This window comes from Knoellia remsis (genome assembly GCF_003002895.1).
GTDB classification, from domain to species: Bacteria; Actinomycetota; Actinomycetes; order Actinomycetales; family Dermatophilaceae; genus Knoellia; species Knoellia remsis.
Window position 1 is genome coordinate 1 of record NZ_PVTI01000029.1, and the last position, 41651, is coordinate 41651.

Genomic DNA, 41651 nt, shown 5'->3' on the forward strand with positions numbered 1-41651 from the left:
TCCTTCCTCGCCCACCGCTACCGCCGCCTCGCCCGCCGCATCGGCAAACTCCGCGCGATCGTCGCCGTCAGCAGAACACTCCTGACCATCATCTGGCACCTCCTGACCGACCCGACCCAGAGCTACACCGACCTCGGCGCCGACTACTACGACCGCCACATCGACACCACACGCCGCACCCAGCGACACGTCCGCGACCTCCAAGCCCTCGGCTACCGCGTCACCCTCGAACCCGTCGCCTGACCAAAACCCCACACACCACCGCGCCACCCACAGCACTCACCCCTGCCCCCATCACCTTCATTTTCTGGATCAGTCGGGAATCAGGTGAAGGCGAAGAGGGCGACGGGGGCGCTTGTCGGCTGCTCCGACCCAGACGCCGGTTCGAGGGTGATCCCGGCGCCGGTCGCGGTGGACGCGTCACCCTCGAGCAGCACCGTCACCGTCGAGCCGGCGGGCACCATTCCGGCGCTCACCATTCCGCGGCCGGGCATGTCGAACCACAGCTGGTAGGCCTTGCCCGCCGGAGGTGTCGGCATCCCGTCGGCGACGAGGACCGCCTGCTTCTGCGATGGGCTGCGCACGATCGCCACGGTCGAGCCGTTCATCGGCTGCTCGAGGCGCTGGGCATCCTCGGCGCGCAGCACCTGCTCGGTGGCGGTGAGCGGCCGCCGTGCGTCGTCGGCCCACGGCTGCCACGTCGCGACTCCCACGGCCAGGACGGCGGCCGCGGCGACTCCGGCCAGCCACGGCACGACCCGGTTGCGCCGAGCCCGACGACCGGCCAGCTCGTCCGGAGAGCCGACCGTCGGGGAGCCGGGGTCCGCGGCGGGGGATCCGATGGCCGCGGAGGAGGACGCGCGGTCCGTATGAGCAGCGTGGTCGCCGCCCGTGGACGCGTCGCCGGCCGTGGTGTCGCGGTGGCTCTCGCTCACGTCGTCGCGGTCGACGAGCGGGGAGACCCGGCGCGTCTGCGAGACCGTCGACAGGATCGACCCGCGCAGGGCGGGCGGAGGCGTGAGCTCGACGTCGGCGGCCAGGGCGGCGGCCGCTCCGCGCAGCTCCGCGACCTCGGCACGGCAGTCGGGGCACGCCTCGAGGTGTGCCTCGAACGAGCGCCGTTCCTCGTCGGTCACGGCGTCGACGGCATACGCACCGGCCAGGGAGTGGGTGTCCGGGTTCATGCCGTCACCTCCAACGTGTCTCGAAGTCTGATGAGCCCGTCCCGGATGCGGGTCTTCGCCGTTCCGAGCGGGATGCCGAGGAGTGCTGCGACCTCGGTGTGGGTGTGCCCGCCGAAGTAGGCGAGCTCGACGGCGCCGCGCTGGGTCTCGGTGAGCCCGTCGAGCGCCCGGCGCACGCGCTGCTGGTCGAGGCGCACCTCGACCTGTTCGAGCGTCGAGTCGTGCTCGCGCTCGGCGGACCGCACCTCGTAGGTCACCTCGCGGGCCTTGCTCGCCTGTGCGGAGCGGACCCGGTCGACGGCCTTGCGGTGCGCGATGGTGAGCATCCAGGACAGCGCCGACCCGGCCTGCGGGTCGAAGCGGGTGCAGTGCCGCCAGATGTCGAGGTAGGCCTCCTGGGTGACCTCCTCGCTCTGCGCGCGGTCCCGCACCACGCGCACGACGAGACCGAACACGCGAGCCGCAGTCGCGTCATACAACGCGGCGAACGCCTGCTCGTCCCCGCGCGCGGAGCGCGTGATGAGTGCGGCGAGATCGGGCGTCATGGCAGCGTCGGACGAGGGTTCGCCCTCGGGTCCGACCGCTGCCATGACGCCCATGATGACCTATCCGCTGGTTCCGCTCTCGTCCGCGGCTCAGGAGGCCGGGAGGAGGACCTTGTCGATGATGTAGACCGTGGCGTTCGCGGTCTTGACGTTGCCGCAGACGACCTTGGCCTCACCGACGGTGAACTCCTCACCGCTGCCCGCGACGGTGAGCTTGCCGCCGCCCATGGTGGTGAGCTCGCCGGCGAGCTGGTCGGGGGCGATCTTGCCCTCGACGACGTGGTTCGTCAGGACCTTGGTCAGCAGGCCCTTGGGGTCGGCCATCGCAGCGTCGAGGGTGGCCTTCGGGACGGCGGCGAACGCGTCGTTCGTCGGCGCGAAGACGGTGATCTCGGGCGCGTTGTTGAGGGTGTCGACCAGGCCGGCGGTCTTCACCGCGGAGACGAGGGTCGACAGGACCGGGTTGGCGCTCGCGGCGGTGGCGACCGGGGCGGTGGCCATGCCGTCGAACGAGCCGGCGCCGGAGGTCGGCACGGCGCTGCAGGCGGGGCCGAAGGGCTCACCGGCCATGTCGGTCGAGGACGACGACATCGACTCCGACGGCGACGCCGACTCGGTCGTGCTGGTCGTCGAGTCCCCGCCCGAGGCGTCGGTGCCGGAGTCCGAGCCACCGCACGCAGCGAGCGTGAACGGCAGTGCGGCGGCGAGGGCAAGAGCAGCGGTGCGGTGGCTGAGCTTCATGGTGGTGCCTCCATATCTGTGTGGCTGACACCCGGTGTTCGGCGCGAGAGAGAATGCGGATTGGTCTGTGCCGCAACGATTTTTATGTCCGCGTGGATGGTCAGAAACCTGGCCATCCACGCAGACGCAAGCGAGCACGGGGAGCGAGCGCGTCACTCGATGGTGACGGGGATGGAGTGCCACCCGGTCGCCCCGCGGGGGAACGGCTCGGCGCGCTTCTCGGTCTGCACGGCTCCGGTCGCGTCGGTCGCGCGGACGGTGAGCTGGTGCGGCCCGGGGGTCGCGTCCCACTCGAGGTACCACTGCCGCCAGTAGTTGATGTTCGCGTCCGGGCCCATCGTGGCTTCTTGCCACTCACCCTCATCGACACGCACCTCGACCTTCCGTATGCCGCGTCCCTGCGCCCAGGCGACGCCACCGATGACGACGGGGCCGGCCGTGAGCCTGGACAACCCGCGCGGGGTGTCGATGCGGGACTGGGTGAGCACCCGTCCGTCGGTGGCCCAGCCACGTTCGGTCCAGTAGGCCTCGGCAGCCGCGTACGTCGTCGCGGTGAGCCGCTCGACCCACTTCGTCGACCCGACGAACCCGTAGAGCCCCGGCGTGACGAGCCGGACGGGGTAGCCGTGCCGGCGCGGGAGCGGCTCGCCGTTCATGCCAACGGCGAGCAGGGCGTCGCGGTCGTCGGTGAGCGCCTCGACCGGCGTGGAGATGGTCATGCCCTCGACCGAGGTGCTGAGGATCTGGTCGACTCCGGAACGGATCCCCGCCCGGGACAACAAGGTTCGCACCGGCACGCCGAGGAACGTCGCCGCGCTGATGTAGCCGCCGCCGACCTCGTTGCTCACGCAGCAGAGGGTGATGTCCTTCTCGATGAGCGGCAGGTCGAGCAGCTCGGCGTAGGTGAGGGTGAACGGCGAGTCGACCTCGCCGTCGATCGTCAGCTCCCACGAGTCGGCGTCGACGCGCGGGATGACGAGGGCCGTGTCGATCCGGTAGAAGTCGCGGTTGGCCGTGCGGAACGGCGTGAGCCCGCGGACCCGCCCCTCGAGACCTGCGGGCAGGGGAGGCGCCGTCGTCGTCGGGGTCGGCAGGGTGAGGGTCGACGGTGCGAGGGCACCCGTCGTGAGCCGCTGCCCCAGGGCCCCCACGGCCACGGTGCCGGCAGCCGTCGCGCCCGCGCCGAAGAGGAACGCCCGTCGCCCGGTCGGCGACGGTTCACCGGTCGCGCGCGCGTTGTGGTCGGTGGGCGACTCGACGTGACCCGGGACATCGCGCACGGTCTCGGTGCGGTCGAGCGGGCTCACCTCGCGCGCCCGTGAACGCCCGGCGACGAGCCGCAGCAGCACCCCGAGCACGAGCAGCCCGACGAGGCCGGTCACGAGCCCCGGCAGGACGTCGAGCTGCCCCGCCGTCGGGCGGCTCACCGCCGCGGCCGTGGCCAGCGCCGCCAGCCCCACGAGTACGAGCCGCCCCACAGTCGGCCGGGTCCGGGACAGCACCCCCGCCACGGCCGCGAGCAGCAGCGTCACCACCGTCACCGACCCGATGAGCACCGGCTTGTCGGCCGTGCCCATCGTCGAGACGGCCCACTCCTTGACCGGTGTCGGTGTCGCGTCGATGACGGTCGACCCCACAGCCAGCACCGGCGAGGCTTCGGGGGAGACCAGCCCCGCCACGAGGTGACCGGCGGCGGCACCGGCGGCCGCCGCGAGGAGGCCGCTCACGGCATACGGCCATCGCGAAGCGCGCTGGGACTGGTCCGTCATACCCACCATTCGACACCCGCGTCCCGGCGGATGGGTCACCGGACAGGGGCGCCGCGAACTCGTGGGACACTGGAGGCGTGGCACGCGGAGACGGACGGCTCACCCACGACCTCATGCCCGGGGAGAAGGGCCCGCAGGACGCCTGCGGGGTCTTCGGCGTCTGGGCGCCCGGCGAGGACGTCGCCAAGCTCACGTACTACGGCCTCTACGCCCTGCAGCACCGCGGGCAGGAGTCGGCCGGCATCGCGACGAGCAACGGCCGCCGCCTCCTCGTCTACAAGGACATGGGCCTCGTCTCGCAGGTCTTCGACGAGCGCTCGCTCGGGTCGCTGACCGGCCACCTCGCCATCGGCCACTGCCGCTACTCCACGACCGGCGGCTCGACGTGGGAGAACGCCCAGCCCACGCTCGGCGGCCACGACGGCGGCACCCTCGCCCTCGCCCACAACGGCAACCTCATCAACTCTGCCGAGCTGCGCGACCTCGTCGCCGAGACCACCGCCGACGGCGCCCAGCGCGGCGAGCTCGGCCGCGGCAACACCACCGACACCGCGCTCGTCACGGCTCTCCTCACGGCGGACCCGGACCGCACCGTCGAGGCCGCTGCGCTCGACGTCCTGCCGAAGCTGCGCGGCGCGTTCTGCTTCGTCTTCATGAACGAGCACACCCTGTATGCCGCCCGCGACCCTCAGGGGATCCGTCCGTTGGTGTTGGGTCGCCTGGAGCGTGGCTGGGTCGTCGCCTCCGAGACGGCGGCGCTCGACATCGTCGGCGCGTCGTTCATCCGCGAGGTCGAGCCGGGTGAGCTCATCGCCATCGACGAGGACGGGCTGCGGTCCCAGCGGTTCGCCGAGACCGACCGCAAGGGCTGCGTCTTCGAGTACGTCTACCTCGCCCGCCCGGACACGACGATCAACGGCCGCGTCGTCCACGAGGCCCGCGTCGAGATGGGTCGCGCCCTCGCGCGTGAGCACCTCGTCGAGGCCGACCTCGTCATGCCGACGCCGGAGTCGGGCACGCCGGCCGCGATCGGCTATGCGCAGGAGTCCGGCATCCCCTACGGCCAGGGCCTGGTCAAGAACGCCTATGTCGGCCGCACCTTCATCGCCCCGTCGCAGACGATCCGCCAGCTCGGCATCCGCCTCAAGCTCAACCCGCTGCGCGAGGTCATCAAGGGCAAGCGCCTCGTCGTCGTCGACGACTCGATCGTGCGCGGCAACACCCAGCGTGCGCTGGTCCGGATGCTGCGTGAGGCCGGCGCCGCGGAGGTGCACGTGCGCATCTCGTCGCCGCCGGTGCGCTGGCCCTGCTTCTACGGCATCGACTTCGCGACCCGCGCCGAGCTCATCGCGACCGGCATCGGGGTCGAGGAGGTCTGCAACTCGATCGGGGCCGACTCCCTCGGCTACATCTCCGAGGAGGGCATGGTCGCCGCGACCGAGCAGCCCCTCGAGCAGCTGTGCACGGCCTGCTTCACCGGCAGCTACCCCGTCGAGCTGCCGTCCGAGGACCAGCTCGGCAAGGGCCTGCTCGAGCTCGAGTTCCCTGTCGACATGGGCGAGACCGACGCGACCCAGACCGGCACCCTCGACGTCGACCGCGTCTCCGTCACGGCGTCCGGTGGGGCCGCCGAGGCCGTCCGCCGGCCCTGACCCCGCCCCACGAGAACCCACGAGTCCCCCGAGCCCACACGAGAACGAGGCAGACCCGACGTGAGCGACCAGATCACCTATGCCGCAGCCGGAGTCGACGTCGAGGCGGGTGACCGGGCCGTCGAGCTGATGAAGGCCGACGTCCGCCGCGCGACCCGATCTGAGGTCCTCGGTGCTCTCGGCGGGTTCGCCGGGATGTTCGACGCCTCCGCTATCGCCCGGATGGACCGTCCGGTCCTCGCGACGTCGACCGACGGTGTCGGCACCAAGGTCGCCATCGCGCAGGCCCTCGACCGGCACGACACGATCGGCTTCGACCTCGTCGGCATGGTCGTCGACGACATCGTCGTGTGCGGCGCCGAGCCGCTCTTCATGACCGACTACATCGCCACGGGTCGGGTCGTGCCCGAGCGGATCGCCGCGATCGTGGGCGGCATCGCCCGGGCGTGCGAGCAGGCGGGCGTCGCCCTCGTCGGCGGCGAGACCGCGGAGCACCCGGGCCTGCTCGGCCCCGAGGAGTACGACGTCGCCGGTGCCGCGACCGGCGTCGTGGAGTATGCCGGTGTGCTGGGTCCGCAGCGTGTGCGTCCGGGCGACGTCGTGCTGGGTCTCGCGTCGTCGGGCCTGCACTCCAACGGCTACTCGCTCGTGCGCAAGGTCGTCGAGCACGCGGGCTGGGCCCTCGACCGCCACGTCGACGAGTTCGGCCGCACCCTCGGGGAGGAGCTGCTCGAGCCGACGCGGGTGTATGCCGCGGACCTCCTCGCGCTCATCCGCACCCCCGGTGTCGACGTGCACGCGCTGTCGCACGTCACCGGCGGTGGTCTCGCGGCGAACCTCGCTCGGGTCCTGCCGAGCGACGTCTTCGCCCGGGTGGACCGCTCCTCGTGGACCCCGCCGGCGGTGTTCTCGACGGTCGGGCGTCTCGGCACGGTGCCGCGGACAGACCTCGAGCGCACCCTCAACATGGGGGTCGGGTTCGTCGCGATGCTGCCGGCCGACCACGTCGATGCGGCGACCGCTGTCCTGCGCGAGCGCGGCATCCAGGCCTGGCCGATGGGTGAGGTCTCCGCTCTCGAGGATGCCGTTGTTGAGGACGGGGTCGAGGTCGTGCGCGGTGCCAAGGGCGTCGACGGTGGCTCGGTCCAGGTCGTGGGCGAGCACCCCGCCTGAGCGCTCGCCCGCTCAGAGCACGGTGACCTGCGGAGCGAAGAGCCGCATCACCTCGAGCGCCTTCTCCTGGTTCTCGAGCGACGAGCCGGCGCACGCCTGCGACACCACCCGCACCGAGGCGCCGGCGTCCCCGGCCGGGATCACCGTCGCGATGACACAGCAGTCGGTGGCGACGCCGGCGACGGCCATCCGCGGCTGCTCGCCGACGACGGCCCGCAGCTGCTCGCCCCACTTGCCGAACGTCGGCTCGGTGACGACGTGGTCGGTGAGGTCCGCGAGCTCGGGCACCACGGCATACAGCGGGTCGGAGTCCGGCACGAGCGCGAACTGCCAGTCGTCGTAGTAGTCCGCCCACGAACCACCGATGCCCGGGTCCGCGACGAAGCGCGTCACGACCACCCGGCCCCGGTATGCCGCGGCGAGCCGGACGATGCGCGGCACCGTCTCGCTCCACATCGGTGAGCCCCACGGGCTCTCCTTGGGGTCGGCGAAGACCGCCTGCGGGTCGACGATGACGAGCCACTCGTCCTCGAGCGGTGTCACGTCCTCGACGGCGACGACCTCTGGCGCTGCTGCGCCCGCAGGTCCAGCCTCGGACCCCTTGGTGTCGCTCACGCGAGCTCCTCCTGCCGGCGCACGGTGCCGCGGCGGGCGGCATACGTCACGAAGAACGACAGGACGAGGGCGAGCAGGACGCCGAGGTTCGCATACGCGAAGGTGCCCTCCCAGTACGACCCGGCGGGGTCGTCGACGAAGGTGCCGAGGCCGAGGGGCTCGAGAAGGAAGCCCTGCCAGTTGTTCCAGGTGGCGTCGTCGGCGAAGTTGTTGACGACCAGTCCCCACCCAAGGACCGACGCGACGACCATGGTGCCGATCGAGGTCCAGTCCCAGGCGCCGTAGCGGCCGCGGGAGTCGAAGAGGGCGTCGTCGTCGTAGTCACGCTTGCGCAAGGCGATGTCGGCGATCATGATCCCCGCCCAGGAGGCGAGCGGCACACCGAGGGTGATGAGGAAGCTCTGGAACGGGCCGAGGAAGCTCTCCGCGACGAAGACGACGTAGAACGTGCCGAGCGTGAGGATGATGCCGTCGACGAGGGCCGCCATCGGGCGGGGGATGCGCACCCCGAGCGAGAGCAGGGTCAGCCCCGAGGAGTAGATGCCGAGCACCGCGCCCGAGACGAGCGAGAGGATCGCGGCGAGGAGGAACGGCACGAGCACCCACGTCGGCAGGAGGGTGGCGAGGGTGCCGATGGGGTCGGCGCCGATGCCCTCGAGGACGTTCGCGTCGGAGCCGGCGAGCGCGAGGCCGTAGCAGACGAGCAGGGCCGGGGCGAGGGCCCCGCCGAAGGTGTTCCAGCCGACGATGGCCGCGCCGCTGGCGTCCCGGCGCTGGTAGCGCGACCAGTCGGCGGCGATGTTGATCCAGCCGAGGCCGAAGCCGGTCATGACCATGACGAGCGCGCCGATGGTGGCGCCGATGCCGCCCGAGGGCAGCGAGCCGATCGCCGACCAGTCGAGGTGCCGGAACGTCATGACGACGTAGAGGATCGTGATGGCGCCGGTGACCCAGGTGAGGATCGACTGGAGGCGCATGATGATGTGGTAGCCGGCGACCGACGCGAGCACGATCATCGCCGCGACGACGACGGCCGCGACGATCTTGGTGCCCGTGCCGCCGCCCCACCCGAGCCGGGTGAAGATCGTCGACGTCGCGAGCACCGCGAGGATGGCGAGGAAGGTCTCCCAGCCGATGGAGACGAGCCACGAGATGACGCCGGGCACCTTCTGGCCCTGCACCCCGAAGGCGGCCCGCGACAGGATCATCGTCGGTGCCGAGCCGCGCTTGCCCGCGATGGCGATGATGCCGCAGAGCGCGAACGAGATGACGATCCCGAGGATCGCAACGAGGACGCCCTGCCAGAAGGAGATGCCGAAGCCGAGGACGAACGCGGCATACGAGATCCCGAAGACGGAGACGTTCGCCGCGAACCACGGCCAGAACAGGTCGCGGGGTGCGGCGGTGCGGTCCGCCTCGTCGATGATCTCGATGCCGGTGGTCTCGACGCCGAGCCGCTTCGCGGCGTCGGCGGTGCGCACGTCAGTCATCCCGTGAGCATGGCAGATCGTCGCGCCGTGCTGGGGTGGGACAGGCGGGGTATGCCGGCCGCGGACGTGCGGTGGGGGTCAGCCCACCGTCGTGGTCACGTCGTGGTCACGTCGTCAACGGCGACTCGAGGCCCACGTGTCGTAGTCGTCCTCGTCGTCGCTGTCGTACTCGGAAGCCCGAGACGGCGGTGGCGACGACGTCTGACCGTGGAGTTCTCGCTCAAGCGCGCTCAGGTCGGTGTCGGGGCTGAAGTACTTCAGCTCGCGAGCCACCTTGGTCTGCTTGGCTTTTGCTCGGCCGCGCCCCATGGCGTGACCCCCTCGTGCGTCTGCCGGGACGGCATACCGCTGGGGACGGCCCCATCAGGGGGTCATCCCTCGTCGAGCTGCGGTCCCGGGAATCGTGTGTTTGTCGTGGGTCCAACGCTACAACAGTCCGAAAGGATTCCGCTGCATGGGTCGGTCCGGTGAGACGGCGCCCTGGGTGTGCTGGCTCGTCCCCGTGGTGGTGAGTCGTCCCTTTCGTGGTGGCTTGTCCTCCCGTGGGTGAGTCGTCCCCCGAAGGAGGGACGAATCACCACACGAGGGACGACTCACCATGCGAGGGACGACTCACCATGCGAGGGACGACTCACCATGCGGCGACGTCCTCAGGTCAGCGCTGCGGAAGCCAGATCGTCGACGAGCCGGCCGCCATGCGCTGCTCGGCGACGTGGTCGGCCGAGTCCGCGGGGCTCTCGCCGCGCTCGTCCGCCGTCCGCAGCACCTCAAGGGTGTGCTCGAAGATCGCCGTCGCGCCCCGCTTGGCCCGCTCGAAGTCGAACCCGTTCAGCTCGTCGCTGACCTGGATGACGCCACCGGCGTTGACGAGGAAGTCGGGGCAGTAGGTGATGCCGCGCGCGACGAGCCGGTCGGCGGTGCCGCCCGGGCCCTCGGTGACGAGCTGGTTGTTCGCGCCGCCGCAGACGATGCGGGCCGTGAGCGCCTCGACGGTGTCGTCGTCGAGTGCGCCACCGAGGGCGCAGGGGGCGTAGACGTCGAGCTCGCTGCGCACGAGCGCGGCGACGTCGCTCACGCTCTCGATGCCGGGGTGCGTCTGCTGCAGGGCGGCGACCGCGTCGGCGTTGACGTCGGTGACGACGACCTGCGCACCGTCCTCGACGAGGTGACCGGCGAGGATGCGGCCAACCTTGCCGACGCCGGCGATGCCGACCCGCCGGCCGCGCAGGGTCGGCTCGCCCCAGACGTGCTGGGCGGCCGCGCGCATGCCCTGGAAGACGCCGTATGCCGTGAGCACCGAGGAGTCGCCCGCGCCGCCGTTCTCGGGGGAGCGGCCGGTCGCGAACCGGGTCGTCTCGGCGACGACGTCCATGTCGGGGACGTAGGTGCCCACGTCGCAGGCCGTGACGTAGCGGCCGCCGAGGCTCTCGACGAACCGACCGTAGGCGCGCAGCAGCTCGGGGGTCTTGGTCGTCGTCGGGTCACCGATGATGACCGCCTTGCCGCCACCGTGGGGGATGCCCGCGACCGCGTTCTTGTAGGACATGCCGCGGGAGAGGCGCAGCACGTCGGCGAGGGCCTCGTCCTGGCTGGCGTACGGGTAGAAGCGGGTGCCGCCGAGGGCCGGGCCGAGGCGGCTGTCGTGGATCGCGATGATGGCGCGCAGGCCGCTGTCCGGGTCGGAGCAGAAGACGACCTGCTCGTGGCTCGAGGTGTCGAGCGGGTCGTGCTGGGCCGGGACGGTGGGTGTCGCGGACGGTGCGGACGGGGCGGACGGCGAGGACGGGGCGGACGGCGTGGGAGAGGTGACGGACGACGCGGTCACGGTGGTGACTCCTTTGTCAGAACTGGTGGAAGCGTGGGTCGCACGCTCCCCTCAGGCTAGCCCCGCATCGTGGCGGACCGGCGTGACCGTTCAGCCCTCGACCCCGGTGCTCTCGTGCGGCTCTCCCACGGGCTTGGACTCGGGCGACCCGCGCTCGCGTAGGTAGATCGCGAGCACGACCATGCTCGCGACGGCGAGGAACTCCGACTGCCAGTTCTGGAAGGTGCGGCTCCAGAAGTCCGGGGCGGTGAGGTAGTCGCCGAACGTCAGCGGCGCCTTGAGCTCGCGCAGCTGTTCGGCGTTGTATGCCGCGTGGCCGGCGATGAGCTGCGCCAGCCAGGAGGCGAGGAAGATCGCGCCCATCGTCAGGCCGAGCGAGTGCGAGAAGAGGGCGCGGCGCCACCCGTCTGCCCTGGCCCAGGTGGGGGAGTCGGGGTCGGCGTGCTCGCCGACCTTCTGCTCTTCGTCCGTGCCGCGGCCGATCTTGTGCAGGGGCTTGGACTCGGGCGACCCCTTCTGGACGAACCAGATGGTCAGGAGGATGAAGAGGAGGAACTGGAGGTACTCCGACTGCCAGTTCTCCGCGACGTCGACGGCGAAGCTCGAGCTCGTGAGGTACTCGAGCATGCCGATCTGCTGCAGCCCGGCGTCGCGGGCGTCGGCGTTCACCCCGGCCAGGCCCGAGATCGCCTGTCCGACAAGGGCGCCCAGCAGGAGGAGGCCGAAGACGAGCGGCAGGCTGTTCCGCCGCAGAGGACCCGGCGTCGTCGAGGACTCGTTCTTCGTCGCGTTCATCGGCCGAGCACCCCGATGGAGATGCACCACGCCAGCCCGAGCACGATGAAGGCGAGCCAGCCGACGAACTGCCATCGCATGCCGCTCATCGCGTCACCGCCCTTCCACCGTGCAGTCGTAGGGCAGGTCGTCGCCGCGGGACTCGCAGCCCGCAGCGGTGACCCGCCAGCCGTCGTCGAAGCGGCTGAGGAAGAGGGTCTGCCCGTCCCAGCGCACCATCGCCTCGCGCCCGTAGACCTCGACCTCCGGCTCGGACGTCGGGTCGCCGTCGGGTGCGACCTCCTGCATCGCCGAGGCGCAGTCCTCGCCGTCGGACTGCAGCGTCTCGACAGTGGCCGGGGCGAGGAAGGCGCACGCGCCGTCGGGCGCCGAGCTCGCCGCGGCGAGGAAGCGCGTCGCGACGTTGCCGACCGCCTCGTCCTGGGTCGATCCACGGCCGGCGCACCCCGTCGCCAGCCCCAGGACGGCGACGGACGCGACGGCGACGCGCACGCGCGACGTGCGCCACGGCATACGGGCCACTCTGCGTCCACGACCGGGGCGACGTGGGAGGTGAGGAGGCACACGCTCACTATCGCACCGGCATGGGAGAGGATGGGTTCATGCGCATCGGCTACAAGGCCTCGGCCGAGCAGTTCGCGCCCGGCGACCTCGCGGCATACGCGATCCTCGCCGAGGAGCTGGGACTGGACTCGGTGACCATCTCGGACCACTTCCAGCCCTGGCGGCTCGAAGGCGGGCACGCGCCCAGCTCGATCCCGTGGCTGTCGTGGGTCGCGGCACGCACCGAGCGGGTGCTCCTCGGGACGTCGGTGATGACGCCGACCTACCGCTACAACCCGGCGGTCGTGGCGCAGGCGTTCGCGACGATGGCGTGCCTCGCACCCGGGCGGATCATGCTCGGCGTCGGCACCGGCGAGGCACTCAACGAGGTGGCTGTCGGCTCGGTGCCGGAGAGCGGGTGGCCCGAGTTCAAGGAGCGGTTCGCGCGGCTGCGTGAGGCGGTGCGGCTCATGCGCCAGCTGTGGACCGAGGACTCGGTGACGTTCGAGGGCGAGTACTACCGCACCGAGGACGCGAAGATCTTCGACCGGCCGGATTCGCCTGTGCCCGTGTACGTTGCGGCCGGCGGGCCGCTCGTCGCGCGGTATGCCGGCCGGGTCGGTGACGGTTTCATCTGCACCTCGGGCAAGGGTCGCGAGCTGTATGCCGACAAGCTGCTGCCCGCGGTGGCCGAGGGGCTGTCGAAGGCCGGGCGCCCGGCTGGCTCGATCGACCGGATGATCGAGATCAAGCTGTCCTGGGACCCCGACCCGGACCAGGCGCTGGAGAACACGCGGTTCTGGGCGCCGCTGTCGCTGACGGCCGAGCAGAAGCACTCGATCCATTCGCCCGCGGAGATGGAGAAGGCCGCCGACGAGCTGCCCATCGAGCAGGTCGCGAAACGCTGGATCGTCGCTTCGACACCGGAGGAGGTCATCGACGCGGTGCGCGAGTACACCGACCTCGGCTTCGACCACCTCGTCTTCCACGGGCCGGGGCACGACCAGGAGCGGTTCCTGCGGACGTTCACCGAGCAGGTCGTGCCGGGGTTGCGCGAGCTCGTGCCGGGTGACGGGGTGGCCGGTGCCGCCGGCGCGGCCGGTGCTGCCGGCGCAGCCGGAGGCGCGTCGTGACGGTGGGCCAGAGCGAGCTCGACCTCGCCTCGCTCGTGCTGCGCCTCGCGCTCGGGCCGATGCTCGTCATCCACGGCCTCAACAAGGTCCAGGGCGGACTGTCGGGGACGGCTGGCTGGTTCGAGTCGCTCGGGTTGCGCCCGGGGTGGCTGCACGCCCGGTTCGCCGCGTTCACCGAGATCGGTGCCGGGCTGCTCGTGACGTTCGGGCTGCTCACCGGGCTGGCGGCGACGGCGTTCGTCGGGCTCATGGCGGTGGCGGCGCTCACCGACCACCGGGGTAAGGGCTACTTCATCTTCAAGGGCGGCTGGGAGTACGTCGTCCTCATCGCGATGGTCGCGGTGGGGCTCGCGGTCCTCGGCCCGGGCCGCTGGTCGCTCGACGAGGTGTTCGGGCTCGACCTCTCGGGCGTGGTGTGGGGTGTCATCGCCCTCGTCGGCGGTGTAGCCGCGGCGCTCGGACTGCTCGCCGCGTTCTACCGCCCGTCGGCCACGTCCTCGTCCTCGTCCGCCACCGACTGACCCGCACGCCGTCCCCGCCCGCCTCGACCCCAGGAGTCATGTCATGAGCACGACCACCCTCTCGCCCCGCGACGCCGTCATCGTGGACGCCGTCCGCACGCCCGTCGGTCGCCGCAAGGGCTCCCTCGCCGACGCCCACGGGGTCGAGCTGTCCGCGCACGTGTTGCGGGCCCTCGCCTCGCGGACCGGTCTGGACCCGGCCGTCGTCGACGACGTCGTCTGGGGCGTCGTGCAGCAGATCGGCCAGCAGTCGTTCAACCTCGGCCGCAACGCCGTCCTCACCGCCGGCTGGCCCGAGTCGGTGCCCGCGACGACGATCGACCGCCAGTGCGGATCGTCGCAGCAGGCCGTGCACTTCGCCGCGGCCGCGATCCAGTCCGGCCAACAGGACGTCGTCATCGCCGGCGGCGTCGAGATGATGACCGCGCTGCCGCTCGGGGCGGCGCTCGCCGGTGGCGAGTTCGGCTTCCCGTACCCGCCGTCGCTGCTCGAGCGCTACCAGGTGGACACGTTCAACCAGGGCATCGGCGCCGAGCTCATTGCGGAGAAGTGGGGGCTGTCGCGGGAGGTGCTCGATGCGTATGCCGCCCGGTCCCACGAGCGTCTCGCCGCCGCGATCGACGCGGACCGTTTCTCGGACCATCTCGCGCCGGTGGAGCTCGCCGACGGGTCGACGTTCTCGGTCGACGAGGGCCTGCGTCGTGGCACGTCGGTCCAGACGCTCGCCGACCTCAAGCCGGTCTTCAAGGAGGACGGTGTCATCCACGCCGGCAACTCCTCGCAGATCAGCGACGGCGCCTCGGCGGTGCTGCTCATGGCTGCAGAGAAGGCCGAGGCGTTGGGCCTCACGCCGATCGCCCGCTTCCACACCGGCGTCCTCGCCGGCGACGACCCGGTCATGATGCTGACCGCCCCGATCCCCGCCACCCACAAGGTGATTGAGCGCTCCGGCCTGTCGCTCGGCGACATCGGCGCCTTCGAGGTCAACGAGGCGTTCGCGTCGGTGCCGCTCGCGTGGCAGGCCGAGTTCGGGGTGGACGAGGAGCTGTTCAACCCCAACGGCGGCGCCATCGCCATCGGGCACCCGCTCGGCGGCTCGGGCGGGCGCATCATGAGCGACCTCGTCTTCCACATGAAGCGCGAGGGCATCCGCTACGGCCTGCAGACGATGTGCGAGGGCGGCGGCATGGCCAACGCGACGATCCTCGAGCTCGTCGAGGGATGAGCACCGACGGACCCGAGGTCCGGGTCGAGACCGACGGCGCGGTCGGTCGGGTCACGCTCGCGGCGCCCGACCGGCTCAACGCGCTCGACCCGGCGATGCTCGAGGTGCTGGCGCGCGGGGTTCGTGACCTCGACGCCGACCCGGTCGTCCGCGTCATCGTGCTGGCCGGCGAGGGGCGGGCGTTCAGCGCCGGCGCCGACCTCGGAGACGTTGGGGTGTCGGGAACGGGCGATCAGTCGGGGGGTGAGGCGAACGGAATCGGCGATCAGTCGGGTGACGGAGCGAACGGAATCGGCAATCAGTCGGGTGACGGAGCGAACGGAATCGGCAATCAGTCGAGGGAGCACCCGCTCGACGGGACGTTGGTCGGGGTCGGCGAGGCCGTGCGGGCGATCGTCGGTGCGGGCACGCCGGTGCTCGCGCTCGTGCCCGGCGTCGCTGCCGGGGCCGGGCTGTCGATCGCCCTGGCCGCCGACTACTGCCTCGTCGCCGACGACGCGACGCTCGTCCTCGCCTTCGGCGCCCTCGGCCTCATGCCGGACGGTGGTGCCACGGCCGTCGTCGCCGCCTCCATCGGGCGGGCGCGTGCCCTGCGACTCGCCCTGACCGGCGAGAAGCTCACCGGCGCGCAGGCCGCGGAGTGGGGCCTCCTCGCGGAGTCCGTTGCCGCAGAACGGTTCCCGGGCCGTGCCGCTGAGCTGACCGACCTGCTCGCGGCTCTTGCCCCGCAGGGCGCGGCCCGGACGACGGCGGCGGTCAACGACGCCACGCTCGACCTCGAGGCCGCCCTGGCGCGGGAGGAGAGCGGTCAGGCGGAGCTCATCCGGACGGACGACTTCGCCGAGGGAGCGGCGGCCTTCCGGGAGAAGCGCCGCCCCGTCTTCGGGCGATGAGCGTCACAGATCCTGCGGCCATCGCGTCCGCCGAGGACTTCACCGTCGACGCACTCCTCGAGGCCAAGGGCGACACCACCGTCTCCGTCGTCATCCCGGCCAGGGACGAGGAGGGGACCGTCGGTGAGGTCGTCCGCCGCATCATCACCGACTTCGTTGCCGCACAGGGCGGTTCGGGTCTCGTCGACGAGGTCGTCGTCATCGACTCCGACTCGACCGACCGCACCGGCGAGGTCGCCCGCGAGGCCGGCGCGACCGTGCACACGGCCGCGTCGATCCGTCCGGACGTGGGGACGGTGCCGGGCAAGGGCGAGGCGTTGTGGAAGTCGCAGTTCGTCACGCGCGGCGACGTGCTCGTCTTCATCGACGCCGACCTCGTCGACTGGGGGACGCACTTCATCACTGGGCTCGTCGGGCCGCTGCTCACCCGTGACGAGGTGCGTCTCGTCAAGGCGGTCTATGACCGGCCGATGATCGACGCCGACGGGCGCGAGGAGGAGGCCGGTGGCCGGGTGACCGAGCTCGTCGCGCGACCGTGGCTGGCGCTCCACCGGCCGGAGCTGGCCGGGATCGTGCAGCCGCTGTCGGGGGAGTGGGCCATCCGGCGAGCGGCGTTCGCAGGGTTCAGCGTTCCGGTGGGCTACGGCGTCGAGATCGCGGCGCTGCTCGACACGGCCGACCGGTTCGGGGTCGAGTCCGTCGCGCAGGTCGACCTGGGGCGGCGCACGCACCGCCACCACCGGCATGACACGCTCGGTCTCATGGCGGTTCAGGTGCTCGCGGCAGCGGACCGTCGCCGTTCGACGGCCTCGGGCGGGGACGTGCAGGACACCGTGGGCCTCACCCAGTTCGCCCGCGGCGAGGGCGGGTTCGAGCCGCGCGTCTCCGGCGTCGGGGTCGGAGAGCGGCCGGCCGCAGCATCGCTGGCCGACCCCACTGCAGATGGGGCGGCGTCGTGACGAAGCTGACCTTCCGGCTCGGCCGACGCGAGTTCGACGAGCGAGCTCGGCTCGTCATGGCCATCGTCAACCGGACGCCCGACTCCTTCTATGACAAGGGCGCCACGTGGCGCGAGGAGGCGGCGCTCGAGCGGGTGCGCGAGGTCGTGGCGCAGGGCACCGACATCGTCGACATCGGCGGCATCAAGGCCGCCCCGGGCGTCGAGATCGGCCCGGAGGAGGAGAAGGAGCGGGTCGTCGACTTCGTCGCGGCCGTGCGCGCGGAGCACCCGGACCTGCTCATCTCGGTGGACACGTGGCGCGCGTCGGTCGGTCGAGCGGTCCTCGAGGCAGGCGCGGACATCCTCAACGACGCCTGGGGCGGTGCCGACCCCGAGCTCGTCGAGGTCGCGGCCGAGTTCGACGCAGCCGTGGTGTGCACCCACACCGGAGGCGTCACCCCGCGGACGCGACCGCACCGGATCGAGTACGACGACGTCGTCTCAGATGTCGTGGACTCCCTTGTCGCACAGGCGAACCGGGCCGAGTCAGTCGGTGTGTCACGCGACCGCCTCGTCATCGACCCCGCGCACGACTTCGGCAAGAACACGTGGCATTCGCTCGAGGTGACCCGCCGGCTCGACGAGCTGGTCGAGCTCGGCCGGCCGGTGCTCGTGTCCCTGTCGAACAAGGACTTCGTCGGGGAGTCGCTCGACCTGCCCGTGGGTGATCGGCTCACCGGAACCCTTGCCGCGACGGCGATCTCGGCGTGGCACGGCGCGCACATCTACCGCGTCCACGAGGTCGTCGAGACACGTCAGGTCCTCGACATGGTGTCCGTCATCTCCGGCGACCTGCCGCCGGCCCGCACGGCTCGGGGTCTCGCGTGAGCGCGTCGTTCGCCCAGGTCGTCGTCGTGCCGGCGGCGCCACTCTTGCTGCCGGAGTACCAGGGCCGGACGCCTGCGGCGCCCGAGGTGTATGCCGGTGCGCTGGCTGCCGTGCGCGCCGCGGTCTCGGTCGCGCCGGAGGTCGTCGCGGTGCACGCGACGGACCGCGAGCCCCGCAGCACGAGGCCCCCGGTCGGTCTGCGCGTCGCCGACCACCTGCTCGCGGAGAGCCACGCCGACTTCGACGTCGAGCACGTCGCCGTGCCGTGGGATGCCAGCGTCGAGGAGTGCATCGAGCTCGGCCGGAGCCTGACGCTCGCGCGGGGTGGGAACGTATCGCTCCCGAGAGGTTCCTTTGCTCCGGGTGATGCAGCAAGTAACGCACTTGCTCCGGGAGACGGAGCAAATAACGCATGTGCTCCAGGTGGGGCAGCAAGTAACGCATTTGCTCCGGGATACGGGAGCAAAGGCACCTCTTCGAGCGACCCTGATTCCGTGGGACCGGCTCGGACGCTGCTTGTGGTCGCGGACGGGTCGGCTCGCCGCACCGAGAAGGCGCCCGGCCACTTCGACGAGCGGTCCGCCGCCATGGACGATGCCATCGTCGGTGCCCTCCGCGAGGCTGGCAGCGGCGGCCTCGACCGGCTGCTCGACCTCGACCCGGACCTCTGTGCCGACCTCCTCGTCGCCGGACGGGCCCCGCTTCAGGTCATGGCCGCGGCGCTGTCCCGACCCGCGACGCCAGGTGACGCCGACGCGGACGGCGAGAAGCGGGCATACGGCACGGGCGACGGCGGGTCCCACGCTCCGCGTGGGCCGGGACAGGGCACGGGCTGCGGGCCGGCATACGAGGTCGTGGACTGCGAAGCGAGCGACCCCTTCGGCGTCCTCTACGTCGTCGCCCACCTCGCCGCCGTCAGTCCCTGAGAACTCAGCCTGCGAGGAGGCGGCGATCGACCTGGAGCGGTGCGCCGAGGCGGATCTCGACGTACTCGTTCTGGTCCGGGATGGTCGCGGAGCGGCCGCCGGTCGCCGGGAAGTTGTTGTCGTTCATGACCGCGATGGTCCGGTTGTCGATGAGCTCGACGTCCTCGATCGTGAAGAACGGGAACGTGAACGGGTCACCGAAGCCGCCGACACCCTCGGGGTTCGGCACGTTCATGAGGTCGACGAGCAGCGTCTTGCGGACGTACTCCCCGGCCGCGACGCCGCGGGTGTCAACGAGGTAGATCCGCTTGAACTTGGCCGCCGCGCCCTGGAGGTTGTCGCGCTCGATGACGAGGAACTGGTGCTTGTTGATGGCGATGAAGTCGCCGAGCGCGTTGGCGGCGGACTCCATGCGGTAGCGGCGGAACTCGCCGGTGAACGCGGCCGACCCGTCGCGCGCGATCGGCGCCTCGTAGATCCGCAGGTCGCTGCCGAGCCCCGCGGCGGTGTCCTCGGCGACCGGTCCCTCGAGCATCGGGTAGAGCGTGCGGCCGTCGGGTGAGATCGCCATGCCCTCGAACCCCTTGGAGTTGGCGAGGTTCGGCGTCTGCGAGCCGAGGGTCGGGTTGGACGGCGACTTCACGCCGGGCGTCGGGATCGGCGCCTCGAGCAGCCGGCCCTGCGCGTCGAAGTGCAGGAGGTAGGGCCCGAACTCCTCGCCGACCCAGTACGTCCCGTCCGGCGCGACCTGCAGTGACTCGGGGTCGAAGTCCCAGCCGGTGAGCTGGCGGTCCGGCGCGGGGCAGGTGTAGCCGGCGGGCAGGCTGCTCGCCGCGGCGCAGCCGCCGTCCCGCCACGTCGTCCACGGGATGAGCCGCTGCGGGTCGGTGAAGGTGAACAGGGTCTTCTCGTATGCCGTGTCGCCGGTCTGCGTGTTCGGCCGGATCCGGTGCATGGCCAGGAGGAAGTCGGCACTGTTGGTCTTGGCGCCGAACCCGTTGTCGCTGAGGACGAGGTAGGAGCCGTCGGCGTTGCGGTGCGTGCCCGAGAAGCCCTGCACCGGCTGGCCCGGGTATGGCGCGGGGACGGCCGCGTTGCCCGTCGTCCAGTGGCCGGACGTCTCGCTGCCCGGGACGTACGTCTTCGCCGGCAGCTGGGACCAGCCGACGACCGTCGCGCTCGACGGCGCCGCGACGGGTCGCCCGAGAGTGGGCTGACCGGGCGAGCCGGGACGGTCGGCCACCGCGGCCGTCGGTGCCGCGAGGGCGCCGACGAGGGCGAGGGTGAGTGTGGGCAGGGTGAGACGGCGGGGAGTCATGGGCGCAGCCTGCACCGAGAAGGCGAACGGACGGCATACGGGAACATGAATGTCGGTCGAACGACACCGGCGTCCTAGGGTTGGGGCGTGAGCGAGCCGCACGACGACACCGGATCCCGGGACTCGCGCTTCCCGCGATGGGTCTATGGCGTGGGGGACGAGCCGGATCCCCGCTTCAGCCTCGCCAACGAGCGCACGTTCCTCGCGTGGATCCGGACCTCGCTCGCCCTCGTCGCCGGCGGTGTCGCCTTGGAGGCTGTCGCCGCACCGATGGACCCGACGCTGCGGCTCGGGGCGGCGATCCTGCTCGTCGCCCTGGGCGCGGTCGGAGCGGTGCAGGCGTGGCTCGCCTGGGCGCGGACCGAGCGCGCGCTGCGCCGGCACCGCGCACTGCCCGGCAACGGAGCCGCGCCACTGCTCGTCCTCGGGCTGCTCGTCGTCATCGTCCTCATCGCCCTGGGACTGACGCTGTGACGGCACCGCCCACAGGCGGCGTGGACGCGCCCTTCGATGCGGGTCTGCAACCGGAGCGGACGCTGCTCGCATGGCGACGGACCGCACTGTCCCTCGCGGCCGGCAACGCGATCGCCCTGCGCGTCGCGGCCGGGGAGCTCGGCCTGCTCGCGGTCGTGCTCTGCCTCGTGGGACTCGGCGTCGCCGTGGGCGTGTGGATCCTCGCGACGCGGCGCTACCGGCGGGCGCACCTTTCCCTCGTGGCAGCGGACGGCCCGCTCGCAGCCGGCGGCCTCACGGTGAGCGCGGTCGCGCTGTCGGCTGGCATCCTCGCGGTCCTCGGGTTCGCCCTCGTCCTCGTCCTGCAGTGAGGCGCGCCGACGCAGTCAGGCGCGCCGACCGAGCTGTGAGGCACGCAGACCGCGCTGAGCGCCCCGACCGCGCCGAGGCACGCAGACCGCGCTGAGGCACGCAGACCGCGGTGACCATGCCGATGTGGTCATCGCGTGCATGGTCGCGATGACCTGCGGGTAGGTGGGGTGTCGAAGCGATCGATGCCGACCGTCACCGCGCGACGGTCACCTTCTCAGGAGGTTCCATGGGACTGTCCGCTGCCCCGACGAGGTCGGCACCGCAGCTGAACAGCCGTCCGTCCGCGTCGGCCGGCACTGCGTGGCGCACACCGCCGGCGTGGGTGCGACTGCCCGGCTGCTACGTCGTCCAGGCGGACACGTGGCTCCTCGCCGACACCCTGTCCGAGCTGGGACTGGCGGAGGGGGCCGACGTCCTCGACCTCTGCACCGGAACGGGCGCGCTCGCCGTCGCGGCCGCCGCCGGCGGAGCCGACAGCGTGACCGCGGTCGACCTCTCGATGCGGTCCGTGACGAGCGCCTGGCTCAACAGCCGTCGCCACGGCTCGACCGTGCGGGTGCTGCGCGGCGATCTGTTCTCGGTGCTGGGGGACGAGACCTTCGATGTCGTGGTGTGCAACCCGCCGTATGTTCCCGCCGCGACGAGCCGGCTGCCCCGGCACACGATGGCGCGCTGCTGGGACGCCGGCCCCGACGGCCGGCTGCTCCTCGACCGGATCTGCTCCGGTGTCGGCGAGCACCTGCGGCCCGGTGGATCGTTCCTCGTCGTGCACTCGACCGTCTCGGACGAGGAGCGCACCGTCGACCAGCTCGAGGAGCAGGGACTCGAGGCCGAGGTGGTGCGCCGTGCGTCGGTGCCATTCGGTCCGGTCATGCGCTCGCGAGCGGCGGACCTGCACTCGCGCAACCTCATCGCAGAGGGGCAGGACGTCGAGGAGATCGTCGTCGTCCACGCCCGCCAACCCGTCGAGGCGGCCGAGGAGGTGGCCTCATGAACGCTGAGCGGGACGACGTGACCCGGGTTGTCGTCACGAGCGACGGGCCGATCCTTGTGGACGGTCCCGTCGAGGTCGTGACGGCGGAGGGCACGACCGTCCACTCCGACCGCACGGTCGTCGCGATCTGCACCTGCAAGCGGAGCCGGATCCAGCCGTTCTGCGACACGAGCCACCGCAAGAAGGTGCGTCCCGAGCGCAGCGACGATGGCGATACGAGCGACGACATCGAGCCACGGGGCGAGTCGACATGAGCACCACGCTGCCGGCCCGGTCGCAGGCGTCGTCGGGTCCGGCGACGGTACGAACCGTCCAGCCCGGCGCGCCCGTGCCACCGGCACAGCCGGCGGCGGCGCGCGCCACCGAGCGCGCGACGGCGCCAGCCCTGCCGCAACCGCGCGGCCCGATCTCGCAGGCCGTCATCGAGCACTGTGCCGGGACCGGTGGGGACGCTCCCTGGTCCACGGCGCGCGACGTCGACGCGTATGGCGAGGACCTGCACCTCGCGCTGTACGTCCTCTACGAGCTGCATTACCGCGGCTTCGCGGGGGTGGACCCCGAGCTCGAGTGGGACCTCGACCTCGTCGCGCTTCGCCTCGAGCTGGAGAAGGCGTTCCTTGCCCGGCTCCGCCGCGACACCGACGCCGACGCGGTCGAGGCACTGGACGAGACCGACCTGCGCGCCCTGCTCGACGAGGAGGTCGACACGCTCCTCACTGAGGTGGTCGGTGCACCCAGCGTCTCCCGGCACCTCATGACGGTGGGCACGCTGGAGCAGTTCCGCGAGTACGTCACGCACCGGTCGGCATACCACCTCAAGGAGGCGGACCCGCAGCTACTCGTCGTCCCCCGCATCGAGGGGCCGGCGAAGTCCGGCCTCATGACGGTGCAGCACGACGAGTACGGCTCGGGCCGCGCCAGCGCCATGCACTCCGAGCTGTTCGCCGCGATGATGCGCGAGCTCGGGCTCGACGCCGGCTACGGCGCCCTCGTCGACCGCGTCAGCGGCACCGTCCTCGCCGAGGTCAACCTCATGTCGATGACCGGCCTGCACCGCAGCCTGCGCGGCGCGTCGGTGGGGCAGTTCGCCGTCATCGAGCTCACGTCCTCGCCCGGTTCGGCGCGCCTCGTCAAGGCCGCGCAGCGCCTCGGCTGCGGCCCGGCCACCGAGTACTACTACGCCGAGCACGTCGAGGCCGATGCCGTGCACGAGCAGATCTTGCGCCGCGACGTCCTCGCCCCGCTCGTCGAGGCCGAGCCGGAGATCGCGGCCGACATCGTCTTCGGGATCCGGGCGAGCGGGCTGCTCGCGACGCGGTTTGGCGACGCGGTGCTCGGCGCCTGGGCCGACGGCCGATCGAGCCTGGGATGACGACCCGGACGGTCGGCGTCGAGGAGGAGTTCGTCCTCGCCGACGCCGAGACGAGCACGCCCGTGCCCATCGGACCCGAGCTCGTCGACGCGTCCCACGACACCGCGCTGCGCACCGAGTTCAAGCAGGAACAGCTCGAGCACGCCACGAGTCCCTGCGCGACGATGGACGACCTCGCGGCCGACCTCACTCGGGTGCGCGGGCTCGCCGTCGACCTCGCCGGCGCGCGCGGAGCCGTCGTCGTGGCGACGGGCACGTGGCCGGGCGCCCACGACCCGACGCCGGGTGACACCGACCGCTACCGCCACATCAACGAGGAGTTCGGCCACCTCGCCGTCGACCAGCTCACCTGCGGCACGCACGTCCACGTATCCGTCGAGTCCCCCGACGAGGGCATCGTCGCCCTCGACGGCATCCGCGCCTGGCTGCCGATCCTCACTGCCCTCTGCGCGAACTCGCCGTTCTGGAAGGGTGAGGACACCGGCCACGCGAGCTATCGCACCGTCGTCATCTCGCGCCTCCCGACGGCCGGGCCGATGCCGGTGTGGGGTGACGTCGAGACGTACCGCCGGACCGTCGACGAGGTGCTCGAGACCGGCGCGGCCTTCGACGACGGCATGCTCTACTACGACGCCCGGCTGTCCGCGAGCTACCCGACCGTCGAGATCCGCGTGACCGACGTCTGCCCCGACCCGGACGTGTCGGTCGCGGTCGCGGCACTGTGCCGGGCCCTCGTCACGACCGCCGTCGACCGTGGACCGGTCGGGCCGGGGGCGCCGACGTCGACCGCACTGCGCGCGTCCGGGTGGCGCGCGGCCCGGCACGGCCTCGAGGACTGCCTCATCGACCCCGCCACCGGTCGGCTCGTCCGCGCCCGCGAGGCAGTGAGCTCGCTCCTCGGTTTCACCCGCGAGGCGCTCGAGGCCACCGGAGACTTCGAGCGCGTCCGCGACACGACCGCGCGCCTCCTCACCGACGGCACGTATGCCGCCCGCTCCCGTTCCCGGGGCGCGCCCGGTGACGTCGCGGCGGCGGTCAAGGAGCTGCGCATCGGCTGACGCGCAGCGGCGTGCGCGAGGGGAGCGGCCGGCATAGCGGCGTGCGCGAGGGGAGCGGCCGGCATACCTGCGCTGCGAGCGCGAGGCGCGCGACCGGCATACCGGCGGGTAGGCGTCGCAACCGGCCCGGAAGGTGACGGGTCACTACTGTGCGGGGATGGAGATCCTGCACTCGGCGATCGCGATCCTCGCGGCGATCCTGCTCATCATCCGGTTCAAGGTCGACCCGGTCATCTCGCTGCTCATCGCGTGCGTCTACCTCGGGCTCGCGACGGGGCAGGGTGCCGAGGGCACGGTTACGCAGATCACGACGGGGTTCGGCGAGATCATGGCGGAGGTCGGTCTGCTCATCGGGTTCGGCGTGCTCATCGGGGCGCTGCTGCACTCGATGGGGACGTTCGGCGACCTCGTCGACATCCTCGCGCGGCGCGTGGGCAAGCGGCTGCCCTACGCCATGGCGGGGACGCTGTCGACGATCTTCCCGTCGATCTATGTCGACGTGCAGGTCGTCCTCGCAGCGCCGATGGCGAAGGAGTCCGCGCCGGCCGTCGACCGCCGAATCGGGCTGCCGTGGCTCGCGGGCGCGATGGGGATCGGCATCTTCGCTGGGTACGTCTTCGTCGTGCCGGGGCTCGCTGCCGTGGCGGTGGCCGGGCTCATGGACGTGCCGCTCGGGAAGTACCTCATCTTCGGGCTGCCGATCGGGCTCGCGACCGCGCTCATCACGACACTGCTCTTCAAGCTGCTGCTGCGCCGCGGGTTCTGGAACGAGTCGACCGACCTCGACGAGGACGGCGTCGTCGAGGACGGCGTCGTGCAGGACGAGGTCGAGGCCGTGCCGGCCGCGGAGGGTGCGGCCCGGCTGCCGCTCCTCGTGCGGCTGCTGCCGATCCTCGTGCCGCTCGTCCTCATCGCGACCGCGGCCATCCTCGGCGTGCTCGAGGTCTCGAACCCCGTCCTCGACTTCCTCGGCGACGCGAACATCGCCCTCTTCATCGGCCTGCTCATCGCGTTCCTCATGGTGCGGCGCGCGATCGGCGCCGACGGGGTCGGGTCGGTGCTGACCGCCGGGTTCCACACGACCGGTGAGATCCTCCTCGTCACCGGCGTCGGCGGCTCGCTCGGTGCGGTCATCGCCGAGAGCGGCATGCAGGACACCCTCAAGTCACTCTTCTCCGCCGACGCCAACGCCCCGGTGATCGTCTCGATCCTGCTCGCCTGGTTCATCGCGGCGGTGCTGCACTTCGCCATCGGGTCGGTGTCGGTCGGCGCGATCACCGCGGCCGGGATCATCGCGCCGGTCGTGGGCTCGCTCGGGGTCGACCCCGTCGTCATCGCGCTCGCGATCGCGTCGGGCGCGATGTTCGCGCTGCACGTCAACAGCAACTTCTTCTGGATGTTCGCAACGCTGTTGCGTCTGTCCACCAAGGGCGCGCTCAAGACGCTGACGCTGGCGACGTCGCTCGGTGCCGTCGTGTCGCTGCCGCTCGTCATCGTCGCGAGCCTCGTGACTTGACCAAACGTTGAACCGCGGCTGAACCACTCCTGACCGCTTCGTTCCTAGGGTCGGTGGGCAGAGCGGGTCCCCCCTGGCCCGCCACGATCCATGGAGGAACCGATGCGCAGGATCACTGCACACGTCCTGTCCGCGGCCGGAGCCGGTGCTCTCGCCCTCAGCCTCATGACGGCACCCGGCGCCTCGGCCGAGGAGCAGGGCGGCAAGGTCGAGCGGCACCCCGCCGCGACGACGAAGGCCGCGCAGCAGAAGGTCATCGACTACTGGACCCCGGAGCGGATGAAGAACGCGACCCCGCGCGGCCAGGTCCGCGAGAACGCCCGCCCCGCACCCGGTGGCGGTGCGTCCGCCGAGGCCGTGCAGGTCGCGCCGCAGAAGGAGTTCGGCAAGGTCTTCTTCACCCTCGGCGGCTCGAACTACGTCTGCTCCGGCACGGCAACGCAGAGCACGAACGGTGACGTCGTCACCACGGCCGGTCACTGCCTCAACGAAGGCCCCGGTGCCTATGCCACGAACTTCGCCTTCGTGCCGGCATACGAGAACAACAACCGGCCCTACGGCACCTGGGTCGCCGAGACGCTGATCACCACCAACGAGTGGAAGAACAGCGGCGACTTCAACCACGACGTGGGCTTCGCCGTCATGGCAGAGAACGCCTCCGGCCAGAGCCTCACCGACGTCGTCGGCGGCTACCCGATCGCGTTCAACCTCGGCTACGGCCTGCAGTTCGACGCGTACGGCTACCCGGCCGCGTCGCCCTACAACGGCCAGCTGCTGTGGAAGTGCTCCGGCGTCGCCGGGCAGGACAGCCGCGGCACGACCGACCACCGCCTGCCGTGCTCGATGACTGGTGGCTCGTCCGGCGGTGGCTGGATCACCGGCGGCAAGCTGAACTCGGTCAACTCGTTCGGCTACCGCGGTGAGAAGGACGTCATGTACGGCCCGTACTTCGGCAACGTCGAGCAGACCGTCTACACGACGGCCGCCGCCAGCTGAGGTCGCTCCTCCTCCCGTAGACCGGCGAAGCCGCAGGCGCACTTCGGGTGCCCTGCGGCTTCGCCGCGTCCGTATGCCGTGTGCGCGCCATGATGGGGACATGCTGAGATCTGAGGACGTCCAGAACAAGACCTTCACGTCGACGCAGTTCCGGCCGGGGTACGACCAGCGGGAGGTCGACGACTTCCTCGACCAGGTCCTCGAGACCCTGCGGCAGTACGAGCAGGGCGGAGCTCCCGGTGCCGCTCCGGGCGGTGAGCCACTGCCGGCGCCGCGTGCCGGCCACCCGCCGTACGTCCCACCGTCGTCCCCCACGCCTGACGGTGGCGAGCAAGGCTTCGCCCAGCGCGCCACCCGCTGGCTCCGCGGCGACCCACCGTCCTGAGACACGAGGAAGCCGCAAGCGCTGCGCCGCGTCCGTGGGCCGTGGGTGCGCTGGGAAGAGCCAGGAACCTCGCGGGGGGTGTCAGTTCTTGTTGTGTCCCAAGGACCGGGCATGGAGGACGTCCTTCCAGTAGGACTCGCGCTCAAGGACGTGTTCGTCGTCCGTCCGCATCGACCAGTACTCCAGCAGGGCGAACTGCATGTTCGTCCTGAACCACTCCTCGCCCTTCTGGTCGACGAGATCGCGTAGGCCGACATTTCCGCCGTGAAGGTTGTTCGCATAGGTGGACCATCGTTGCCAGATCCCGATATCGCCGTAGGCGGAGCCGACGTATCGCTGCCCCGTCTCCCTGTCATGGATCACGTAGACACCCTTCATGCTCTCCAAGGCGATTCGCCAATCGGCCCGAGCTTGGCCGACGACGGCTTGGAGGTCGGCAAGTGTGTGGTTGATGCGGTCATGCCCGGGGAAGGGATCTCCAGCGAATGGCTCTTCGAGGATCGAGGACACCGTCATGGTCGGAAGCTCATTCTCCATCTTGCGGCGAATGTTCCTGCCGGTCAGCTTGTGACGGATGTACAGCCGGCGAATGAACGGCCCCATGAGGTCCTCGCGGAGAGCTACGGAGTACGAGAACGCCTGCGGTTGTGGACGTCGCTCCAACACCTGCCAGATTCCGCCGAAGAGCCACAGCGTGGAGTCATGCTTGTCCTGAGCGAGCGAGAAGATGAACGGCCGGTTGAAGTCGTCGTTGGTGCCGCGCCACGAATTCCAGCCCTGCCACTCCTCCTGGTTCGTTGCCAATACGTCGATCGGATACTTCTCCTTGTTCCAGACCGCGAAGTGGACCTTGAACTGTTGCGGCTCAACAGGCGCGGGCAGTAGGGCGGTCAACGGAATGGCGCTCATGGGGTGAGACTAGGGGCGCTATGACTCTGGGGCGACAAACGGCGATCGCCGCAGGCCAGAACTCTGACCTGCGGCGATCGTGGTGGTGGCCAGGGACGGGGTCGAACCGTCGACCTTCCGATTTTCAGTCGGACGCTCGTACCAACTGAGCTACCTGGCCGAAGTCCGAGCGGCCTCGCGGCCCGCTCAAACAGTCGCGCCAGATCGCTCTGGCGCCCCGCAACTATAACGTATGCCGCGGGGTCGCCAGACCGGTCCGGACGCGCCTCCGGGGGTGGTCCCCAGAAGAGTCAGCGCACCCCCGCCATCATCTTGGTGATCCACTTGCTGCCGGCCGCCATGAGCAGGCCGACGACGACAGACGCGAGGCCGAGGAAGAGGAAGTACGGCCGCTCGTTGCTCGTGTCGTAGAACCCCGCGAGCGAGCCCGCACCCGCCGAGCCGACGGCGACGGACAGGAAGAACAGCGCCACCATCTGCGTGTGGAACGCCTCCGGCGCGAGCTTCGTCGACAGGGACTGCCCGACCGGCGACAGGCACAGCTCGGCGATGGTGAAGAAGAACAGGATCAGCACGAGCCACAGCAGCGGCGTCGAGTTCGCGCCCCCACCGGCATACGGCAGGAAGAGCAGGAACGCGACGCCCATGCCGATGGTGCCGAGCGCGAACTTGATCGGCGTCGACGGCTGGCGGGGCCCGAGCCGCGTCCACATCGTCGCGAACACGCCGGCGAGGATGATGATGAAGATCGGGTTGATCGAGTTGACCCAGCTCGGCGGCATCTCCCAGCCGAAGAGCGACCGGTTGAGCCGCTCGTCGGCATACACCGCGACGACGGTGAACTGCTGCTGGAACAGCGACCAGAAGACCGCGCTCGCGATGAACATCGGGATGAACGAGATGACCCGGCTGCGCTCGTCGCTGGTGATCCGCTTGCTCGTGAGCATGACCGCGAAGAGCGCCACCGACGCGACGAGGGTGATGGCGACGACGATGTCGGAGAGGCGCTCGGCCCGGATGACCCCGGTGACCGACAGCAGCGCGATGAGCGCGACCACGGCAGCCGCGATCACGGCATACCGGATCTTCCCGGCACGGTCGAGTGGGTTGGCGACCTCGGAGCCGGCCGACCCGATCGTCGAGCGGCGCAGCGCGAGGTACTGGAGCAGACCCAGGGCCATACCGACCGCCGCGAGGCCGAAGCCCCAGTGGAAGCCCTTCATGTCCCAGAGCAGGCCGGTGAGCAGCGGGCCGACGAGCGCGCCGAGGTTGACGCCCATGTAGTAGATCGAGAAGGCGGCGTCGCGACGGTTGTCGTCGCGTGAATACATGTCTCCGAGAACGGAACTCGTCGTCGTCTTCAGCGAGCCTGACCCGATGGCGATGCAGACCAGACCGATGCCGACGCCGACGAGGTTGGGCAGCACGGCGAGGGCGATGTGCCCGATCATGATGATGACGGCGGCGGCGGTGAGGGTGCGTTCGGCGCCGAGCAGCCGGTCCGCGATCCACGCGCCGAGGACCGCGGAGAGGTAGACGAGCCCGCCGTACGCGCCGACGATCGACGTCGCCGCCTCCTGCGACAGCCCCAGACCGCCGTCGGTGACCTTGTAGTACAGGTAGAAGACGAGGATGCCCTGCATCCCGTAGAAGCTGAACCGCTCCCACATCTCGATGCCGGCGAGGTTCGCCAGGCCCATCGGGTGACCGAAGAACCTTCGGTCGTCGGACTGGCCGTGATCGACGGCGTCAGTGTTGGGATCGGACGGCGGGGCGGTTTCTGAACCCTGCGAAGACATGATCTCCATGAGAGCACGTTCACCTGTGCTGGTTGTCATCGGGTATGCCGTGTTCTCACCTGCCGAGAACCGTCGCGTATGCCGGCGGGTGCGGAATGTTGTTGCGCCAGTGGGGTGTTGGCTCACCCATGCGAGCCATCACCTACAGCGAGTACGGCACCACCGATGTCCTCACCTCGAGCGAGGTGCCCGACCCGAAGGTCGGCCCCGCCGAGGTTCTGATCCGGGTGCGCAGCGCCTCGGTCAACCCCGTCGACTGGAAGATCATGGCGGGCTACCTCGACCCGCTCATGCAGGCGGACTTCCCCGTGGTCCCCGGCTGGGACGTCGCCGGCGTCGTCGAGGCCGTCGGGCCCGACACCCCGGAGTTCGAGGTCGGCGACGAGGTCATCGCCTACGCCCGTAAGGACTGGGTCCAGCACGGCACCTTCGCCGAGCTCGTCGCCGCGCCCGTGCGCACCGTCGCCCGCAAGCCGAAGGCCCTCGACTGGAACGAGGCCGCCGGCCTCCCGCTCGCCGGCCTCACGGCATACCAGCTGCTGACCCGGCTCGGCGTCGGCGAGGGCGACACGGTCCTCGTCCACGCGGCCGCGGGTGGCGTCGGCGTGCTGGCGGTCCAGATCGCCCGCGCCCTCGGCGCCCGGGTCATCGGGACCGCGTCGAGCGGCAACCACGACTTCCTGCGCGAGCTCGGGGTCGAGCCGGTCGAGTACGGCGACGGTCTCGTTGAGCGGGTGCGTGAGCTGGCGCCGGAGGGGGTCGACGTCGTCGTGGACTTCGTCGGGGGAGTGCTCGACGTGACGCAGGCGATGCTCGCCGAGGGCGGCCGGCACGGGTCGATCATCGACCCGTCCGTGGCCGAGGCTGGGGGCATCTCGTCGTGGGCCCGGCCCGACGCCGCGCAGCTCCAGGCCCTCGCCGATCTCGCCGACGCCGGGCAGCTCACCGTGCCCGTCGCCGAGGTGTTCCCGCTCGAGAAGGTCGCGGAGGCGTTCGAGCTGAGCCAGGGCGGGCACGTGCGCGGGAAGTCTGGGGAAGATCGCCATCGAGGTGAGCCGCTGAGGGGATGACCCCGGTCGTGCGCGGCGCGCGGACGGCATACCGACGCAGGAACGGCGAGAGGCCCACACCGTGATGGTGTGGGCCTCTCGTGTGCGACCCCGACGGGACTCGAACCCGCGACCTCCGCCGTGACAGGGCGGCGCGCTAACCAACTGCGCTACGGGGCCTTGCTGGTGCAAGACCTGACTTGCGTATCCCCAACGGGATTCGAACCCGTGCTACCGCCGTGAAAGGGCGGGGTCCTAGGCCGCTAGACGATGGGGACCGGACCTGCTGTTGCCTGACCGGACCCTCCACGTCGCGCAGCGCGCAGCGCTCGGATCCGTCGAGGACTCGGAAAGCATAGGGGACGACCCCGGGCCCGACCAAAACGAGGGCGGCATGGTCGGGGTGGGGGCGTGTCAAGGTCATGCCGGACCGGGCACATCTGCCGGGTTCGGCATGACATTGATGCCGCCGTCAGGCGCGGGCCTGGCGGAGGGCGGCGCGGACGAGGTCGATCGCAGCGGAGTCGGTGAGCCCGGCGGCGGCCGCGCTCGCTGCAAAGGCCGTCGCGCTGCGGTGCACGGCCCGGTCGGCGGCCATCGCCCCACCGGCCACGACGGTCCCCGCTCGGCGGCGGGTCACGACCAAACCCTCTGCCTCGAGCTCCTTGTAGGCCCGGGCAATGGTGTTCACGGCCAGGCCGAGGTCGGCCGCGAGCGCACGCACCGTCGGCAGGCGGTCCCCCGTGGCGAGCTGGCCATGGGAGATGAGTCCGGCCAGCTGGGTGCGAACCTGCTCGTAGGGCGGTTCCGGCGCCGAGACGTCAACGGTGATGACAGGTTCGCTCACCGACGGATCCCCTCATGTGTACCCGAGCAGCTCAACGTGCCCGGGTCGCTTGCGGCCACTGAGGCGCCGAGAGCGGGCACATCATTCATGACGCCACCCCAGCCTTGTCCGGCGAGGGCGCCTCAGCGCTCGCGGGCATAGGCGGTCCCGGAGTGACCAAGGCTCGGATACCGGTGAGCACGAGAGCGAAACCGACGATGATCCCCGCGACCACACACCAGTAGAGAACCGTCCAGCCGAGCCCGTCGAACATCGCCGGTCCGTCCTCCTTCGCCGATCGGATCACCATGGTCCAGGAGCCGCTGAACGTGAACAGAAGGGCGCCGCCGGTGACGAGCGAGGCGAACGTGGCGCCTCGGAGCACCCGCGTCCGCGAGCTGGTGCGCACCGCCAGGTCGACGTCCTCGAGGGCCGGCCCGAGCGCGGGCCGGGCCTCGACCTCGCGAAGCCCCCACCACGTGAGCCCGGCGAGCACGAGCCCGCCGACGAGGATTGGCCATGCGTAGAACGGGCCGGGATAGGGGCTGTGGCCGGTTGCTCCGGTCTCCCACGTGAGCTCGAGCCCGCTGCCGATCGTGTCCGCCGTGAAGGACGCGATGGCAAGCACGACGAGACTCACCGCAGCGCCCGTGACAGCAAGTCGAGCGGACCCGCCAGGGCGCCTGTCCGGCATACGCAGGGCGGCCGATCGAACGGGACCGGACGGACGCGGCCACGTCCGCTCGGCGACGATCGCCACGACAGTCATGGCAATGCCGACCAATGCCGGGAGCGCGGGCAGACTGCGCGACTGGTTGTCCGGGCCCAGCCAGAGCCAGAGGACGAGCGCGCCGACACCTGCGGCGCCGGCGGCTGCCGAAGCGAGCACGGAGCGACGCCGAGCGTCCCGTGCCTCCTCGCCCAGCTCGGTACGCCGCAGCGCGATCATCGCCGGGGCGAGCGTCGAGAGCACTGCCACCAGTAGCGCGACGATGAGCAACCCGTTGAGTGCGATCCCTGCCATGACCCCTCCTATGTCTCAATGACTCAATACATTGAGACATAGGTGCGACGGGCTCGTCAAGAGCGAGCCACTGCCCTTGTCAGCTCACGACGGGTTGGCCCAGGCGTGCAGCCGGTCGGCGTCCCATGTCGTGACGATCCGGTCGACGGGGATGCCGAGGCGCTCGGCGCGTTCGCACCCGTAGGCCTTCATGTCGAGCTGCCCCGGCGCGTGCGCGTCGGAGTCGATCGCGAAGAGGCAGCCGATGTCGAGGGCCAGCTCGATGAGCTCGTCCGGCGGGTCCTGGCGCTCGGGGCGGGAGTTGATCTCGACCGCCGTGTCGCCCTCCAGGCACGCCTCGAAGACCTCGCGCGCGTCGAACTCCGACTGCGGCCGCGTCCCGCGCGACCCGGTGACGAGCCGCCCGGTGCAGTGTCCGAGGACGTTGACCCGCGGGTTCGAGACGGCCGCGACCATGCGCTTGGTCATCGGCGCCCGGTTCATCTTCAGCTTGCTGTGCACCGACGCGGTGACGAGGTCGAGCCGGCCGAGCATCGCGTCGGTCTGGTCGAGCGAGCCGTCGTCGAGGATGTCGACCTCGATCCCCTTGAAGAGCCTGAACCCTTGTCCCACACCACGGTTGATCGCGTCGACGATGGCGATCTGCTTGGTCAACCGCTCCGCGGTGAGGCCGTTCGCGACGCGCAGCTGGGGGCTGTGGTCGGTGAGCACCATCCACTCGTGGCCGAGCTCGATGCCGGTGAGCACCATCTCGTCGATGGGCGAACCGCCGTCGCTCCAGTCCGAGTGCAGGTGGCAGTCGCCGCGCAGCGCGGCATACAGGTCCTCACCACCCGCTGCGAGCGGACCGCCGCTCTGCGTCTGGAGCGAGGCGAGGTATGCCGGCAGCTCGCCGCGCGCGGCCTCCTCGACGACCGCTGCGGTCGTCTTGCCGATGCCGTGGATCTGCTGGAGCGTGCCCTGCTCGGCCCGGGACGCGATCTCGTCGTCGCCGAGCTGCTTGAGCGCCTTGACGGCGTTCCGGAAGGCCTCGACCCGGTAGGTGCCGGCGCGCGAGCGCTCGAGCAGGAACGCGATACGACGCAGCGCCTCGACGGGGTCGACCAGGGCCTGCAGTGGCTCGAGCATGTGGACCATGCCCCCAGTCTCGCCCACGACGGCGCCGGTGAGACGAGGTCGGTGAGGTGCGCGGACGGGATACGCGTCTGCCCGATCCGGCTCGCGAGCCAAGCCGTCATACGCAAGCCGGATCGATCCGGCTTGCGAAGCACGCGGCGGCTCGCGAGCCGGATCGTGTCGGGCCTGGCCGCCCCATCCCAGTCTCGCCCACGACGCGGGTCCGGTCAGAGGAGCTCCGCGAGGGCGGTGAGGAGGCGGTCGATGTCGCCGTCGTCGGTGTAGGGCGCGAGACCGACCCGGACACCGCCGAGGTCGCCGAGTCCGAGGTGACGTGACGCCTCGAGCGCGTAGAAGTGACCCGCCGGCGCGTTGACCCCACGCTCGGCGAGGGCGCGGCTGACGTCGGCCGACGCGCGGCCCTCGACGGTGAAGAGCAGCGTGGGGGTGCGCTTGCGGGCGTTCGAGTGCAGCCGCACACCGGGCAGCTCCCGCAGGCCCGCCTCGAGGCGCGTGAGCAGCCGATGCTCGTGCTCCTCGAGGGCCGCGAACCCGGCGAGGACCCGCTCGCGCCGCGACATCCCGGAGCTCGCCGCGTCCGGGTCGAGGCCGGCGAGCACGTCGACCGCCGCCGTCGTCCCCGCGAGCAGTTCGTAGGGCAGCGTCCCCAGCTCGAACCGCTCCGGCACCGCATCGCCCGACGGCAGCAGCTTGTCCATCGTCAGCGTCTCGAGCAGCGCCGGCGCAGCCGCGACGACGCCGACGTGCGGACCGAGGAACTTGTAGGGGGAGCACGTCCAGAAGTCCACCCCGAGCGCGTCGAGGTCAACCGAGGCATGCGCCGTCGCATGGACCCCGTCCACCCAGTGCAGCGCCCCGACCTCGTGGACGGCGCGGGCGATCTTGCAGACCGGCGGCTTCGTGCCGATGAGGTTCGACGCGGCACTCGTCGCGACGAGGCGGGTGCGCTCGGTGATGAGGTCGGTGACCTCGCGGGAGTGCAGCTCGCCGGTATCGCCCTCGAACCCGGCCCACTTCACGACGGCGCCGATGGCCTCGGCGGCCTGCACCCATGGGCGGATGTTCGAGTCGTGGTCGAGGCGGGTCACGATGACCTCGTCACCGGGCTGCCACGTCCGGGCGAGGGCCCGGGACAGGTCGTAGGTCAGGGCCGTCGCGCTGCGCCCGAAGACGATTCCGCGCGGGTCGGCACCGAGCAGGTCGGCCATCGCCTCGCGTGCCTCGACGACCACCGCGTCCGCGCGGCGGGCGCTCGCCGTGTCGGTGCCGCGGTTCGAGATCGCGCTGAGGAGGGTGTCGCGGACGGCGTCGCCGACGGGCATCGGGGTCTGGGACCCGCCGGGCCCGTCGAAGTGCGCCGCACCCTCCGTGAGCGCGGGGAAGAGGGCCCGCACCGCTGCCACGTCATACGCCATGGCGCCAACGTACTGCGCGCGCTTCAGCCCCGCCGCAGCGCTGACCGGCAGATGGCACCGACCGGCATACCGCACAGGGTGAGACAAACCGCGCCGACCGGCATACGGCGCCGACCGGCATCCGGGACCGCCGGCATACGTTGCCGGTCAGGCGCAGGCAGGTGCCTTCGCCACCGCAGCGGCGGCCGCGGCGTAGGCCGGGATGCTCTTCTGCGCGCCGCCGACCGCCTTGAGCCACGCCTGGTGGTATGCGCCCATGTCGGCGTGCGCCTTGCCGGCCATCGCCCGCATGTGCAGCGACCACTCGCTCTGCACGGTCGTGCCCGTGACGCGGACCTTGTCGAGCGCGGCGAGGCGGGTCGAGCAGGCCGTGATCGTCGGGTCGTCGGGGGCGACCGCCACGGCGTCGGCGCAGGCCTTGCCCGTCGCCTGGTACTGCTTCGTCGCCGCCGCGAACTCCTTCTCGTCGGCGAGCCCGAACGCCTTCGACGCGGCATACACCTTCTGGGTCTGTTCGAACGTCGCCTTGCCCGCGACCTTCTGCAGGTAGGCGTCGGTGTGGGTCTTCCAGTGCGCCGCCGAGTTCTTCGCGGCGGCGGCGATGCGGTCAGACGCCTTGACCTGCGCGACGCAGGCAGAGCGCGCCTCGGCGGCGGGGTCCTCGGTCGGCGTCGGGCTGGCCGTCTCACTCGGCGCGTCACTCGTGGCCGCGCTCGTCGACGAGGCCGCCGACCGCGACCGCTCGCTCGACGCGGTCGTGTCCGACGAGCCGTCCGAGCTCAGCATGCGACCGACGGCCCAGGACCCTCCTGCGACGAGGACGATGGCCAGGACCGCGATGACCCCGGTGAGCATCCCGAACCGGCTCTGCGATGCATGTCTCCCCATCCATCGAGCGTGACATGCACGGTGCGGCCGGTGGGCGCGTTTTTGGCGAACTCATCCGGATGGCTCGGGCGTGGTCAGATTGTGGGGGTCACTTGTAGCCATACCGCCGGATGACGTCCCCGTTGCGCACCGTGGTCCCCGCATCGTCCACGCGCAGCGCGCGCAGCGGGTCGTCGCCGACGACACGGCCCGTATGCCGGCCGCTCACCTCGAGCGTCGGCCTCCCGTCCCCGAACGGCCACCACCAGGAATGGACGCGCGCGGAGCGGACGGTGACGCCCGGCGCGGTCCCGGCCGCGAGTCCGCCGTTGCCCTCGGCGCAGCTGCCCGGCGTCGTCACGGTGGTGCTGCGGTCGATCGTCTCGAACGTCGTCCGTCGGCACCGGCCGCCCTGCGTCGTGCCGAGCACCAGCACCCCGTCCCGTCCGACGGCGGCCTCGGTGTCGGTGCGCAGCGTGATGCGCGACGAACTCGGGTCGACGAGGACGAGCGTGCCGTCCTTCGTCCGCAGGACCCCGACCGACGGCAGGCTGCCGTCCTCACCGACGACGGGTTCACCGGTCCCCGTCGCCGTGGGCTGCGGAGTCTGCCATGACTCCTTGCCGTTGCCGTCGACGCCGATGAGCCGGCACGAGACCGGCGTCCCACCGCAGGCCTGGACGACCGTGGTCGACGGGCTGCCGGCGACGAGCCGCAGCGTGTGGGCCGGTGGGCCCTGCCAGGTCCACCGCGACCGGCCGTCCAGCCCGGCACCGTCCAGGGTGGAGGTGCGCAGGATGAGCAGTCGCCCGCCGCCGATGGCCTTCGTGCCACCCGTCACGGACCCGAGCGTGATGCGGGTGCCCGTGACGAGGTCGATGGCGACGTTCGCGTCGCCCGCGACGAGAGCCCGGCCGCCGAGGACGTCGCCCCCGACCGCTGCCGTCTCCCACTCGCCCTCGAGCCCCTCGGTTCCCGGGGCGGTGAGCCAGCCGACCACCCCGGCGAGGAGGACCACGGCCGCCGCGAGGACGGCATACCGGATCCCCCGCGGCATGGTCACCAGGACTGGTGCAGCGGGCGGCCCTCGGCGTATCCGGCGGTGCTCTGGATGCCGACGATGGCCCGGTCGGTGAACTCGGCGAGCGTGCTCGCACCGGCGTACGTGCAGCTGCTGCGCAGGCCGGGGATGATCTCGTCGATGACGTCCTCGACGGACGGGCGGGCCGGGTCGACGAACATCCGGGCCGAGCTGATGCCCTCCTCGAACATCGCCTTGCGGGCGCGTTCGTATGCCGTGTCGCTCGCCGTGCGGTTGCGTACCGCGCGGGAGCTGGCCATGCCGAAGGACTCCTTGTACTGACGGCCGTTCTCGTCGCTGAAGAGGTCGCCGGGGGACTCGAGCGTGCCCGCGAACCACGAGCCGATCATGACGTTGGAGGCTCCGGCGGCGAGGGCGAGGGCGACGTCGCGCGGGTGACGGACACCACCGTCGGCCCAGACGTGCTTGCCGAGTTCCCTTGCGGCAGTGGCGCATTCGAGCACAGCCGAGAACTGTGGGCGTCCGACGGCGGTCATCATGCGAGTCGTGCACATGGCGCCCGGGCCGACGCCGACCTTGACGATGTCTGCGCCCGCCTCGATGAGGTCGCGCGTCCCGGCGGCGGTGACGACGTTGCCGGCGACGACCGGCACCTGCGGATCGAGGTCCCGGACGACCTTGAGGGCGTCGAGCATCTTGCGCTGGTGGCCGTGGGCGGTGTCGATGACGAGGACGTCGGCGCCGGCCTCGAGGAGCTGCGCGGCCTTGGCGGCGACGTCGCCGTTGATGCCGACAGCGGCGCCGATGCGCAGGCGGCCCTCGGCGTCGAGGGCGGGGGAGTAGAGGTTCGCGCGCAGGGCCCCGCGGCGGGTGAGGACGCCGACGAGGGTGCCGTCCTCGGCGACGACGGGCGCGATGCGGCGGCGGCTGCCGGCGAGGGTGTCGAAGGCCTCCACGACGTCGACGTCGTCGCGCACCGTGACGAGCTCGCGGCTCATGACGTCGTGGACCTGGACGAACCGGTCGACGCCGGTGAGGTCCTTCTCGGTGACGACCCCGACCGGCTTGTCGTCCTCGGTGACGACGGCGGCGCCGTGGGCACGCTTGCCGAGGAGAACCTGCGCCTCGCCGACGGTCGTGTGCGGGTCGAGCGTGATCGGGGTGTCGAAGACGAGGTGGCGCTGCTTGGTCCAGCCGATGACGTCGGCGACGACGTCGACGGGGATGTCCTGCGGGATGATCGTCAGGGCGCCGCGCCGGGCGGTCGTCTCGGCCATGCGGCGGCCGGCGATCGCGGTCATGTTGGCGACGACGAGGGGGATGGTTGTGCCGGAGCCGTCGTCGGAGCTGAGGTCGACGTCGAGGCGGCTCGTGACGTCGGAGCGGCTCGGGACCATGAACACGTCGTCGTAGGTCAGGTCGATCTGGGGCTGGAGGCCGTTGAGGAACTGCACCCCACCATGGTAGGTGGGCCATGTAGCAGGATCGTCCCCGTGAGCCTGCTTGCCCCCTCGCCCGCCGACGCCGCCCGTCGTCGCGGCCTGCGCCGCATGCGCGCGGTCGCGCTCGGACTGCTCATCCTCGCCGCGGTCGTCTATGCCGTGACCCTCTCCCGGGCCGACGAGGGCTGGATCGGCTACGTCAACGCCGGCGCGGAGGCGGCGATGGTCGGCGCGCTCGCGGACTGGTTCGCGGTGACGGCCCTCTTCCGGCACCCGCTCGGGCTCCCGGTGCCGCACACGGCGATCATCCCGAAGCGCAAGAATGAGATCGGCCGCAACCTCCAGGACTTCGTCACGGAGAACTTCCTCACCGAGGACATCGCACGGGAACGGTTGGCGGCGGCGCACGTCGGCGAGCGGCTGGGTGTGTGGCTCGGAGGGCCGGAGAACCGGGCGCGGGTGATGCGCGAGGTCGTGCGGGTGACGCGGGCCGGGCTCGGCCGGATGTCCGACGAGGACGTGCATGAGGTCATCTCGCAGTTCCTCCTGCCGCGGCTGGCGAAGGAGCCGATCAGCCCGATCGCGGGGTCGCTGCTCGAGGGGGTCGTCGCCGAGCGCACCCACCACGGGTTGGTCGACCTCGCGCTGGAACAGCTGCACGACTGGCTCAGCGACAACCCGGGGACGTATGCCGCGGTGCTGGGTGAGCGGGCGCCGTGGTGGTCGCCTCCGTGGGTGGACGACCGGGTCATCGGGTGGAGCTACCAGCAGGTGCTGGCGTGGCTGCGCGACATTCGCGACTCGCCCCGGCACCCGGCGCGGGTGGCGCTCGACGACCTGCTGCGGCGGCTGGCGGACGACCTGCAGACCGACCCGGAGGTCATGGCGCGGGCGGAGTCGCTCAAGGAGCGGCTGCTGGCGCACCCGCAGGTGCCGGTGACGGCGGTCGGGCTGTGGAACTCGTTCAAGGCCTCGCTCGAGACGGCGATGGACGACCCGGACTCGTACTTCCACACCCGCGGCGATGAGCTGCTCGAGCACCTGGGCCGGCACCTCGTCGAGGACGACGAGTGGCGGTCGCGGCTCGAGGGGCACCTCGGGGAGGCGGTCGCGTTCTTCGTCAACACGTATGGGTCGGAGCTCGCCGAGGTCATCTCGGTGACCGTGGAGCAGTGGGACGGCCGCGAGGCGGCGCAGCGGATCGAGCTGCACGTCGGCCGGGACCTGCAGTTCATCCGCATCAACGGCACGATCGTGGGGGCGTTGGCCGGCGTGACGATCCACGCCTTGAGCACGACGCTCGGGTGAGACGAGTGCGGTCCGGTCGTCGGTGCCGGAGCTGACCCCGGGGGGCGAGGGGTGCCCACGACGTCGCGGTCGAGTGCTCTGATCTTGCGTCGTCCTTTGGGCCACGGGTCAAGCGGGCCCTGGAACGAGTGCTCTGATCTTGCGTCGTCCTTTGGGCCACCTGACGGCGCAGGCCAGCTGGTCTAGAGGTGGTCCAGCCAGTGCGCGGCGTGACGGTATTGATGACTCGGTGGACGGTCAGCATTGATGGTCGTCCACAGTGGGGGCTCCATTCCGATGACATGGGACCACCGTTCCCACCACCACGACGGGCCGAGGGGAGTCGCCATCGGTAGCCGGTGACCTGCGAGACGCCGTCCGCCACCGCGCGCCCGCGCTGCAACTTCACCGCCGTCCCAATCACGGGCATGCACGACCAGGCCCGTGTCGGCATGGGCCACGACGAGGCCATACCCGCATTGCCTCAACACAGAACGCACGGCCTTCAGGCTGAGCTGCTTGGGGTCGTCCGTGGCGCGGCTCAAGGTCGTGCGAGGCACCCCGAGCCGTTCCGCAGCTGAACGCATCGAGGCGTGCCCATCGACGGTCTGGCGGACTGCCGACGCGATTTCTCTGCCCTCGCAACTGATCGGGTTGAGAGAAAGGGTTGGGCGTGGGCCCAGCGGAACGATGGCGAGCCCGTATGCCGTCTCCGCGAGTGCCGCGAGCACGGTTCCCAGCGCCATGTCACCTGCTCGAGACTCCAAGCGGGCGAGTTGGCTGTCGGAGAAGCCGCGACGTTCCGCATAGGCCCGCTGGCTCTCACGGTGTCGAAGCCGGTCACGACGCAGGGCCTGACCGATCATGTCGTCGTCGCCCATCCGTTCACAGGCATGGTCGACCTTGCGCTCGCGCTCCAGTTCCCGATCCCGAACCCTGCGCATGTGCTCTCCCCTCACCGATCTGACTGCAGCATCGGGCCGACCACTGACAGCGAGGGGTGGTCCAAAGGACGACGCAAGATCAGAGCGTTCTGTCCGATGCAATCCAGTTCGTGGTCCAAAGGACGACGCAAGATCAGAGCATCGCGGGACCTGTGATGACGTCCGACCCCAGTGTCCGGCGCTCGGCGTGGAGAGCGTCAGCGGCGGGGCGGGCGGGGGAAGACCATCGACGTGCGCTCCATGTAGGTCAAGTCCGGATCGGTGGTGTACGACGGTGATCCGTCGAGGGTTGTGGTTTAGGCGTTGATGGCGCCGGCGATCAGCTCGGTGGTCACCTCCTCGTTCCCGGCCTGTCCCTCGCGGGCGATGAGCACGGCGCGGGCGTTCTTGAGGGCTTCGAGGCCGAGGTAGCGGCGTTGTTCGGCCCATTCGTCGTGCTGCTCCGCGAGGACGGCCCCGACGAGCCGGATCACGGACTCGCGGTTGGGGAAGATCCCGACGACGTCGGTGCGGCGGCGGATCTCTCGGTTGAGGCGCTCGTTGGGGTTGTTCGACCAGATCTGGCGCCAGATCTCCTTCGGGAACGCG

At 71.0% G+C, this 41651-nt stretch carries 42 protein-coding genes, 3 tRNA genes and 1 pseudogene; 21 read left to right on the forward strand and 25 right to left on the reverse strand.

Going from position 1 to position 41651, the window contains the following annotated elements:
• Window positions 1–243: pseudogene (locus BCF74_RS17420) on the forward strand (IS110 family transposase); the annotation flags it as partial.
• A gap of 80 nt (window positions 244–323) precedes the next feature.
• On the opposite strand, the gene BCF74_RS14565 reads toward BCF74_RS17420, so the two are convergent.
• The 4 genes from BCF74_RS14565 to BCF74_RS14580 all read right to left on the reverse strand — a co-directional run bounded on the left by BCF74_RS14565 (window position 324) and on the right by BCF74_RS14580 (window position 4239).
• Window positions 324–1184 (reverse strand): anti-sigma factor, encoded by an 861-nt coding sequence (locus BCF74_RS14565; RefSeq protein ID WP_106298690.1) that lies wholly within the window; start codon window positions 1182–1184, stop codon window positions 324–326.
• A complete protein-coding gene (gene sigK / locus BCF74_RS14570; protein ID WP_425432826.1) occupies window positions 1181–1774 on the reverse strand; it encodes an ECF RNA polymerase sigma factor SigK in 594 nt (197 codons plus the stop codon). The genes BCF74_RS14565 and sigK overlap by 4 nt, the downstream gene beginning before the upstream one ends.
• Window positions 1775–1819: 45 nt before the next feature.
• Window positions 1820–2470: a fasciclin domain-containing protein gene (locus BCF74_RS14575; protein WP_106298691.1), complete on the reverse strand. Its 651-nt coding sequence runs from the start codon at window positions 2468–2470 to the stop codon at window positions 1820–1822.
• Between the two features lie 152 nt (window positions 2471–2622).
• A complete protein-coding gene (locus tag BCF74_RS14580; RefSeq protein WP_106298692.1) occupies window positions 2623–4239 on the reverse strand; it encodes a molybdopterin-dependent oxidoreductase in 1617 nt (538 codons plus the stop codon).
• A 77-nt stretch (window positions 4240–4316) separates the two neighbouring features.
• Between BCF74_RS14580 and purF the strand changes: the two genes are divergently transcribed.
• Both purF and purM read left to right on the forward strand, forming a co-directional pair.
• Window positions 4317–5891 carry an amidophosphoribosyltransferase gene (gene purF / locus BCF74_RS14585; protein ID WP_106298693.1) on the forward strand — a complete coding sequence of 525 codons (1575 nt, stop codon included), beginning with the start codon at window positions 4317–4319 and terminating at the stop codon, window positions 5889–5891.
• A gap of 60 nt (window positions 5892–5951) precedes the next feature.
• A complete protein-coding gene (gene purM / locus BCF74_RS14590) occupies window positions 5952–7064 on the forward strand; it encodes a phosphoribosylformylglycinamidine cyclo-ligase (protein ID WP_106298694.1) in 1113 nt (370 codons plus the stop codon).
• Between the two features lie 12 nt (window positions 7065–7076).
• Here the strand turns inward: purM and BCF74_RS14595 are convergent, their stop codons facing one another.
• The 6 genes from BCF74_RS14595 to BCF74_RS14620 form a co-directional block, all read right to left on the reverse strand.
• Window positions 7077–7679 (reverse strand): cysteine hydrolase family protein, encoded by a 603-nt coding sequence (locus tag BCF74_RS14595; protein ID WP_106298695.1) that lies wholly within the window; start codon window positions 7677–7679, stop codon window positions 7077–7079.
• Window positions 7676–9169 carry a purine-cytosine permease family protein gene (locus BCF74_RS14600; protein WP_106298696.1) on the reverse strand — a complete coding sequence of 498 codons (1494 nt, stop codon included), beginning with the start codon at window positions 9167–9169 and terminating at the stop codon, window positions 7676–7678. Before BCF74_RS14600 ends, BCF74_RS14595 begins: the two co-directional genes overlap by 4 nt.
• 114 nt (window positions 9170–9283) lie before the next feature.
• Complete coding sequence (locus BCF74_RS14605) at window positions 9284–9478, reverse strand: DUF3073 domain-containing protein (RefSeq protein ID WP_106298697.1); 195 nt, start codon at window positions 9476–9478, stop codon at window positions 9284–9286.
• 346 nt (window positions 9479–9824) lie between these two features.
• Window positions 9825–10994, reverse strand: a complete 1170-nt coding sequence (locus tag BCF74_RS14610; RefSeq protein ID WP_106298698.1) for a Glu/Leu/Phe/Val family dehydrogenase — start codon at window positions 10992–10994, stop codon at window positions 9825–9827.
• A 90-nt stretch (window positions 10995–11084) separates the two neighbouring features.
• Window positions 11085–11789 carry a DUF6766 family protein gene (locus BCF74_RS14615; protein ID WP_106298699.1) on the reverse strand — a complete coding sequence of 235 codons (705 nt, stop codon included), beginning with the start codon at window positions 11787–11789 and terminating at the stop codon, window positions 11085–11087.
• Between the two features lie 93 nt (window positions 11790–11882).
• On the reverse strand, window positions 11883–12302 hold the full coding sequence (locus tag BCF74_RS14620) for a hypothetical protein (protein ID WP_218279283.1): 420 nt from the start codon (window positions 12300–12302) through the stop codon (window positions 11883–11885).
• 89 nt (window positions 12303–12391) lie between these two features.
• On the opposite strand from BCF74_RS14620, the gene fgd reads away from it, so the two are divergent.
• The 7 genes from fgd to BCF74_RS17140 are packed head-to-tail and all read left to right on the forward strand — an operon-like array spanning window position 12392 to window position 18858.
• Window positions 12392–13465 (forward strand): glucose-6-phosphate dehydrogenase (coenzyme-F420), encoded by a 1074-nt coding sequence (gene fgd, locus BCF74_RS14625; RefSeq protein WP_425432827.1) that lies wholly within the window; start codon window positions 12392–12394, stop codon window positions 13463–13465.
• Window positions 13462–13986 (forward strand): DoxX family protein, encoded by a 525-nt coding sequence (locus tag BCF74_RS14630; protein WP_245889384.1) that lies wholly within the window; start codon window positions 13462–13464, stop codon window positions 13984–13986. Before fgd ends, BCF74_RS14630 begins: the two co-directional genes overlap by 4 nt.
• 43 nt (window positions 13987–14029) lie before the next feature.
• The gene (locus BCF74_RS14635) at window positions 14030–15211 is read left to right on the forward strand and encodes a thiolase family protein (RefSeq protein WP_106298700.1); all 1182 of its coding nucleotides are present in this window, start codon (window positions 14030–14032) and stop codon (window positions 15209–15211) included.
• A complete protein-coding gene (locus BCF74_RS17585; RefSeq protein WP_245889385.1) occupies window positions 15208–16104 on the forward strand; it encodes an enoyl-CoA hydratase/isomerase family protein in 897 nt (298 codons plus the stop codon). Before BCF74_RS14635 ends, BCF74_RS17585 begins: the two co-directional genes overlap by 4 nt.
• Window positions 16101–17063, forward strand: a complete 963-nt coding sequence (locus BCF74_RS14645) for a glucosyl-3-phosphoglycerate synthase (protein WP_106298701.1) — start codon at window positions 16101–16103, stop codon at window positions 17061–17063. The genes BCF74_RS17585 and BCF74_RS14645 overlap by 4 nt, the downstream gene beginning before the upstream one ends.
• Window positions 17060–17932, forward strand: a complete 873-nt coding sequence (gene folP, locus BCF74_RS14650) for a dihydropteroate synthase (RefSeq protein WP_218279284.1) — start codon at window positions 17060–17062, stop codon at window positions 17930–17932. The genes BCF74_RS14645 and folP overlap by 4 nt, the downstream gene beginning before the upstream one ends.
• Complete coding sequence (locus BCF74_RS17140; RefSeq protein ID WP_146132989.1) at window positions 17929–18858, forward strand: class III extradiol ring-cleavage dioxygenase family protein; 930 nt, start codon at window positions 17929–17931, stop codon at window positions 18856–18858. Before folP ends, BCF74_RS17140 begins: the two co-directional genes overlap by 4 nt.
• 4 nt (window positions 18859–18862) lie before the next feature.
• Here BCF74_RS17140 and BCF74_RS14665 read toward each other — a convergent pair whose 3' ends face one another.
• Complete coding sequence (locus BCF74_RS14665) at window positions 18863–20176, reverse strand: esterase-like activity of phytase family protein (protein WP_106298704.1); 1314 nt, start codon at window positions 20174–20176, stop codon at window positions 18863–18865.
• Window positions 20177–20263: 87 nt separating this feature from the next.
• Here BCF74_RS14665 and BCF74_RS14670 point away from each other — a divergent pair, with 87 nt between their 5' ends.
• The 9 genes from BCF74_RS14670 (at window position 20264) to BCF74_RS14710 (ending at window position 27322) form a co-directional block, all read left to right on the forward strand.
• On the forward strand, window positions 20264–20650 hold the full coding sequence (locus tag BCF74_RS14670) for a YidH family protein (RefSeq protein ID WP_106298705.1): 387 nt from the start codon (window positions 20264–20266) through the stop codon (window positions 20648–20650).
• 20 nt (window positions 20651–20670) lie between these two features.
• Window positions 20671–21000: a DUF202 domain-containing protein gene (locus BCF74_RS14675; protein ID WP_177426673.1), complete on the forward strand. Its 330-nt coding sequence runs from the start codon at window positions 20671–20673 to the stop codon at window positions 20998–21000.
• A gap of 227 nt (window positions 21001–21227) precedes the next feature.
• Window positions 21228–21995: a HemK2/MTQ2 family protein methyltransferase gene (locus tag BCF74_RS14680; protein ID WP_177426674.1), complete on the forward strand. Its 768-nt coding sequence runs from the start codon at window positions 21228–21230 to the stop codon at window positions 21993–21995.
• On the forward strand, window positions 21992–22249 hold the full coding sequence (locus BCF74_RS14685; RefSeq protein WP_106298707.1) for a CDGSH iron-sulfur domain-containing protein: 258 nt from the start codon (window positions 21992–21994) through the stop codon (window positions 22247–22249). The genes BCF74_RS14680 and BCF74_RS14685 overlap by 4 nt, the downstream gene beginning before the upstream one ends.
• Window positions 22246–23367 carry an iron-containing redox enzyme family protein gene (locus BCF74_RS14690; protein WP_106298708.1) on the forward strand — a complete coding sequence of 374 codons (1122 nt, stop codon included), beginning with the start codon at window positions 22246–22248 and terminating at the stop codon, window positions 23365–23367. The genes BCF74_RS14685 and BCF74_RS14690 overlap by 4 nt, the downstream gene beginning before the upstream one ends.
• The gene (locus BCF74_RS14695) at window positions 23364–24425 is read left to right on the forward strand and encodes a carboxylate-amine ligase (RefSeq protein WP_106298709.1); all 1062 of its coding nucleotides are present in this window, start codon (window positions 23364–23366) and stop codon (window positions 24423–24425) included. The genes BCF74_RS14690 and BCF74_RS14695 overlap by 4 nt, the downstream gene beginning before the upstream one ends.
• Window positions 24426–24582: 157 nt before the next feature.
• Window positions 24583–25941, forward strand: a complete 1359-nt coding sequence (locus tag BCF74_RS14700) for a GntP family permease (RefSeq protein WP_106298710.1) — start codon at window positions 24583–24585, stop codon at window positions 25939–25941.
• Window positions 25942–26043: 102 nt separating this feature from the next.
• Window positions 26044–26937 (forward strand): trypsin-like serine peptidase, encoded by an 894-nt coding sequence (locus BCF74_RS14705; protein ID WP_245889386.1) that lies wholly within the window; start codon window positions 26044–26046, stop codon window positions 26935–26937.
• A gap of 100 nt (window positions 26938–27037) precedes the next feature.
• A complete protein-coding gene (locus tag BCF74_RS14710) occupies window positions 27038–27322 on the forward strand; it encodes a DivIVA domain-containing protein (protein ID WP_106298711.1) in 285 nt (94 codons plus the stop codon).
• Window positions 27323–27403: 81 nt separating this feature from the next.
• Here the strand turns inward: BCF74_RS14710 and BCF74_RS14715 are convergent, their stop codons facing one another.
• The 3 genes from BCF74_RS14715 to BCF74_RS14725 form a co-directional block, all read right to left on the reverse strand.
• Window positions 27404–28231 carry a GIY-YIG nuclease family protein gene (locus tag BCF74_RS14715; protein ID WP_106298712.1) on the reverse strand — a complete coding sequence of 276 codons (828 nt, stop codon included), beginning with the start codon at window positions 28229–28231 and terminating at the stop codon, window positions 27404–27406.
• An 83-nt stretch (window positions 28232–28314) separates the two neighbouring features.
• Window positions 28315–28391 (reverse strand) — tRNA-Phe (locus BCF74_RS14720).
• A gap of 130 nt (window positions 28392–28521) precedes the next feature.
• Window positions 28522–30039, reverse strand: a complete 1518-nt coding sequence (locus BCF74_RS14725; protein ID WP_425432828.1) for a peptide MFS transporter — start codon at window positions 30037–30039, stop codon at window positions 28522–28524.
• Between the two features lie 119 nt (window positions 30040–30158).
• Here BCF74_RS14725 and BCF74_RS14730 point away from each other — a divergent pair, with 119 nt between their 5' ends.
• The gene (locus tag BCF74_RS14730) at window positions 30159–31100 is read left to right on the forward strand and encodes an NADP-dependent oxidoreductase (RefSeq protein WP_106298713.1); all 942 of its coding nucleotides are present in this window, start codon (window positions 30159–30161) and stop codon (window positions 31098–31100) included.
• Window positions 31101–31185: 85 nt separating this feature from the next.
• Here the strand turns inward: BCF74_RS14730 and BCF74_RS14735 are convergent.
• From BCF74_RS14735 to BCF74_RS14775, 9 genes are all read right to left on the reverse strand, one after another.
• A tRNA-Asp gene (locus BCF74_RS14735) sits at window positions 31186–31259 on the reverse strand.
• Between the two features lie 25 nt (window positions 31260–31284).
• Window positions 31285–31357, reverse strand: a tRNA-Glu gene (locus BCF74_RS14740).
• Between the two features lie 194 nt (window positions 31358–31551).
• Entirely contained in the window at window positions 31552–31926 is a 375-nt protein-coding gene (locus tag BCF74_RS14745) for a GntR family transcriptional regulator (protein WP_106298714.1), read from the reverse strand.
• Between the two features lie 85 nt (window positions 31927–32011).
• The gene (locus tag BCF74_RS14750; protein ID WP_106298715.1) at window positions 32012–32929 is read right to left on the reverse strand and encodes a hypothetical protein; all 918 of its coding nucleotides are present in this window, start codon (window positions 32927–32929) and stop codon (window positions 32012–32014) included.
• An 84-nt stretch (window positions 32930–33013) separates the two neighbouring features.
• Window positions 33014–34066 (reverse strand): PHP domain-containing protein, encoded by a 1053-nt coding sequence (locus BCF74_RS14755; RefSeq protein ID WP_106298716.1) that lies wholly within the window; start codon window positions 34064–34066, stop codon window positions 33014–33016.
• Window positions 34067–34272: 206 nt separating this feature from the next.
• Window positions 34273–35481 carry a cysteine desulfurase-like protein gene (locus BCF74_RS14760; protein ID WP_106298717.1) on the reverse strand — a complete coding sequence of 403 codons (1209 nt, stop codon included), beginning with the start codon at window positions 35479–35481 and terminating at the stop codon, window positions 34273–34275.
• 147 nt (window positions 35482–35628) lie between these two features.
• A complete protein-coding gene (locus BCF74_RS14765) occupies window positions 35629–36369 on the reverse strand; it encodes a hypothetical protein (protein ID WP_146132990.1) in 741 nt (246 codons plus the stop codon).
• Between the two features lie 88 nt (window positions 36370–36457).
• Window positions 36458–37411, reverse strand: a complete 954-nt coding sequence (locus BCF74_RS14770; protein WP_146132991.1) for a hypothetical protein — start codon at window positions 37409–37411, stop codon at window positions 36458–36460.
• Window positions 37408–38844 (reverse strand): GuaB1 family IMP dehydrogenase-related protein, encoded by a 1437-nt coding sequence (locus BCF74_RS14775; RefSeq protein WP_106298720.1) that lies wholly within the window; start codon window positions 38842–38844, stop codon window positions 37408–37410. The genes BCF74_RS14770 and BCF74_RS14775 overlap by 4 nt, the downstream gene beginning before the upstream one ends.
• Before the next feature lie 39 nt (window positions 38845–38883).
• Here BCF74_RS14775 and BCF74_RS14780 point away from each other — a divergent pair, with 39 nt between their 5' ends.
• Entirely contained in the window at window positions 38884–40140 is a 1257-nt protein-coding gene (locus BCF74_RS14780; protein WP_245889388.1) for a DUF445 domain-containing protein, read from the forward strand.
• Window positions 40141–40322: 182 nt separating this feature from the next.
• Here the strand turns inward: BCF74_RS14780 and BCF74_RS17145 are convergent, their stop codons facing one another.
• Window positions 40323–41063 carry a helix-turn-helix domain-containing protein gene (locus tag BCF74_RS17145; RefSeq protein WP_146132992.1) on the reverse strand — a complete coding sequence of 247 codons (741 nt, stop codon included), beginning with the start codon at window positions 41061–41063 and terminating at the stop codon, window positions 40323–40325.
• A 296-nt stretch (window positions 41064–41359) separates the two neighbouring features.
• On the reverse strand, window positions 41360–41651 hold a 292-nt coding region (locus BCF74_RS14785), incomplete at its 5' end, for a transposase (RefSeq protein ID WP_177426675.1).

Coding starts and splice junctions, on each gene's coding strand:
- BCF74_RS14575 (WP_106298691.1), bottom strand. CDS start 2,470: ATGAAGCTCAGCCACCGCACCGCTGCTCTTGCCCTCGCCGCCGCACTG.
- BCF74_RS14615 (WP_106298699.1), bottom strand. CDS start 11,789: ATGAACGCGACGAAGAACGAGTCCTCGACGACGCCGGGTCCTCTGCGG.
- BCF74_RS14710 (WP_106298711.1), top strand. CDS start 27,038: ATGCTGAGATCTGAGGACGTCCAGAACAAGACCTTCACGTCGACGCAG.
- BCF74_RS14715 (WP_106298712.1), bottom strand. CDS start 28,231: ATGAGCGCCATTCCGTTGACCGCCCTACTGCCCGCGCCTGTTGAGCCG.
- BCF74_RS14755 (WP_106298716.1), bottom strand. CDS start 34,066: ATGGTCCACATGCTCGAGCCACTGCAGGCCCTGGTCGACCCCGTCGAG.
- BCF74_RS14725 (WP_425432828.1), bottom strand. CDS start 30,039: ATGGAGATCATGTCTTCGCAGGGTTCAGAAACCGCCCCGCCGTCCGAT.
- BCF74_RS14730 (WP_106298713.1), top strand. CDS start 30,159: ATGCGAGCCATCACCTACAGCGAGTACGGCACCACCGATGTCCTCACC.
- BCF74_RS14700 (WP_106298710.1), top strand. CDS start 24,583: ATGGAGATCCTGCACTCGGCGATCGCGATCCTCGCGGCGATCCTGCTC.
- BCF74_RS14620 (WP_218279283.1), bottom strand. CDS start 12,302: ATGCCGTGGCGCACGTCGCGCGTGCGCGTCGCCGTCGCGTCCGTCGCC.
- BCF74_RS14645 (WP_106298701.1), top strand. CDS start 16,101: ATGAGCGTCACAGATCCTGCGGCCATCGCGTCCGCCGAGGACTTCACC.
- BCF74_RS14705 (WP_245889386.1), top strand. CDS start 26,044: ATGCGCAGGATCACTGCACACGTCCTGTCCGCGGCCGGAGCCGGTGCT.
- BCF74_RS17145 (WP_146132992.1), bottom strand. CDS start 41,063: ATGCGCAGGGTTCGGGATCGGGAACTGGAGCGCGAGCGCAAGGTCGAC.
- BCF74_RS14690 (WP_106298708.1), top strand. CDS start 22,246: ATGAGCACCACGCTGCCGGCCCGGTCGCAGGCGTCGTCGGGTCCGGCG.
- BCF74_RS14665 (WP_106298704.1), bottom strand. CDS start 20,176: ATGACTCCCCGCCGTCTCACCCTGCCCACACTCACCCTCGCCCTCGTC.
- fgd (WP_425432827.1), top strand. CDS start 12,392: ATGCGCATCGGCTACAAGGCCTCGGCCGAGCAGTTCGCGCCCGGCGAC.
- BCF74_RS14680 (WP_177426674.1), top strand. CDS start 21,228: ATGGGACTGTCCGCTGCCCCGACGAGGTCGGCACCGCAGCTGAACAGC.
- BCF74_RS14600 (WP_106298696.1), bottom strand. CDS start 9,169: ATGACTGACGTGCGCACCGCCGACGCCGCGAAGCGGCTCGGCGTCGAG.
- BCF74_RS14580 (WP_106298692.1), bottom strand. CDS start 4,239: ATGACGGACCAGTCCCAGCGCGCTTCGCGATGGCCGTATGCCGTGAGC.
- sigK (WP_425432826.1), bottom strand. CDS start 1,774: ATGGCAGCGGTCGGACCCGAGGGCGAACCCTCGTCCGACGCTGCCATG.
- BCF74_RS14685 (WP_106298707.1), top strand. CDS start 21,992: ATGAACGCTGAGCGGGACGACGTGACCCGGGTTGTCGTCACGAGCGAC.
- BCF74_RS14750 (WP_106298715.1), bottom strand. CDS start 32,929: ATGGCAGGGATCGCACTCAACGGGTTGCTCATCGTCGCGCTACTGGTG.
- BCF74_RS14635 (WP_106298700.1), top strand. CDS start 14,030: ATGAGCACGACCACCCTCTCGCCCCGCGACGCCGTCATCGTGGACGCC.
- BCF74_RS14760 (WP_106298717.1), bottom strand. CDS start 35,481: ATGGCGTATGACGTGGCAGCGGTGCGGGCCCTCTTCCCCGCGCTCACG.
- BCF74_RS17585 (WP_245889385.1), top strand. CDS start 15,208: ATGAGCACCGACGGACCCGAGGTCCGGGTCGAGACCGACGGCGCGGTC.
- BCF74_RS14565 (WP_106298690.1), bottom strand. CDS start 1,184: ATGAACCCGGACACCCACTCCCTGGCCGGTGCGTATGCCGTCGACGCC.
- BCF74_RS14605 (WP_106298697.1), bottom strand. CDS start 9,478: ATGGGGCGCGGCCGAGCAAAAGCCAAGCAGACCAAGGTGGCTCGCGAG.
- BCF74_RS14695 (WP_106298709.1), top strand. CDS start 23,364: ATGACGACCCGGACGGTCGGCGTCGAGGAGGAGTTCGTCCTCGCCGAC.
- BCF74_RS14765 (WP_146132990.1), bottom strand. CDS start 36,369: ATGGGGAGACATGCATCGCAGAGCCGGTTCGGGATGCTCACCGGGGTC.